At 54.8% G+C, this 43,338-nt stretch carries 34 protein-coding genes and 3 pseudogenes (1 of these 37 cut by a window edge); 11 read left to right on the top strand and 26 right to left on the bottom strand.

Features of this window, described 5'->3' with window-relative positions; genetic code table 11:
* The 3 genes from C1Y43_RS23730 to C1Y43_RS20170 form a co-directional block, all read left to right on the top strand.
* Positions 1-109, top strand: a 109-nt coding sequence (locus tag C1Y43_RS23730) for an IS3 family transposase (RefSeq protein ID WP_146068640.1), incomplete at its 5' end; no start/stop codon positions are given.
* 68 nt (positions 110-177) lie between these two features.
* Positions 178-1,965 carry an AAA family ATPase gene (locus C1Y43_RS20175; protein WP_348770979.1) on the top strand — a complete coding sequence of 596 codons (1,788 nt, stop codon included), beginning with the start codon at positions 178-180 and terminating at the stop codon, positions 1,963-1,965.
* Positions 1,958-3,739, top strand: coding sequence for an ATP-dependent helicase (locus C1Y43_RS20170; protein ID WP_104189463.1), 1,782 nt, complete (start codon positions 1,958-1,960; stop codon positions 3,737-3,739). The genes C1Y43_RS20175 and C1Y43_RS20170 overlap by 8 nt, the downstream gene beginning before the upstream one ends.
* Before the next feature lie 20 nt (positions 3,740-3,759).
* Here C1Y43_RS20170 and C1Y43_RS20165 read toward each other — a convergent pair whose 3' ends face one another.
* Positions 3,760-4,782 (bottom strand): hypothetical protein, encoded by a 1,023-nt coding sequence (locus C1Y43_RS20165; RefSeq protein ID WP_104189461.1) that lies wholly within the window; start codon positions 4,780-4,782, stop codon positions 3,760-3,762.
* A 291-nt stretch (positions 4,783-5,073) separates the two neighbouring features.
* On the opposite strand from C1Y43_RS20165, the gene C1Y43_RS24195 reads away from it, so the two are divergent.
* Positions 5,074-5,607, top strand: coding sequence for a hypothetical protein (locus tag C1Y43_RS24195; RefSeq protein ID WP_233209866.1), 534 nt, complete (start codon positions 5,074-5,076; stop codon positions 5,605-5,607).
* Between the two features lie 253 nt (positions 5,608-5,860).
* On the opposite strand, the gene C1Y43_RS20155 is transcribed toward C1Y43_RS24195, so the two are convergent.
* Positions 5,861-7,054 (bottom strand): hypothetical protein, encoded by a 1,194-nt coding sequence (locus C1Y43_RS20155; protein WP_104189459.1) that lies wholly within the window; start codon positions 7,052-7,054, stop codon positions 5,861-5,863.
* A gap of 418 nt (positions 7,055-7,472) precedes the next feature.
* On the opposite strand from C1Y43_RS20155, the gene C1Y43_RS20150 reads away from it, so the two are divergent.
* Complete coding sequence (locus tag C1Y43_RS20150; RefSeq protein ID WP_104189457.1) at positions 7,473-10,952, top strand: autotransporter domain-containing protein; 3,480 nt, start codon at positions 7,473-7,475, stop codon at positions 10,950-10,952.
* Between the two features lie 364 nt (positions 10,953-11,316).
* Here the strand turns inward: C1Y43_RS20150 and C1Y43_RS20145 are convergent, their stop codons facing one another.
* The 6 genes from C1Y43_RS20145 to C1Y43_RS20115 all read right to left on the bottom strand — a co-directional run bounded on the left by C1Y43_RS20145 (position 11,317) and on the right by C1Y43_RS20115 (position 21,291).
* Positions 11,317-12,528, bottom strand: a complete 1,212-nt coding sequence (locus C1Y43_RS20145) for an aromatic amino acid transport family protein (protein WP_104189455.1) — start codon at positions 12,526-12,528, stop codon at positions 11,317-11,319.
* Between the two features lie 45 nt (positions 12,529-12,573).
* Positions 12,574-13,800: an aminotransferase class I/II-fold pyridoxal phosphate-dependent enzyme gene (locus C1Y43_RS20140; RefSeq protein WP_104189453.1), complete on the bottom strand. Its 1,227-nt coding sequence runs from the start codon at positions 13,798-13,800 to the stop codon at positions 12,574-12,576.
* On the bottom strand, positions 13,761-14,912 hold the full coding sequence (locus C1Y43_RS20135) for an MFS transporter (RefSeq protein WP_104189451.1): 1,152 nt from the start codon (positions 14,910-14,912) through the stop codon (positions 13,761-13,763). Before C1Y43_RS20135 ends, C1Y43_RS20140 begins: the two co-directional genes overlap by 40 nt.
* 1,902 nt (positions 14,913-16,814) lie before the next feature.
* Complete coding sequence (locus C1Y43_RS20125; RefSeq protein WP_104189447.1) at positions 16,815-17,843, bottom strand: RepB family plasmid replication initiator protein; 1,029 nt, start codon at positions 17,841-17,843, stop codon at positions 16,815-16,817.
* 1,268 nt (positions 17,844-19,111) lie between these two features.
* Positions 19,112-20,086 carry a ParB/RepB/Spo0J family partition protein gene (locus C1Y43_RS20120; RefSeq protein ID WP_104189445.1) on the bottom strand — a complete coding sequence of 325 codons (975 nt, stop codon included), beginning with the start codon at positions 20,084-20,086 and terminating at the stop codon, positions 19,112-19,114.
* A complete protein-coding gene (locus C1Y43_RS20115) occupies positions 20,083-21,291 on the bottom strand; it encodes an AAA family ATPase (RefSeq protein ID WP_065647942.1) in 1,209 nt (402 codons plus the stop codon). Before C1Y43_RS20115 ends, C1Y43_RS20120 begins: the two co-directional genes overlap by 4 nt.
* A 988-nt stretch (positions 21,292-22,279) precedes the next feature.
* Between C1Y43_RS20115 and C1Y43_RS20110 the strand changes: the two genes are divergently transcribed.
* Positions 22,280-23,098, top strand: coding sequence for an AraC family transcriptional regulator (locus C1Y43_RS20110; RefSeq protein ID WP_104189443.1), 819 nt, complete (start codon positions 22,280-22,282; stop codon positions 23,096-23,098).
* Here C1Y43_RS20110 and C1Y43_RS20105 read toward each other — a convergent pair.
* A complete protein-coding gene (locus C1Y43_RS20105) occupies positions 23,069-23,707 on the bottom strand; it encodes a LysE family translocator (RefSeq protein ID WP_065647944.1) in 639 nt (212 codons plus the stop codon). The genes C1Y43_RS20110 and C1Y43_RS20105 overlap by 30 nt on opposite strands.
* Positions 23,704-25,041 carry a hypothetical protein gene (locus C1Y43_RS20100; RefSeq protein ID WP_233209864.1) on the bottom strand — a complete coding sequence of 446 codons (1,338 nt, stop codon included), beginning with the start codon at positions 25,039-25,041 and terminating at the stop codon, positions 23,704-23,706. Before C1Y43_RS20100 ends, C1Y43_RS20105 begins: the two co-directional genes overlap by 4 nt.
* A gap of 191 nt (positions 25,042-25,232) precedes the next feature.
* On the opposite strand from C1Y43_RS20100, the gene C1Y43_RS20095 reads away from it, so the two are divergent.
* The 3 genes from C1Y43_RS20095 (at position 25,233) to C1Y43_RS20085 (ending at position 26,391) form a co-directional block, all read left to right on the top strand.
* Positions 25,233-25,505 (top strand): antitoxin, encoded by a 273-nt coding sequence (locus C1Y43_RS20095; protein WP_104189439.1) that lies wholly within the window; start codon positions 25,233-25,235, stop codon positions 25,503-25,505.
* Positions 25,506-25,735: 230 nt separating this feature from the next.
* Complete coding sequence (locus tag C1Y43_RS20090) at positions 25,736-26,095, top strand: type II toxin-antitoxin system RelE/ParE family toxin (protein ID WP_065647947.1); 360 nt, start codon at positions 25,736-25,738, stop codon at positions 26,093-26,095.
* Positions 26,092-26,391, top strand: coding sequence for an XRE family transcriptional regulator (locus C1Y43_RS20085; protein WP_065647948.1), 300 nt, complete (start codon positions 26,092-26,094; stop codon positions 26,389-26,391). The genes C1Y43_RS20090 and C1Y43_RS20085 overlap by 4 nt, the downstream gene beginning before the upstream one ends.
* Positions 26,392-26,581: 190 nt before the next feature.
* Here the strand turns inward: C1Y43_RS20085 and umuC are convergent.
* Positions 26,582-27,855, bottom strand: a pseudogene (gene umuC, locus C1Y43_RS20080) (translesion error-prone DNA polymerase V subunit UmuC).
* An 8-nt stretch (positions 27,856-27,863) separates the two neighbouring features.
* Positions 27,864-28,310 (bottom strand): translesion error-prone DNA polymerase V autoproteolytic subunit, encoded by a 447-nt coding sequence (umuD, locus tag C1Y43_RS20075; protein ID WP_104189437.1) that lies wholly within the window; start codon positions 28,308-28,310, stop codon positions 27,864-27,866.
* A 1,110-nt stretch (positions 28,311-29,420) separates the two neighbouring features.
* Here umuD and C1Y43_RS20070 point away from each other — a divergent pair.
* Positions 29,421-29,969, top strand: coding sequence for a single-stranded DNA-binding protein (locus C1Y43_RS20070; RefSeq protein ID WP_104189435.1), 549 nt, complete (start codon positions 29,421-29,423; stop codon positions 29,967-29,969).
* 146 nt (positions 29,970-30,115) lie between these two features.
* Positions 30,116-30,493 (top strand): conjugation system SOS inhibitor PsiB family protein, encoded by a 378-nt coding sequence (locus C1Y43_RS23725; protein ID WP_158252676.1) that lies wholly within the window; start codon positions 30,116-30,118, stop codon positions 30,491-30,493.
* Positions 30,494-30,719: 226 nt separating this feature from the next.
* Here the strand turns inward: C1Y43_RS23725 and C1Y43_RS20065 are convergent, their stop codons facing one another.
* The 14 genes and pseudogenes from C1Y43_RS20065 to C1Y43_RS20000 all read right to left on the bottom strand — a co-directional run.
* Positions 30,720-30,965, bottom strand: a complete 246-nt coding sequence (locus tag C1Y43_RS20065; protein ID WP_007704353.1) for a DUF2274 domain-containing protein — start codon at positions 30,963-30,965, stop codon at positions 30,720-30,722.
* Positions 30,962-32,245, bottom strand: a complete 1,284-nt coding sequence (locus tag C1Y43_RS20060) for a TrbI/VirB10 family protein (RefSeq protein ID WP_038858348.1) — start codon at positions 32,243-32,245, stop codon at positions 30,962-30,964. The genes C1Y43_RS20065 and C1Y43_RS20060 overlap by 4 nt, the downstream gene beginning before the upstream one ends.
* Positions 32,246-32,247: 2 nt before the next feature.
* Positions 32,248-33,240: a P-type conjugative transfer protein TrbG gene (gene trbG / locus C1Y43_RS20055; RefSeq protein ID WP_038858346.1), complete on the bottom strand. Its 993-nt coding sequence runs from the start codon at positions 33,238-33,240 to the stop codon at positions 32,248-32,250.
* Positions 33,237-33,941 carry a conjugal transfer protein TrbF gene (gene trbF / locus C1Y43_RS20050; protein ID WP_104189433.1) on the bottom strand — a complete coding sequence of 235 codons (705 nt, stop codon included), beginning with the start codon at positions 33,939-33,941 and terminating at the stop codon, positions 33,237-33,239. The genes trbG and trbF overlap by 4 nt, the downstream gene beginning before the upstream one ends.
* Positions 33,942-33,959: 18 nt before the next feature.
* Entirely contained in the window at positions 33,960-35,327 is a 1,368-nt protein-coding gene (gene trbL / locus C1Y43_RS20045) for a P-type conjugative transfer protein TrbL (RefSeq protein ID WP_104189431.1), read from the bottom strand.
* Positions 35,324-35,650 (bottom strand): hypothetical protein, encoded by a 327-nt coding sequence (locus C1Y43_RS20040; RefSeq protein ID WP_038858343.1) that lies wholly within the window; start codon positions 35,648-35,650, stop codon positions 35,324-35,326. The genes trbL and C1Y43_RS20040 overlap by 4 nt, the downstream gene beginning before the upstream one ends.
* Positions 35,651-35,662: 12 nt before the next feature.
* Positions 35,663-36,406: a P-type conjugative transfer protein TrbJ gene (trbJ, locus tag C1Y43_RS20035; protein WP_104189429.1), complete on the bottom strand. Its 744-nt coding sequence runs from the start codon at positions 36,404-36,406 to the stop codon at positions 35,663-35,665.
* Positions 36,403-38,853 carry a conjugal transfer protein TrbE gene (gene trbE / locus C1Y43_RS20030; RefSeq protein WP_038862369.1) on the bottom strand — a complete coding sequence of 817 codons (2,451 nt, stop codon included), beginning with the start codon at positions 38,851-38,853 and terminating at the stop codon, positions 36,403-36,405. The genes trbJ and trbE overlap by 4 nt, the downstream gene beginning before the upstream one ends.
* Before the next feature lie 12 nt (positions 38,854-38,865).
* Positions 38,866-39,135 carry a VirB3 family type IV secretion system protein gene (locus C1Y43_RS20025; protein ID WP_006378802.1) on the bottom strand — a complete coding sequence of 90 codons (270 nt, stop codon included), beginning with the start codon at positions 39,133-39,135 and terminating at the stop codon, positions 38,866-38,868.
* Positions 39,132-39,518 (bottom strand): TrbC/VirB2 family protein, encoded by a 387-nt coding sequence (locus C1Y43_RS20020; protein WP_007704369.1) that lies wholly within the window; start codon positions 39,516-39,518, stop codon positions 39,132-39,134. The genes C1Y43_RS20025 and C1Y43_RS20020 overlap by 4 nt, the downstream gene beginning before the upstream one ends.
* Positions 39,515-40,584: pseudogene (trbB, locus tag C1Y43_RS20015) on the bottom strand (P-type conjugative transfer ATPase TrbB). Before trbB ends, C1Y43_RS20020 begins: the two are co-directional and overlap by 4 nt.
* Positions 40,581-41,057: pseudogene (locus C1Y43_RS20010) on the bottom strand (CopG family transcriptional regulator). Before C1Y43_RS20010 ends, trbB begins: the two co-directional pseudogenes overlap by 4 nt.
* Positions 41,054-43,051, bottom strand: coding sequence for a conjugal transfer protein TraG (locus C1Y43_RS20005; protein ID WP_038858338.1), 1,998 nt, complete (start codon positions 43,049-43,051; stop codon positions 41,054-41,056). Before C1Y43_RS20005 ends, C1Y43_RS20010 begins: the two are co-directional and overlap by 4 nt.
* 232 nt (positions 43,052-43,283) lie before the next feature.
* Positions 43,284-43,338, bottom strand: partial view of an EexN family lipoprotein gene (locus C1Y43_RS20000; protein ID WP_038862368.1) — the 3' portion only. It continues 209 nt past the right edge of the window; 55 of the gene's 264 nt are visible here — the last part of the coding sequence; its start codon lies beyond the right edge, outside the window; it ends in the stop codon at positions 43,284-43,286.

Below are 43,338 nucleotides of genomic sequence, written 5' to 3'. Positions count from 1 at the left end.
TGATTACATCGAAATGTTTTATAACAGTAAGCGTCGGCATGGCTCGAGCGATCAGATGCCACCAACTGAATACGAAAACAAATATTATCAACGGCTCGAAAGTGTCTAGATTATCCGTGGCGATTCAATAACAAGGTACGCGAGCGTCAGCTCAATCTTACTTACTAAAAAAGGTTAATGATGTATCTGTCTAATTTAAGGATAAGGAACTTCCGGAATTTTGAGACGGTAGAGATTCCTTTGAGTGGTAACATTGTTTTGTTGGGCGAAAACCGCGTTGGCAAAAGCAATCTGCTGCTTGCGATTCGCCTGGTAATTGACCCAACGCTGCCTGATTCAGCCAGGCAGCTCAAGCTGTCAGACTTCTGGGATGGCTGCGACCTTGCAGCAAACCCTGAGATTGAAGTGCATCTTGAGTTCGCCGATTTTGACGGTGACCTTTCACTGTCTGCGCTGTTGACCGATTTTCGTATAGCAGAGGATCCGGCTGTAGCCAGGTTAAGCTACGTTTTCCGTAAAAAGGAAGACGTTGATGGCTCACCTCGTTCGGGTGAAGACTGTGAGTTTATTGTTTTTGGCGGAGGTCAGGAATCGCGCACGGTTCCCGGACGTGTCAGGCGTCGGATCTCCATTGATATGCTGGACGCGTTGCGCGATGCCGAGGCTCAGCTTGCTTCCTGGCGAAACTCCCCGCTGCGCCCTTTGCTAGAAGATGCATTCGCATCGCTGAGCCGGGCCGATTTAGATCGCGTTGCAACTGAACTTCAGGCAGCAACGGAAACCATGGAGAAGTTTCCTTCAGTTAAGAATCTGGAAGATTCTCTGCGTGGTGGCATTCTAGACTTGGCAGGCACGGCCCATGATTTAGATGCTCGCCTTCGTTTTGCCCCAGCTGACCCGCTCAGATTAATGCGTTCAATCTCGATGTTTATTGATGACGGAAAGAGAGGCATTACGGAAGCGAGTCTGGGTTCTGCGAATGTGGCTCTGATATCACTTAAGCTTGCTGAGTTTGCATGGCGACGTCAAAAAAATGAACGTAATTTCTCTCTGCTCTGTATTGAAGAGCCCGAAGCACACCTGCACCCCCAGCTTCAGCGTGCTGTTTTTGACAAGCTCTTCAATAATGCCGATGAAGCGCAATCTCTTATTGTAACGAGCCATTCCCCCACGCTGGCAACCATCGCTCCCCTCGGTTCAATAGTTCGCCTTTGCAGGGACACGGATGGGCGCTCGCAGGCTTTCTCCTTGGCCAAACTGCCCGTAACCAGTGACGAACTCGACGACATTGAACGATATCTGACGGCAACGAGGTCGGAATTGCTTTTTGCGAACGGAGTTATATTTGTTGAAGGTGATGCTGAAGAGGTTCTACTTCCGGGTTTCGCACAGGCGATGGGGCACAATCTCGACCAGCTTGGGATCACGGTATGTAACGTAGCGGGCATTAACTTTGAACCCTACGTAAAGCTGGCTGCCAGTCTCGGACTGCCTTTTTCCGTTATCACTGACTGGGACCCACTCGATGGTACGAAGCAACCACTGGGTAAAATGCGTGCAATATCTATCTGGCAAGCATATGGCAGCGTTTCTGACGAAGTGAATGAGTTGACACCCGGGAATATTATCTGGCTCAACAACCGTTCGTATGAAGACTGCAAACCTGCTTTCGAAAGTATTGGTGTATTTCTGAATGACCAGACGTTTGAAGTCGCCGTGGGCAATACCACTGGCCTTAAAGCCGCCCTGCTGGATATTCTCGATGAACAGGGATTTGGTGCGTTACGTTCATCCAGGATTGCATCATGGCGTGCTGGTCAGAACCCGGATCCTGCACAACTTCTCGCGATGATATCTGATATTGGCAAGGGCCGGTTGGCAGCGAAATTGAAGAAAAAAGCGCCCGGACTGGCACCACCGGAGTATATTGCAGCTGCGATTCAGTATGTGGTGTCCAATGTCTGACCGGCACGCGCTGTCAGCGGCGCTTAAAGAGCTTCTGCCGAACAAAGAGCAATATGACGCTGCCACCGCGCAAGGTCATTGTGTTGTCATTGCCGGACCGGGTAGTGGAAAAACTAAAACGCTGACAACCGCCATGGCGCGTGCCCTCATGGATGATGTTTCTGACCCTCGCGGTGTGGCCTGTATTACCTACAATAATGAGTGTGCATCTGAACTTGAAGAACGCCTGGCCTGCTTTGGCATTGACGGCAGAGATCGAAACTTTATTGGTACCGTGCACAGCTTTGCTTTGACCCAGGTGTTAATCCCCTACTCGCGTTGTATTCCAGGCTTGCTACCCAGTGATTTTCGGGTGGCGACGCGGGATGAGTGCCGAGCTGCGGTTGAGGCTGCTTATCTTGCAAAATTCGGCGCTAACGAGGAGCCTCATGCCCGGTGGAAATTTGCAGAAGAGAAGCGGCGCCGTGACGTGAACAGGCTGTTGCCCTCCTGGCGGAATACCAACCCGGAGCTGGCAGACTTCATCGAAACGTATGAAGCCCAGCTTCGGGGTTCTGGCCTGATTGATTTTGATGATATGCCACTCATCGCCTTCCGTATGATCAGGGAGCATGCCTGGATCCGTAATGCAATCCGGGCGCGCTATCCCGTCTTATTCGTGGACGAATATCAGGATCTGGGTCATGCCCTTCATGAGCTTGTGCTGCTGTTGTGCTTTGACGGTGGAATACGGCTGTTTGCGGTCGGTGATGCCGATCAGTCTATTTATGGATTCAATGGTGCAAACCCGCACCTGCTGGACAGTCTGGTTGCCCGGGCAGAGGTGAAAACCTTCCGCCTTCGTTTCAACTATCGTTCCGGCGCAAAAATTATCAGGGCGTCAATGGGTGCGCTGGGAGAAGAGCGTAATTACCGCGGCCCAGACGGAAGCGTTGAAGGGGAAATTGGTTTTCACGGAATCAGAGGTGAATATGAAGCCCATGCAAGTTACATCGCTCAGGGTTTAATTCCTTCCCTGACTGCCCGGGGATTTCAGCCAGAGCGCATCGGAGTGCTTTACCGGGCAGCCTGGCTCGGCGATAAAGTTGCGGATGCGCTTAAGGCCGAAAATATCCCCCTGATCCGCACTGACGGGAATGCGTTAATAAAACGCGCTTCCCGACTTGCCCGCTTCGTTGAAGCCTGTAGCCAGTGGGTTACAGGGGGATGGAAAGAGGCGTCCCCTGCATTCAATCAGCTCCTGAGCCAGGCCCTCTCTGTGGTTTATGCTCGTCGCGCAAGCCGCCATGAAGTGCAAACTCTGACCGTACAGCTCATCAAGTTTTTACGAAGCGGCATTGACGAAGCTGAAACTGCCCATGAGTGGCTTCGGAGGTTCGACAAAGAACTTATTTCCGGCTGGCGGGCCATCGCGCAGAACCCGCAGTCGGAATGGGACGTAGTGACTGAACTACTGAAACGAACCGATCCTGCTTCAGGGCTGGATATGGCTCTTACCGTATTTGCCGGTAAAGTGGAAGGCACCGGACGTGTCACCCTGAGCACCCTTCACAGTGCGAAAGGCCGAGAGTTTGATGTGGCCATTATGTTTGGGGTCAATGACTATGATTTCCCCGGTAAACGCGATTTCGCCTCAGATAACGCCCTGCGTGAGGCACGGCGGCTGTTTTATGTAGGCGTTACCCGTCCCCGCACTGAGTTGCACATGATTTATAAAGCGGGGAGACATTCTCCCTGGGTGACTGAACTCTATCATCGCAGCCAGCAGGCATAGCGTCAGCTATGCCATCTCATTCAGTTGACAGAAGACACAGCTTTCGAACCACCGGGAGAATGTAGAGGATCGATCAGCACCTCAGTAGCCGGCACGCGAAGCGTCTGCGTGCGCGGGTCTTTATCACTATGAAACTGAAGCGTAACTGAGGAACCAAACGAGGACAGGGCCACAGTGACGTTGTCATGACGGGATGCATAAGGTGGCAGCTCAGCGTCACTGCCTTTGATCCCGTGGCGCGCCAGCACGGTACTCCATTCCTTTTTGACATACACGGTCACACTGTCATGACGAAACCCCAGCACGCGCATGGTCTGGCTGGCCGTATCGGTAAACAGCCCGAGCATAAACGTCACAGCCGTCAGGAAAAGAAACGTAATAGCCAGGTTCCCGGCGCGCATGTCCCGTTCCGCTCTCACGATCGATTCCGGTCCGGACAGCACGAACTTCATCTGTCCCCGGCGCTGCCGGTTAACGTCCAGAACGATGAACCACAGACCCAGCAGGAGCGCGGCACACGCAAGCCGTATATACCAGAGTATCCTGTCGTGCTGAACCGCGAACGCAATGACAACCAGCGTAATCACCGTAAAGGAATGAAAAAGGCCGGCCGCCGGGGTAAACACGACGTGATAGATAAAAGGTCGCGGGCGTTTGTATGTCCGGTAAAACTCGGAGCGCCTTCCGCGAAGCGCAGCAAACTTTCGCCGCAATACTCCGGCTTTATTTCGAACCAACCTGCTCTTCTCTGCAAGCCCGTTAAACCCACGCCTGATAAGGGAAACGTTCGCAAAGCGATAAACAAGATGATAGAAGGAGAGCCCCACGCACATCAGAAAGAAGTAGACGAAGAGCGTGCCCAGCGAGAATACGGTGACGATGTAAAAGATGCGCAGGCTGTCCGCCAGAGACAGGCTGTCTGGAAACCCGCCGTTCAGCGCACAGTACACCATAAAAATGGCGCTGCCCAAACAGAACGAAAGCTTCGTCAGAACGGCAATCGCCTTCTCCGCCACCTCAAATTTTTTCTTCAACTCGTCCATGATCTTCTCCTCTGCCTGTCCGTATGAGGAAGCTAGTGTGCAAAAACATGTAGTAAACATACTCCCGGAATAGAAGACCCTGATATGGCGGCTTCTGGTGCAGGGTTATTTACGATGAACAACGTTAACCGGCTTAAAGTGATTCAGGACGGTGTCGCGACTGACAACAGATCTCGTTGCTGAGTGTCTCGGTATTTCCGACCGGCACTGTCGCCGACTGCTGCCGCGCACACGGCCCGCTGGGTATGGCCGATCGTCGGCACGGAAAACTCAGCTACTACCAGCTGCCCGATGGACTGGCTGCACGTGCGATTCAGATCATCTGCGAACTCTATTGTTCTGAGTTCACGTTCACGTATTTTGAAGCAACGCGCGGCTATCTTTAACAGCACGGTAAGCCATATGTGTTTTACAGCGATACAGCTAGCGTCTTCGCAAAAACAACAAAAATATGGCTGGCGGCGGCAGTCGACACAGTTCGGACACGCGATGCACGAGCTGAACATCACAGGCATTTGCGCCAACATCAGCTCTGCCAAGGATCGCGTGGAGCGTGCGCATATGACGTTGCAGGATCGGCTGGTCAAGGAGCTCAGGCTTCGTGATACCAGTACGCAGGATGCGGCTAACGCGTTTGCCGCTGAATTTATGGCTGACTACAACCGCTGTTTCGCAAAGGCATCGAGGCACGACTTGGGTGTCCACCGCCGCTCGATGCTTACTACGACCTCAACTAGATATTACTTGACACGAGCCGCGCTAGGTCTTGAAAGCGCTAACGCTCTGGTACGATCAAAAGCTGTTATTACTGGAAGACAGCAATGATAGCCGCCGCGCGGTTGGTAAATTTCTGTATACCAAGCAGTACTCGGACGGCCGAGTTGAGCTTATAAGCAACGGCATGATTCTTACCTACTTTAGCCAATAGAAACGCCATCTCTCTGCGCACGTGAAGCTTCGGCTTGAATGACTGTCCAATGAAATCACACAACGCTTTATTCGTTGAGATATGGATTGGACATTATAAAACATCAACATAGCCATGGCCGAAATGAGCTAAAGACCATGGCCGCAAGAACTAAGATCTCTCCACTTTCTTCTCAGGTAAATGCTCAAGCGTCAGAAGTTCATTACCCGCCACTCTGCGACAGTGGGTAACCGCTTCCTGCAGTTCTCCGCGTGTACTGTCGTCATAGTCTTTGTCTAAGACCTGATATTTGAGGCTTTTCTTCCATGGCTCTATTACACTCAACGGACAAATAAGTCGGATATTACCTAAAGAATAAAGTTTAACTGCCTGAAGCAGATAAAATCTGCCATCTTCTGAACGTGCACCTTTCCAGCCTTTTTCCCTAAAATATTCTGACGGATATGAATTGACAGGCACGGCAACAATGTAAGGACTTAAGTCAATTATTCCCGATGTTCTCAGGAACATCGTCAAGATCATGGCGGGTACCATTTGTACAAACAAGCATATTACGAATAGAATAGCTCCCATAATGCCGCCGGTTATCGCAAGTTTGTAGAGCAGACCAGAGCGTCCTTTTAGTCTTAAAAACACAACACCCGGTATTAGAGAAAAAATGATAAGAACCATTGAGATGGCAATGATGGTCAGTGCCTGTCTGATTTCACTTGTACCCTCTGGAAATTCCAGTGTGCGAAGAAATAGCTCAACCGGGAATATCCAGACACTGGCCGCTAGGGCAAAAAGTGCAGGCTGCAGAACATGTGCAAAAAGAACAATTCCGGTTTTCTTCCTAAAGCCCATTTGACTCGTTCGGGTACGGGTGAGACGGGCGTGATGATACACTGAAATCAAAATACTACAGAGCCAGACCAATCCTAATTGTATTGGAACCTTTGGCGTTAATATCCGGGTGGAAAAATTCGATATAAAAAACCACCCAAAAAAAATTAGCGCAGACAATATTGATGTCAGAAAAACATTACGAATATTTTTCTCTGTTAGGTTTTTCGATTGTTCGCTGCTATCAATATCACTATATATAAACAGTCCTGTTAACAGTGAAGGTGTAAACAAAATCACACAAAATAGAAAAACGCTGACGCAGGCAAACACCATCAGATAGCTCAAAAGTGACGAAAAACTGACGCTATCAAAAAAAAGTTCAGGTCGACCGATACGGGCCAGATGCGCCCAAATAAACAATGTCGCTATAACTGTTGAAATTAGCGTTGGCGTTAATAGTGATAGAAACCATGGGCGTATTTTCCTGAGCCATTTCTGACTTGTTTCACTTTTCATCTTATCCCTACCCTTTGAAAACTACATTAGTTGTAAACAATGTCATTTATTTTCCAGCCTTATAATTTAAGATTAAAATATTTTACACCATGTTGCAAATATTGTGCCTTGTATTAAAAGGATACTCTATCCTAATTAGGGCAATAGCAGGATATCGTTTGCTTCAGGAATAATAAGCCTATAACTATTATTTGAGAAAAATAGTTTCACCCATAATAATTTCATGCTGTACCTTAGTATTAAATCGTTTTATTCAAGGCTGCTGACGCTGTCTTATGAAGACTTGTATCTCTCCATGGTCCTTTAAACAGGCGTTATAGCCTCCTTTCCCTGCATTATTCCCCACGTTGTATTTGAGGCCCTCCTGCTAACGTAGCTGCACAAGAACCGTTCTGTTCACATGCTCTATGGATAGCCCATGACTTTCTGCATTCGTTCCCCGGGTATGATTGCCCGGCTGCTCTCAGCTGTTTTACTGATTTCAGCGGCGCCAGCCGCCTTTGCACTGTCGAATGGCTGTGCAGCCGTCAATGCTTTATCAGGATCTACGTCGCTCTCCTTCAGCGCCAACAGATATCCGGCGTCAGATTTTCTTTCAGGTGATGCTCTGACACTGAGCTTTACGGACAGTGGTGCTGCCAGTGGTGGAAGCCCGATGAACGCGGATAGCGTCAGTCTGGCGCAGTACAACCTCAGTAATGCTCAGACCTATAATGCGGCGACCAACTCCACCAGCAGCGCATCGCATTCTGTCACTATTACGGTCCCTGCCGGCAGTCTGCAAACCAACGGCCTTGCCGTCCGTGCTACTACGTCACATGGCCAAATCAGTGATCTGGTTTTTAACTGTACCAGTGCCTCAGCGTCTTCTGCCGATGCGACGCTTGCAAGCCTCACACTCTCTTCAGGAACGCTGTCACCGTCATTCAGCGCCTCTACCAGTACCTACAGTGCATCCGTGTCTGGCAGCGTTTCATCTGTGACAGTGACACCTGTTGTGAACGAGAGCCACGCTACGGTAACGGTTAACGGTTCGGTAGTGACCTCCGGCGCCCCGTCACAGAGCATCAGCCTGACCGCAGGAAGCACAACCAGTGTTTCTGTTGTTGTCACGGCCCAGGACGGCTCGACGGGGGGCTATACTCTTAGCATATCAAGGGCCGAGGTCGCACCCACTGCATCAGACAGCACAGCCTCAGTGGCCGCGAACAGTAATAACAATGCGATTCCGCTTGCCCTGACCGGGGGAAATGCGTCAGCCGTTACGCTTGTAAGTTCGCCTGCTCATGGCAGTGTAACAATCAGCGGAACCACGGCGAGCTATACGCCCGCGGCAGGTTTTTCTGGTACCGACAGCTTTATCTGGCGTGCATCAAATTCCGGCGGTTCATCTGCTGACGCAACGGTAAGACTCACGGTGACCCCGCCGGCACTGATATTTACACCCGCATCAGGTTCACTACAGCCTGCAATTACAGGGAGCAGCTGGACGCAGACGCTGACGGCCACAGGCGGGACATCGCCTTACACCTGGACCAGCACTTCCCTGCCGCCAGGCATTGCGCTTGACGCCGCGTCGGGTACGCTGTCCGGCAGGCCAGCGGCAGCAGGAAGATACAGCTTCCAGGTCACCACAACGGATACTTATGGCGCCACCGGCAATGCCAGCTATGTCCTGACCGTCAGCGATGCCTCCCCGCTGGCGCGTGACAGTACAGCGACAGTGGCAGCAAACAGCCGCGACAATCCGGTTCCGCTTAACATTTCTGGCGGAACGGCCATCTCACTCACGATAATATCCTCGCCCTCACACGGCAGCCTGGTCGTGACAGGGACGGGCGCCTCGTACACCCCGTCCCCAGGTTATGCCGGCAATGACAGCTTCACGTACACGGCTTCAAACAGCAGCGGAACGTCGGCTGCCGCCCGGGTTACCTTCACCATAACACCCGTACTACTGACTCTCTCACCGCCTCAAGGTCAGCTTCCAGGGGCAACAGCCGGCAATGCCTGGCGCCAGAAACTTACGGTGTCAGGCGGAACCGCGCCTTATACTTTCAGCGCAACGGCACTGCCACCGGGCCTTACGCTGAATACAGTAAGCGGGGAGCTTGCGGGCACACCCGCTGCTACAGGCGATTACGCGTTTCAAATTACGGCCACTGACAGTCAGGGCAGCATGGGCACCACCAGCTATACCCTGTCGGTCAAACCTGCAGTGGCGGATACCCTGGCGCTGGGCCCAGCCGCGGGAACGTTGCCTCAGGCAACGGCCGGAAAATCTTACGCGCAGTCCTTTAACGTCACGGGAGGGACCCCACCTTATCGCTGGCAGTACGACGGAAAATTGCCTGAAGGCCTTATTTTTGCTGAAGGACAGCTCTCGGGTACGGCTGTGCAGACCGGCAGCAGTGCTTTTGTTATTAAGGTGACGGACGCGGCGGGGTTAACGCAGCAGGCCAGTTACACGCTTGCAGTCGCCCCGGCTGCTCCCGCCGCGGTCGACCACAGCGTCTCGCTGGCCGCAGGGCAGTCGGTGACTATCGATTTGACAGCAGGCGCCACGGGTGGCCCGTTCACCGGCGCTCAGCTTCTGGATCAACCGGACAGTCATCTGGGCTCGGCGAAAATAGTGCGTTCCGGCGAGAATTATCAGTTGCAGTTCACCGCTGCGGCGCAGGCCAGCGGTTCTGCTGCGCTTCGCTATGTGTTAAACAGCCCTGCTGGCACGACTGCAGCTGCCCGGATACTGCTGTCTGTTACCGGTCGCCCGGATCCCTCACGCAATGCAGATGTGATCGGCATGGTCAGCGCACAGTTTCGGGCCGCCCAGAACTTTGCACGCGCGCAGCTGAGCAACTTCAGCGATCGCCTGGAGCAGCTGCATGCCGGCAACGCATTGCCCACTGACATGCGCGGCATTCGTTTCGCCATGCCATCGGCACGTCCCGAGCATGATGCCGATCGGAACATGTGGGCATCCGCCTGGCAGCAGCAGAAAGCCTTCCAGAATGAACGTCCGGAATCGCCTGCCCTGCCCTCGCTTCCCTTCTCCGGCAATGGAGAAATCCAGCGGCTCTCATACTGGACAGGTGGCTATGTGGATTTTGGCGGAGATCGGGCTGACGGTATCCGCTTCAGCCATACCACCGTTGGCATCACCACTGGCGCAGATTATTGGTTCACTCCCGCTTTCACAGCCGGCATGGGCATAGGCTTTGGACGCGACGTCAGCGACATTGGTGACAGCGGTACGCGGGCAAACGGACGGGCATTCAGCACCGCTCTGTATGGCAGCTATCATCCTGGTGCATATTTTGTGGATGGACTGCTGGGCCACGGCCTGATGGATTTTGACAGCCGGCGTGCCGTAAGCGATACCGGTGCAGTCGCCCGCGGCAGCCGTTCAGGACGGCAGGTATTTACCTCGCTGACGACAGGCTACGAGTTTCGCTCGGCCGAGGGTCTTATCTCGCCTTACGGCCGTCTGCAGTATTACCGGACCTGGTTTGACGGTTTCAGCGAGACCGGCGCGGGTGTCTATAACCTTGCTTTCGCTCCGCAGACGGTGTCACAGGCCACGAGCGGTGCAGGTCTGCGCGCAGAGCGTATGCTCCCCGTACGCTGGGGCGCATTACGCCTGCAGGGCCGACTTGAATATGCCCAGCGTCTGACTGATACCGGAAAAGCGCGGATGGGGTACGCGGATACCGGTAATGATACCTGGCAGATAGCGCTGACGGAACCGAGCCGTCAGAGTGTCATGCTGGGAACCGGTATTGATTTTCTGCTGCCCTATGGCATTACCCCGGGCATCGCCTATCAGGGCACGCTGGGCCTGGACGCACAGCTCACGCGCGATCAGATGGTCATGATACGCGTAAATGTCGGGTTCTGACGTAAACATTCAGGCCCGGCGAACCTTCCGGGGGACTGTTAGATCGGCCGGTCACCCCGGCCGGTATGAGATGCCCCCTTTGCTCAGGGACTAGCCCCTTTAAAATAGCAAGTGTGACTTACATCACTTAAATCTGAATATCCCTTACCGGATTAGAGGCGTGCTTAGAGGTATACAACGAACAAATTTTCAAATAACTTTTTGCCACTCATTCTAGTCTGGAAAAACAGAGATGCATGGATATTGCATTACTGATTGCTTATGCAGGAAGCATCATGAGACAGGGAAAGCCCGAACACATAAAGGCCTGCCCTGTACGACGTAATCATGTTTTCTTCTCCTTTTATCCATGTTGCATAAGCTGTCAGTGGATGAAAACTTCTGAGACCATTAAAATCCACATTATCGTACCAATAACCAAAAATAATTTTAATGCATTATTGCTCAAAGGAAAGTTATAGGTCGCTTCAAGACATTTTTTTCGGGCCACAAGAAGTAAAACCGGTGGCAGTAATACTGCCCATATAACAAGTGCTATGCCAGCATAGGAAATGGCAAGCAGAAAGCCATCCGGCTTGATTATGCAAAACAGAGCTGGCGGTAAATACGTCAAAAGAACAGGTAATATTCCTTTTTCTTTCGTCATCCGACTTTTCAACAGATCTCGAAAGTAGTCACACAAGCCTAATGAAGCTGAAAGCAAGGAAGATAATATCGCAAACATCGCGAAGAAAACCAGAATGATTTCCATTGATGCTGCCGCTTTCGCTCCTTCAATCATTCTGATAAAAGGGCCTATATTACCGCCAGCAACTTTAATCTCGGAGAAAGTAGCCTTATCAACCACTCCCATAGATATGGTTAACCAATAATAATAGATGAGTGCCGAGATAAAGACTCCTGCGCATAAGCTTCCTACAACTTTTTTATAATTGGCTTTCCCATAAATTTTTATTAGCGATGGAATACTCCCATGAAAACCAAACGCTATAATACAAACAGGAATTACCAAGGCAAGGGAAGATATGCCATTCAATACTGGGTTATCACTTAGATATTGAAGCTTGACGCTTTCAATTAAACCACCAGTAGCAAGAAAAAAGGTTATAAACTTAGCTGCAACGAAAAAAGAAATAACGTAGCTTGCTAAAGTCCCGCCCATGTAAATCAGAGATGAAACCAAAAAAGTAACCAGCAAAACAGACCACGTTGTACCATTAATGCCGAAAATCTCGTTAAGCACACCGGAAAAGGCAGATGAAGCACCAGATATATAGGCATACGTTATCAAATAGAGAACAAACAGAAAGCTTGCATTAATAACAAGGCTTGCCCTGTGACCCAAGAGATCTTTTGTAAAAGTATGGAAGCTAGTCCCGGATGGGAATCTAAGATTTACATCGACCAGCATTAGTCCGGTAAGCAGCATGAAAAATGCTGAGATCGCTAGCGTGATCACTCCTTTTGTGAACCATACATTTTCAAGAGCCAGAGGAAGCGCAAACATGCCCCCACCCACTATCGTTGCAACCACTAAGGCTGTTCCATGGCTGAGCCCGGTGATATTTTTCATCATATTCCATTATCAATGATGCCCGGCAAAGGCCGGGCAAAAGCCTGACTACATTACTTCGTTGTATGCTAGTTTAAAGCATTTGTGGAAACGATCGATATGTTCTTTTTCATGTAATGCAGAAATAGCACACCTCAGTATGGCATTCCCTTCTTCAACCGTAGGAAACATCGCCACAGTAGTAGCGAATCCATGCTCGTGCATCTTTTTACACATCGTGATAGCTGTATCTTCATTACCAATGAGAATACCTCGTATCGGCATTCTTGTACCTCTGTTGATAACTTCAGTATCAGCAAATTTTTCGTCAAAATATGCAATAACTTCCTGTAATAACACCTGTCTCTTTGCAACGGTACCATCAAGGTGTAAATCAGCAGCGGCCAGGCATGCCGCCATTCCCGGTAAACTAGGAGGGCCGCCAAATGCGTAGGTGGTCCCGTAGGTTTTAATGAACTTAATGGTTTCTTCGAAGTTGCATGCAATAAATCCCCCATGTGAACCAAAAGCTTTAGACAGCGATCCTGCAATGATAATTCTGTCGTCCAGCTTGTTATTGAGGCATTCCATTACATAACCGGAGCCATTTTCGCCGAAAATAGAAGTTCCATGCGCATCATCGATATAAGCATAACCGTTATATTGACTGATCAGCTGCGTGAGTAATTTAACCGGCGCAACGCCACCCATGGAGCCAACACTGTCGGAGATAGATATCGGCGTAAGGCCATTATCAAAAGCAAACTTGAATGCATCTTCAATTTTCTTATGATCCTGGAAGTCTATACGTACCACATCGCCAAACTGCTGCAACAATCCCCGATTAATTTGTAATGTCGCATGTGCTGTTTTTTCAAGGATGAAGTACGGCTTATTGCTAAAAGTGTATTTTGGCAATGCTCCTGATGCCAGTAATGGTAAAACCGCGATATGACAAGGTGTTACTGCATTGAAGGTAAGCGTATAGGCGCCTTTCATTATGGCGCTTAGTTTACTTTCAATGTTGCTAAATATGTCTGGTTTAATTCGCGTTCTTGCCACCGACAACTGAACGCCAAACCGCTCCATCGCTTCGTATACAGCCACTTTAAGTTTTTTGTGCGTTTCGATACCCAGATAAGAGCAAGACACAAACTCGATCATTTCCCTGCCATCGTCGAGTCTGATTTTCTTCCCTTCTCTCTCAGTGACAATTAACTCATTGATGTTTTCCGAAAAAACACGCGTCTGATATTTTACGGATTTCTCAATTTTGTTTCTTTGCCAGTTCTGCACTTCGCTCTCCTTAAATAGCTAACTACCAGTAATGATAAAACCGCCAGGGATAATCCACTTATCCCCATCACCTTTTCAAACCCAATCCCGAAAGAAGTGGATTTTGTCACACAATAACTAATAAGACCTGCACACACAGTTTGAGTAAAACCCGTCAATGAGGAAGCTATTCCTGTCTTTTTTCCTTTGATCTGTAGTGCAGTAAAATGCGCTATCGGATAACATGCACCTAACGTAAAATTGAACAATATAGCCGATATAATATATAAAACAGGTTCAGCCTCCCCGATAATCAAAGGGAATAATGACAGAACATTGACGCCAAAAAGCAAAAATGGGTTTGTGAATGCGTTAACCTTTGAAGCCTGATTTCCTGCTATGAAAAAAAGAACAGAAATCGAGAAGACCAGTGAGTATTGAAAAGGAGTAAATTTTAAATTTTCAATAAAAATCACAGGCGTCAGCGTAATGAAACAAAAAAGCGAACTGAGGATCAAAGAAACTAAAGCCGTTCCCGAAAAAAATTCCTTTGTCAAAAAGCTGCCTTTATCTTCTTCAGCTATCTCTTTTGCGGCAGGTAAGTTTTTCGGGGCAATAATTACTGTAATCACACCAAAAATGAACATCGTTAAAAATATATAGTTCCAGCTTACATAACCCAGCATTGCCCCGCCTGCCAGTGGTGCCAGCAGAGGAACTACAGCGCTTGCAGAAGAAATGTCGGAGAGCGCTTTTTTTAATCTATCAGCGGGAAAACTATCTTTCGCAATCGCTCTGGATAATACCGGTCCGGCACCAGCACCTACGGCTTGTACAAACCTTCCTGCCATAAGCAAATAGATATCTTTAGCCATAAAGCACAGCAGGCTGCCAGCAGAAAAAATTATAAAACCTGCCGTTATCGTTTTTATTTTCCCTAACCTTTCGCCTAAAAAGCCAACACATAGCTGGCTGATAGCATAAACGATTAAAAAGCCGCTAATCGAAAGTTGAATAAGTGAATAATCAACCTGAAAAACTTTTTGCAGATCAGGTAGAGCCGGAACAATCATGTCAGTCGCCAGGGCTGACACAGATGCAGCAAGTACAAGATATAAATAAATTCGGTTCATAATCGAAATTAGCTAAGGCCTTAAGAGCATTCAAACTATCAAAACCGCTTATAGATATCAATTTTACTTATGGGATCGCCATTCTGAACAGGTCTAATACCAAAAACTATTTTTATAATGCAAAATATACTCAATATCAGATAGATATATTTGAATGGTATAAATATTGCGCAATTACTTCTAATACCCTGCTTATAAAAAAAGCAATTTTAGGTTGAGAAAATATGCACTTGTACAATATAAATTACAGATATAGATTCAGAAAAAAGAATAAATTTAGCATAAAAATCTAAAAATTAAGCTTTTTCTATATATATTATAAAAAAGTGGTCAATTATAAATCAATTGATTCGCCAAAATCACACAAAGTAGACAATAGTCAGCTTTACACTTCTTTTATAACATCCCCATAACATTTTGAGTTTACTTCGTTGACTGACAATGAATTATATATTAGTTGGGTTTATCTAATGCGTCATCAAAATGATCCACTGACATCAATAAATTCGATTACGGTCTTCTCCCCTTCTTTATCAAAGAACAGTAGTGGCAGCATTTTCTACCACGCCATAAGCGCTTTTGGGCATATCGGACTGTTAATAGTGTTATGTGAGTACAACCAACAACTTTTCATTTTGTATTAACGCTGCAGACAGCGATAGACCATTGTTAAGCATTGAAATTTAAACTTATTTTGAAAAGTAACTACAACCTAACTCCGGTTTTTTGTTGACGACCTCATGCAGTATATGCCCATGAAAATTATGGCGGTTCACCACTTGATCCAACCAGACTTAGGCTTTCAGCACGCCGTTCTATTCTGATTAAATATTATCCCGTCTGTTGCTGTTCTAATCATGGTTTAACTTGAGAGTTACTGGGGCATATTTGGTATGCGATATTTTGTTGAGCTGTAGGGCCGGCAAAAACTGAGCATGCGCTGAATGCGTAGGCCCGGCCAGAGTGATGCCTACGCTATGGAACATAAGTTATGGCGTTGATAGCTGTATACGTATGGCTGCGAATAAGCATTATGTTTATCTATCCTCTCATTACCGTCAGCTTCCTGAGCACTGCTAACAAGGTGAACTGTCGAGCTGAACGGTTGTTCTGGCTTTTGATACTGTTTCAGTCAATAAGCCTGGCGGGAGCGCAGCAGCAACGTTCATGACGTTAGCCGGAAAAAAAACTTGGCTTCAGGGATGATCCTGCATGAATAGTTCCTCATGACGAGGTCTCTTTTAAAGTGCCGACTCATTAAGCAAGATACCAACTCCTGTTTTTATCGCTTCACACCATAAATTCCTTCCTGCTGAAAACCATAAAAAGACTCGCAAAAGACCTTACGTCCGTGTGCTGCTATGGGGTGTTTAACGTGTGCTTTTACTCTCTATAGCTTATATAAGCTATAGAGAGTAGCTATTCTGGCAGGATCATAAGCTATAGTGAGTAAACATAAGCTATAGTGAGTGATGTAAGTTCTGCTATTTTATAGCGGTGAAGCCGGAAAGGCATATAAACCATTAAAAATCAGCAGGATAAGCTCAGGCAAGAAAGACTCTGACTTGTTAGTCATAAGCTGTAGTGAGTAATCAGCTACTCGCCATTACTGCATAAGCTGTAGTGAGTGGAATAAGCGGTAATTTGCGTTCTTTATAAACTGTAGTGAGTAAGAATCTTCAGAGGGAGAGGTTATATAAACTATAGTGAGTAACACCTACTCCTCAACACATAGATATAAGCTATAAGGAGTAAAACGCGCCCTTTGTACCACAGAGCTAAGCTGTAGTGAGTGTTTTTTCTAAAATTGATAAAATTCAGCGAGTTACTATAAGACTGTACTTACAGCCTCATGAATTCTTTGCTCTCCTGATAAGAGAACCACTCATCACAGCTTATGTGTTACTGAGACTTAAAAATCTTCTCCAGATCCTGAAGTGAAATACCGAGCTTATCAAGAAGTTCAATCTTTTCCTGCAGTTGCGGATCGAGTGGCTCTTTTGTTTTCGCTGTTGCCTTCGGTGCTTCCAGCTGCTCCGTCTTGGGCGCTCTGAGCTTTGGATAGCGATTATGGACCTGGAAGTAGACGCTGCGTCCCTTCTGAACTTCGCTATAGTCCAGATAACCAATCTCTTTAAGCTGCTCCATTGCACGGCGCACTGTCTGGTTCTGCGAAAACACAGGAGAGCGCAGATTCAGCCTTTCGCGAAGGCGCGCCAGGGAGATCGGGGCCGGGTTCTTGGGAAGGCTTTCAATGTAGGTATAAAGTGCCTGAGCGGACTCACGGCGTTTAAGCGCGTTGATCGCCTTAAGCTGCAGTAACACCTTGTGATCAAACTCGTAGAGCTCGAAAAGCTTCGGGTCAGCCTGCAGGATAACAATGTCCTTTTTGGTATCGTAAAAAGCAGACTGGACCAGATGCGTGATGTATTCTTTTGCGTCGTCGCCGCTTTTTGAAGAGAAAGAGATGGTAGTGCTGGCAATACGCTTCAGAGACGGGCTGATACGCTCTCTGAGCTGCTTTGAGGAGCGGCTTGAGGGGATGCCGCAGAGCTTGGCAAACTCTACAAATGAGAGCTGTACCTTGTCGCCAATGACTTTGTCTTTGTGCTTTGCAAAGGAATGGATGATCCCGACCCAGGTCTTGAAATCGTTATCCATATCCAGGCGCGGGCCGACTATCTCAACCTTTTCATAACCTTCCGCTTTCGCAAGTGACAGACGCGTCAACTCCTCGGTCGCATCGGTTGTTGAAGAGGTGTTTTTCTTGCTGTTTTTTAACGACTTAAGCGTAGGGACAAATACGCCCAGGCGCATCAGTGCCACCGGCTGCACGGTATTATTGGCATTCGGCGTCAGGGTTACGATTTCCCCGGATTTCGTGTCTTTTTCTTCAAAAAGCTTTGTTAAGTCAAGATTGTCGCTGGCCACAAGCGTTCCTGCACACGTTTCAGAGGATCGTTGAGCATGATCAACCGATCCGGATTGTGAATTGTTAGATAACAACTCGCCAATGATCGAAGTAACCCTCTGACAGGCAATCAGATTAGTTATCCACAATCAAAACGGGAAATGAGCGATAAACTCACTATAGCTTATGTGTTTTCCTAATTACAGCTTATATTTTACTTTCTATAGCTTATTGTGATCTCTGTATAGCTTATATTTTACTTGCTATAGCTTATGCGGACCCCTCTTCAGGCCAGAGCTGGTGCGGCCTGCGGCGATCGGGGATCTCTTTGGGATCTATAAAGGATCTCATTAGGATCAATTTATTGGGATCTATCGCGTGGATAAGTGGATAACTCTAAGGGCTTTTTGCTTAACAGGTATACCCGCGCAATCATCAACGGGTCATTTACAGCCGATCTCTGCTGCAGATAAACCGTCGCTGTAGACCACTCTTAACCAGCCTGCATTTATGTACTGGTGAAAGCCTTGAGGTGCTATGGGGTATCACCCTCACTCTATGAAAAGAAAAGTTATGCGGGACCTCTCTGATATTGTCTGAAAGGGGTTTCGTGCTCACTACTAATTCGTCAGACATTCTCTTAAACGATTACTCAGCAGTAATGTCACAGGAAGAGGAGCCAACATTATGCTCGCTTATAAAAACCCTGGTCGTATAGGACTGCAAAAAGATATGCCAAAAATGCTCCCACTTATCTTTTAATCAACTGTTATTAAATAATATTTTTATTTTATCAGGCTTGATTGTGTGTTTTTTTCACAGACCTATAAGATATAGAAAGCAACGTTATCAGCACGGCCATCACAACGATCGGACAAGATCTTTCCATTAAGTTGTACATTGAGACGCGACAGATATCCCTTCTCCTATCATTCAAGCTGTGGACAACGAACAGCGGTTCCAGTTAACAGACCATATGGCGTCTTGAGTGGTGTAACGCCATTAAAGTGGTCATTGTGAGTTTCCCTATCACTCCTGCACGTTTGATCGATGATCCTCTCTAAGCTGAACGTTGAGGATTCAGGGCCAGGCAGATTGTGCTGTTGAGTCAACTGTGAATGCTATGCTGTGCAGAAACAGGATATTCAGGGATGGGAATTTCAGTTTGAAATCTTCCCAGATTGGCGAGATATAACAGCAGGTTAGAGAGGTTTTTTGGTGGGTATCCAATAAAAAGGGGAGATACTCACTGGAGTAACTCCCCTTCTCTTTCACGCTGGATTGAAAATTATTTTGCGAGCATCTTTTCAATTACGGCTTTCACCGCATCATCCAGCTCTGCCTGCCAGGCCGCAGGAAGACGCGAAAACTCATACGTCACAAGGCGCTTTTCGGCGTCCGTTTTTTTCCGCGCAAACTGCTTTTTATCGCTGAATTCCGCTATTTTTTCGGTCACGACTTTTTTTGCATCACGCGCTGACTTAGGTTCAGCACTGGCTGCACGAAAGTAACCAATAATCTTTGCCTTAACAGCCGGATCATCGTGCTCAGTGAGCGCATCATGCGCAATACGTTCACGCACGCCCTCAGCCAGTTCCTGGACACTGATTTGCCTGCTCGCCGCTTTCTCTGCAATATCCAGTAAGGTCTTATAGTCGTTAATAGAGAGCTCGCCGACGGAGGGAAAGACCGCAATCATTTCATCGGGTACCGACGCCGCCTGAAAAGCACGCGTGACTTTTGCCGGCGACAGCCCTTCCGCAGCAGCAATGTCAGACTGATTCATATGCTCCGGGTACATCAGCTTAAGGCGATTACCCAGTTCACGCAGTGTGTGCTCTTTTGCCGTCTGAATGTCGATGGCCAGCTGCCGGGCGTCTGAAAGCGACAGCTCATCTTTCGTCACTAACACTTCAAATGGCATACCGCTGTAAAGGCACGCGGCCCTGCGGCGTGAACCGTCCAGGACTTCAATACGCCCGTCTACCTCACGGCCAATAGCCGGAAAGAACTGCTGCAGTTTAATGGTGCGTGAAATATCGCTGACGGATTCTTCAGTTAAAAAGGCCTGATCGCGGCCGTTAATCGTGGCATCCACGTAAGTCTGCGTTTCGATGTCATCATGCAGAATCTTGGTAAGCGTAAACCGCGCGGTGGCACCGGATTTAAGGGTAAAAGTACGGGCACTTTCCGTTTCGCTCAGCATTTTGCTGAAGCTGGAGTTACCCAGGGTGCGTCCCATTTTCTTCAGTTCTTTCATTATTGCATCCCTCTGACGAACTCAATCCGTTTAAACACGGCCTGAGTAAAGCGTTCCGCTTCACGTTTGGCATTTTTAAGCGCTTCTGAACTGCCCGGATATGACTGTGGATCGGCACTGACGATGGTGTCGAACGTTTCCCCGCAGCGCTCAAACCCATCCAGTCGGGGCAGCGTGGCGTCCAGGATGTAAGACGTAAACACGTCCCGGGCCAGCCCATGCGTCATCTCATGATCACGTTTGGACGTCATCTTGGACATGAAGCCGATATTCCCTTTTATACGCGGTGTAATCCCCTCCTCTTCCAGCTGCTCCAGCATATCGGGTAAGCGGGTGAGATATTTCAGGGTTGAGTGGAAGTCCACCTGCGCAGGCGGTGTTGGCGTGAGAAGCAGATCGCTTGCCGCAATGGCATTAAGCATGAATGCGTCAAGATGAGGCCCGGTGTCGACAAAGATGAAATCATAGTCGCTTCCCACCCTGTCGATAATGTTTCGGCGCAGGACTTCAGAAGGCAGTACGCCGGGCAGGTGTTCCTGAACCAGGCGATCCCACTGACTGGCCACAAACCCATCATCAATGGAAGCCGGAATAATATCCACACCCGGAATGATGGTTGGCTTAATGATTTGTTCTCTGAGCTGTTGCGCATCAAGATCATTTAGCATGGCCTGAGCGGCAGTTTCGACAATCGATCCGATGCTGTTTGCCTGATTCAGGAACATGGTGCTGGATGCCTGCGGATCCAGATCGATAACCAGATTGCGCAAATCATACTGCAGTAAGTCAGGGTGAACGCGTAATCCATGAGCAAGCGTCACGGTACTGACCGTTTTAGACACCCCACCCTTGAGATTGACGACGAAGATCACAAACGGGCCTTCGCCCTTATGGATATCGCGGTATTTTGGCACCTTCCGGTGAGCGTAGATATCAACAACGTCCTGAACAGTTAGCGCGTAATGTTTCGCATTGCCGGCATCCTTTTTACCAAACACATGCCCTTTGGATTCCATTTCTTCAATGGCCTGCTCAACAGCACGGCGGCTGAGCTTAGGCAGGTTGGCCACGGCATTACGTGTGAACGTCTGATAGAACTGATCGAGACCGAATTCCTGGCGCTTATCGATAATGTCATCACTCATGCTGCGCAACATAGCATTCGCTCTGCGCGCAGTTTCATCCACTCCACCGTAGTTACTTTTCATCATCCGCTCCACTGACAATTAATTTCGCCAGTGTACATTCATGAATGCTTTGTGCAACATTTTTCTGTATTCAATAAAAAGTTGTACAGGCCGGGTGGTATGACCTTGTTGCCTCTTATTCTGCTTTTACAGGGGATCAGGTAACAGGCAGCGGGTGAAATGCCGTAAGCTCCCTGCCCTTTCCCTGTTTTTCATCTCACAAATCTGGGTCTGAAAGCAGAATGAAATTCCCATGCGAATATCAATGTTAACTTATTGATTTAAAATATTTTTATGGATTTATTTCAAGGTGAAATTCCCATGTGGTTTACTGCTTACTCATGGTTTGAACAGGATTTTAACCTGATTGTCAGGTGGATGGACACACGCAGTTATAAGGCCACGATGAGCAAGCATTACGGGGAGTAAAACGTTGCCGGGCGCTGATTCACCGCCAGCAGATACTGCATTCAGCCCCAGACTTGTCGAATCCGTAAAAGAAGTGGAAAGCTGATCAGGTCCTTCTCATCACGCTGGCCTGTTTAATCGCAGCGACGATAACCTGCAGGTGTGTTCGACACATGAACATAGCAACGGATACAATCCAGACACGGAATCTCGCAAAGGCGACCGCCCCGGCATTATGGCCGCTGACTGTATTGCAGCACCTGTCATCGGATCGGCTGTCAGCTTGTCATGCAGCCAGGGAGAGAATGCCAGTCGCCAGGCTGCAGATGAACGCATGGGCACACCATCTTTTAAATTCACCTGTTCGCATGCCAAATTCATCGCTGAAAGCTGGGCTTTGCCCTGTCATCTTTTATAAAGATTAAAGGAAAGAAATATCGAACGTAAAATACCGACTCAGCATTCCCCGAAAGGATGCCGGTCAGTTTCATGGTCGTTCAGGCATCGTGAAAGCTTTGCCGCGGAGAGTTGAAAAAAGCGGCGGGGAATGGTTTAGTAAACGTTAATAATCATTCACTATTACTGCATAAGGCCCGTTATTTTGTCGCTACAGTCTGCAGAGTGGTTTAGCCGTAACGGCGTGGAATGCTCCCGCGTCAGTGCCTGTAATGCTGGCTTCCCAAAACATCTTCATGATGAGTACGTCATTAGCGCCAACCTGACAGGTGTGGAGGAAATCTGGCTGGCAGGTAAAACCGCGTACGTTAAGAGTGGGCAGGTGACTTTATATAATCCGGGGACCATTCAGGCGTCGCGTTTTGACAGTCAGTCCGTTGATTTTATCAGCGTGCATATGCCTCAGAGCGTCATGAAACTGCTGGCTGATGAGGATAATATACGCAGCGACAGCCATGCGCCCGTTCTGCGCGAAGGCATTATTGAAAACAGACGACTGTTTAATGCGCTTTACCGGTTTGCGGCTTCCGCGCGCGAAGGTGAAGGGGCAAATGAAGAGCAGGAGCTGATGTTGCTGTGCGGCGAACTGCTGGAGACCCCGGCATTTCTGCAGAGCAATGACGAACAGAGGCTCAACGTTGTGATTGAATACCTGAGAGAAAATCTCAGCGTAAAACCCCAGCTGGATAGGCTTGCGCAGATGGCGGGGCTGAGTAAATATCATCTTGTGCGCTTCTTTACCCGGCATACGGGTATGCCGCCTCTGCAGTACCATATGCAGCTTCGCCTGCATCACGCTCGCGACTTACTTCGCAGAAACGTTCATCCGCTTGATGCGGCAATAATGCTGGGTTTTTACGATCAGAGTCATTTCATTAATGCCTTTCGAAAAGTAATGGGGACGACGCCCCATCACTATGCTTCGCAGGTCTGCTCAGGCCACCATAAATTCCCGGTATCCTGACACAATCACATAGAGCGCAAAATAGCTGAAGATAAGGGCCGAGGCGATGTAGGAATATTTAAGCAGCCGCTGACCCAGCATCCTGCCGCCGAAGCTCCCGACAAGGCAAAGCACGCATGTCCAGAACATACCCGCTATAAAGAACCCGCTCAGAAACCACGATGTACCAGTCAGGCTATGATGACCCATCCGCGAAATTAGCGCACCGCCCACGGTGGCAAACCACAAGATGGCTGTGGGCGAGGACATGGCTAGTACAACTCCCCGCCCGAACTCCCGCAGGAGCGGGCGAGCTTGGTGAGATTCGCTGACATTAAGTTCTGCTGCCTTTCGGTATGCGGCCACCAGCATTTTACCGGCAAACCATAACAGAAGGGCGCCACCGCCTATCCACAGCACCCAGCGGACCACTTCATACTGAAGCAGCACTGCCATGCCTGCCAGCGCCAGTAATGCATAGGCCAGGTCACCGACGCAGGTGCCCATACCCAGCCAGAACCCATGGAAATACCCGCGCTGCATGGCAAGAGTAATCATGGCGATATTGGCAATGCCGATATCGAGACACAGCGATAAACTCAGTAAAAAGCCGTTTGAGAATTCGATCATAATAGAAAACCTTTTATCTTCTGGTCGTATTCAATCATGTCGACCGTTTTGCCAAGCCGGTTGAGCAGCATTGCAGCTTCTTCACGCTGATGATGCGGTGAATAACGTTGCAGGAACTCCCCGGCTTTTCCGGTATCACCCTGAAGAACGGAGCAAGTCATCGCACTGGCCAGCGCGGTTAAAGCAGGTTTAACCGCGGCGAGATCCACTTCATAGTGGGTTCCATTCCAGTACAGGCACTGATGTTCCGTCAGCCATTTAAGCTGAATATACGCCGCCCCGGCATCGGGATAGTCGCAGGGACCACGACGCAGATACCGAAGCATCTCCAGAAGAAACACCCTCAGCTGATGCGTTTCATCCAGCTGCAGTGCCTGTCGGGTATCCTCTGTGAGGCACATCAGCAGGCCAAACACGTCAGCCAGCGCCTCCTGGATGACCATGGATCCCCACCGGTCCTGCTTGCTCAGGCTGCCGAACCTCATTTTTTCAATGACAATGGAATGCCCCAAATCGTGACCTCTGAACCACGCAATCAGGTGACGGGCACAGATGCTGCTTTCCGGAATAACGTTTTGTTGCCAGCCGAGCAGAGAGGCCTGGGTTCGGGCGAAGCGTTCGAACAGGTTAAGATACGTATTTGCAAACACGATGGTGCGTTTTTGAGGCGCGTACTTGACGCCTTCATCTTCTGGGAAGAAATAAGCAAAGTGTTTGGGATAGCTGTTGGCTTCACCGGCAATCGCAAACAGATCAACGATTTTGTAACGGCAGCCGGGCAGAGCAATCAGCCGCGCATCAATATGGCGCTGCAGCCAGGCCAGGTTATCTGAAAAAAGGTCGTCCACCACATCGGAAACCTCCTGCAGGCAGCGATTAGGTAATCCAAACCATGCGGAATAATGCTGTGCCCTGGATTTACCCACCCATGTCGACATATAACCAATACCCTGCACCAGTTCCTGTTCATCAAGACCGGCTATCTGCGGGAGCAGTTCGCCGGCGGTACGGGGATCGGAAAGCACATCAGCGCGCAGTTGCAATGCTTTTCGGGTGTCCGGGTCAGTAAATTCCCGGGCGAGCTTAAAACAGATAATGCTGAGCTTTTCTTCAACGGACTGAAGCAGAGTGGTACCGGTTCGCGTGGCAACCGGATGAAAATGATTTGCTGCATCGGCAAGCCGGGTAGCCTGATGGATAAGGTCCAGCACAGCCGGAGAAAGTGAGTCTGGCAGCGGAATATCCATCATATGAATGTGATATGAATCAGCAGCAGGCCAGAATGGTGTCGTAAACATGAAATTCCCTTCCATAATGATTAACGAGACATTCACTTAACCAGTCCGCATGTTTTCGGTATTGGAAAGAATTGCGCTGTGTCTACAGATCACGTTAACGGACAGGCATACAGCTGTTGACAGCGTCTTGTTGCTGTCTGAAACCGGCTTTAGCAAACCTCACAGTAAAGTCAGATGCCGCTTGCCTGTCGGCAAACGCTTTTTCTAAGCGGAGGAGGGGAGGAAATATGGCAGACCTGATATTACATCAACAGAACGGTATCTTAGTTATCACGGTTCCGGATGATGTGGCTGTCCGGGCCGGCTGGACGCCTGGCATCCGGCTTAACGTCACCGTTGAGGGTGAGACAGTGTCACTGACACCGGCTTCACGCCTGCCCCGCGGCCGTAAAACGCTGGCGCATCTGCTGTCCGGTATCGATCAGAGTGAGATCAGCTACCTCAACGAAGAAAGTCATGACGGACTTAATGACGCGCCGCAGGGTAAAGAATCAATCTGAGGGTTCTGTGTTCATGGCAGGCACCGTGTTTAGCAGGCCGGGGCCTGACGCTTACCCTGAGCGTATTCAGTCTGGCTGATGTCCGGCATATTGCATTTATACAGCCTGCCACCTGCGCGGATATGAAAACCTGGCGATAAAGGATTTTGGTATAGCAGACAGAGCGCAGTATTGAAAAAATAGACTGTGATATATATGCTGTATAGACTGTAATATATAAAGGTGGGCGTGTGTGGATCGTTGAAACCACGGATTTATTCGCGGAATGGCTCAGAGAGCAGGACAGGGCGATGCAGCTGGATGTGCTTGCCGCACTGAACCTTCTGAAGCAGGAAGGTCCGCATCTTGGCCGGCCGCATGTGGATACGCTTTACGGCTCAAAAATCCCGAACATGAAAGAACTGAGGGTACAGAGCAACGGGCGGCCCGTAAGAGGGTTCTTTGTGTTTGACCCCATGCGTAAAGCGATTGTCCTGTGTGCGGGTAATAAAGAAGGCGCAGATGAAAAGCGCTTCTACAAGACCATGATTAAAACAGCGGAAAATGAGTACCACCGACATCTGGACCAACTGAAACGGAGCGGGAAATGAAAACGCTTGATGACCTGATGGCTGATCTGACACCTGATGAACTCACGCAGGTTCATGAAAAAGTCGCGGCAATGCGACTTGATTCTCAGCTGTATAAATTGCGTGAGGCGCTGTCAAAAACCCAAAAGCAGCAGGCTGAAGCCATGGGTATTGCACAGCCTTCTGTTGCGGCTATTGAAGGGCGCGGTGAAGATCTGAAAATTGCCACGCTCAAGCGTTATGTTGAAGCGCTTGGCGGTCAGCTGACAATTGGCGTCAATATGCCGGGCGGTGAGCACGTCGATTTTACCCTCTGACTGATGCTGATTTCCCGGTGCGTCAGCGGCATTGCGCCTGACGCATTTTTTCGGCGAGTAACGGCGAGCGATGCCCCTGTGCGTCACGCAAAACAGGGACGTTATGGCTGGCATCAGGGCCTGTCTGAGAAAGCGTTTCCGATACAGGTTCCTGAGAAAAAAACAGGCGAACTCCCGTTTGCCTGCCCGGCTATAATACGCGTGCAACAGGAATATCAGACCAGCGTGTGGTCCAGGCTGGACTGAGCATCTCCCGCTTCATGTTCCATTCGGTATTCACGCCCTGTCCTGCAAACCACACGTTTCCAAGCCCGGACTGATTAATGCCGTCCAGCACTTTCATGAGCTGCACACTGTTCTTTCGTGGCTGCCTGTCATCAAAGAGATTGAGCTGACTCACTCCGTCCGGGGTAAAGTCATCGAGCATGATGCCCGCTTTCATGTACCGGCGACTTCGAGCCAGATGCGATCGAGCGATCGCATGGCCACGTCAATAATGTCCCGCGTATCCTGGGTGGGCAGGCTGAGCTTTTCTCCGGCGCTGTTTCCGTAAAACACCTCGTTGACCGCATGCGGCGAGGTGCGAATAAACACGCTGACACGCCGGCAGAACTGCCGCTCGCCCCGGAGCTTTTCGGCCGCTCTTGTCGCGTACAGGCACAGCGCCTGCTGCATGGCGACCTTTGAGGTGATGCGCTCACCAAAAGAGCGGGAGCAGCAAATTTGTTGTTTGGCAGGGGGCAGTTCCTCAAGCGGAATACAGGATTCGCCGTTCAGTTCGCGTACGGTTCTCTCCAGAACCACGTTAAAGTTTTTCCGGATGAGGGCAGGGTGGGCGCGTGCCAGCTGTAACGCATTATGGATACCCATCAGATTCAGGCGTTTGCCGATGCGACGTCCCACCCCCCAGATTTCTTCCACAGGCTGATTTTCCAGAAGAGTAGCGGTGCGCTTTGGGTTATCTGGCGTAAGCGCGAGCACGCCCCGAAACTGTGGCCACTCCTTGCTGGCCCACTGTGCTGACTTCGCCAGCGTTTTGGTCGGCCCCATCCCAACGCCAATAACCAGCCCGGTGGTATTCATCACATGTGTCCTGAGGCGGCGGCCAAAATGTTCATAATCTTCGCAGCCGTTAATGCCCGTCAGGTCGAGGAACATTTCATCAATGCTGTACTGCTCAACACGGGGTGTCAGTTCCTCCAGGGCTGTCATCACGCGCTGGCTGAGATTATGGTAAAGCCCGTAGTTCGAACTGAAGATAAATACCTTTTCGGGATAGAGCTGGTTCTTTATCTGAAACCATGGCGTGCCCATTTTTATGCCAAGTTTTTTTGCGCTGGCGCTGCGCGCAATGACGCAGCCGTCGTTGTTGCTCAGTACCACAACCGGCTTACCGCGCAGATCAGGGCGGAACAGCGCCTCGCAGCTGGCATAAAATGAGTTGACGTCGGCGAGTCCGAACATGGGCATAATCACCTCCGCGCGCGCGTGCTGTTGAAAAACCACGTCACCACGCCGAGCAGCTGCAGCTCCTCCGGATAAATCACGGGGTAGGCGGGGTTCATCGGGAGCAGGGCGGGGCGGGGATGCAGCTGCAGGCGCTTGACCGTAAATTCTCCGTTAACTTCGGCGATAACAATATCGCCGTGGGAAGGCTTCTCGGCGCGATCGACAACCATGACGTCGCCATCGCACAACCCGAGATCGCGCATGCTGCTGCCGCTTGCGCGGACAAAGAAAGTAGAGGCGCGCCGGCGGATGCAGAGTTCATTCAGGTCCAGCTCTTTCTCAACGTAATCTGCCGCCGGAGAGGGAAACCCTGCGGCGCAGGGCTCTGCATAGAGGGGCACCCTGACGCGGGGAGTAAAAATCGGGGGCCAGAGCAGTGTCAGGCCCCCGGCAAAACTGCCCGGATTCATGATCCGGTCCCCGGGAAAATGGCTGACCTGCCGGTAATTGCTGTCATTGCTGTAAATAAAGTGCGCATAAAAATCCTCCTCTGAATTATACTGGTTATGCGTACAGTATTATTGAGGTGAAATTATCTGGCAAGTAGCAACGAAACGGCGGCTGTTAGTTAATTTGACATATCACTGAAAAATAAAATATTTCAGTAATCCTTCCGGACAGGGGCGTGCAATAGTGGTGCAACCTGCTTAGTGCGTTTTTTAATCAATCGTCGTGAGCTACGGGCAGAAAAGGGTGGCCGCAGACTATCCACAGCTTTATACCCCGGGTGTTCAGCCAAAGTGTGGATAAAGCCGTGCAGAGCTGACGCACTTCACTGGTTAGCTTCACCGTACCGTTAAATGCGTGTGAGGCTGAACCGCAGATGGACTCAGAGCTGAAGTCGATGCACAGGGCAGCTGGCGCTCCTCTGAAAAAACAGGTGAAGGCTTTTTAACCGGAGACCAGCGTGTATGATTGCTGTCCGTTTCAGGGAGCTTTCGCATAAGGACTATGTTTTGAAAACCATCTCATCCTACCCCCCTCTGTTTTTACCACTCGTGACCGGCCTCAGCGCCAGTATCGCAAACCCCTGACGGCCGTAATCCGGCCATACCACAGCGCAAAGACAATGGCAGGGCCACAGCCTGACCTGCAGCCAGCCCGCGGGCTGGCGCGCACCGCGCCGGCTAAAATCCGCCGCCGCTCTGAGGCGCAACGTCGTTTCGCTGCCGCAAAGCCGCCGTTGCCGCTGCATCGTGCTGTGCTTTTCCGCCAGGCTTCACCGGTTTAAGTCCATTCGCCGGGGCTGAGACAAGCACAGGCACCGTGGTCGTCCAGGGTGAAATGCACGCCGTGAAAATTTTTTTCCGACCACTGCGTTAGACCAGAAATAAATTTCCCCGTCGCCCCGGACGCCTGCCGTCACCCGCGCTGGTTTACGCCCTCGCGGCGAAGGATCTCAAACGGGTGAAGTGAATACCGGAGGAAAAACCAGCCGATTTCCACAAAACGTCAACACCGCGGCTCTCGAAACTCAACGGGTGAGGTGGTTTTAAACCAACTGCATGAGGAGAACGAACATGGCTTCACGGGGCGTCAACAAGGTCATCCTGGTCGGAAATCTGGGGCAGGACCCCGAGGTGCGCTACATGTCAAACGGCGGCGCGGTCGCAAACATTACGCTGGCCACGTCGGAAAGCTGGCGCGACAAGCAGACCGGTGAGAACAGGGAGGTAACCGAATGGCACCGCGTGGTGCTGTTCGGAAAGCTTGCCGAGGTGGCGGGGGAATACCTGCGCAAAGGTTCGCAGGTCTACATCGAGGGCCAGCTGCGCACGCGCAAGTGGCAGGGCACGGACGGACAGGACAAATACACCACCGAGGTCGTGGTCAATGTCGGCGGCACCATGCAGATGCTGGGCGGGCGAGGAGGCAATACAGGCGCACAGACCGGACAGCCGTTCAGCGGCCAGCAGAGCGGTCAGCCTCAGCAGCCGCCAGCAGCGTCGGGTAACGGTGGCAAAGGTGGCAAGGGCGGGCGCGGTACGGCTCAGTCGCAGCCGGAACCCCTGGCACCGCCGCAGGGCAACTATCCGCCGGCAGATTTTGATGACGATATCCCATTCTGAATGACGTGGCTTCGCTTACGCGGGGCGGCGACAGAGGTGAAAACAGCGGGAAACAAAGCAGAAAGGCGGCCGAAAAGGCCGGGGTTGCCCTGGCGGAGCGGACACTCCGCGCAGGGCATGACACATCAGATATGAAGGACCCAAATATGTCAGCGACTCAGTCTAAAGTAAAAATTCGCAACAGCAAGTCTTCCACGTATTACGGCCGCCGGCGCGCGGGTTACCGCTGCTGCTCCGGCAGCGAGCTGACGCGCGATGAAAGCGTGACGCTGCAACGTCTGCAGACATTCGCGCCAGGAGACTTTGAGGCCTACAGCGCGCGGGGCGAGGAGTTTCGTCGGAGGCTGTGTGGCGCCGTGCTGCACGCGCTGCCCGTTAGCAATGCCTGGCGGGCCGACTGCGAATGTCGGGGCGAGTGGGGCGGGGTGTTCCCGGTACACCTGCGCCTGACGCACCAAAAAAGTGCCGGTGTCAAGTCTTCGGCTCAAATCAAGAAGGGCTTGAAACCGTATATGGGACAGTAGGTTAGCTCCTTTCGGGGCCGCTTTGAAGAAGAGCGGCGTCGTCGGCTAGGAGCGACATAGGAGCTTTGGGAGAGAAAGCCGCATCGCACTGTGTAGTGCTCGATTGCCGAGGAACGGCGGGCCTGTCGCATCATCATAGCCCAACAGGCTCGGCGGCATCCAGAATGAAGAACGCGCAGCCTGGGCTGCGCGTTCGATGGATGCCGTTGAATAGTATGCGGTGCAATCATGGCGGCTTCGGTGGTGCGCTGCGGGTCGCCGTGCCCTTCCTGAATCCTCGATCGCCCGCCATGAACGCTTCCAGCATATGCGGGATCAGCGTCGCCGCATCGACTGCCTCGCCATACGCCTGCGCGTGTAGCGCGGCGTAGCGGTCGAGGTCGGCTTTTAAACTGGTCGGGCAAACGAAAGTCAGCTTGGTGCTCTCGGTCTTCGGCAGCGGGCCAAGCCGCAGCTTCTTGGTCGTGCTCATCGTGAAGTCCCCCGGTTGAAGAACAGCGGCTGGTACGGCCGCAGCACCAGATCCCGGTTGACGATGATGCGAACCGGCAGGCCCGGTCGTTGCGTCAAGGTCGGCTGAATGTTGAGGTTGCGCCGGGTCATCTCCTGGCCGACCTGATTGATGCTGTCTTGCGCGCTGTCGCGCCCAGCGATGATGACGCGATCACCATCCTGCCGGTTCTCCGGCGCGGCCAGCTCGGCACCGACGCCCAGCAGCGTGGTGAGTGCCGCACCGGCAAAGATGCGGCCCCAGTGGTAGTCCACATCGTCCTCCAGCCCGGCATAGCCGGCTGGGTCGGTGCCGGCCAGGTTGTCGAGCGTGAGCGAAGACGTGTCCGGCAGGATGATCCGGTTCCAGACGACTTGAACGCGGCTCTGCCCGTAGCTGACCTGGCTGTTGTATTTGCCCAGGATGCGCGAACCCTGCGGAATCAGCAGGAAGCGCCCGGTGGCTGTGTCATAGACCGGCTCCGTCACCGTGGCGATCACGTCGCCGGGCAAGTCCGACTTGATGCCCGTCACCAAGGCACCTGCGACCACCGTTCCGGCCATGACCTGATACGGCGAAGTTGGCAGGGTCAGATTGCCGGAATTACGGGTTTCAGTGGAGCCACCTTTCAGGAAAGCCTCTTTCTGGTCTTGCCGGTTTTGCACCGCTGTCGGGTCAGCAGGCTGGGCCGCCGTGGAGGCCGGCCCGGCCGCCAGCGGGTCAAACGCCGCATTGGCGGCGAAGCCCGGCGCAGCGGCCACCTGTGTCTGCGCCACCGGCGCCGCATTCTGCCCTCCCGAGCGGAAGAACACGGACGAGGCCGCGGCCGCTTCGGCTTCTTTGCGCAGAGCATCGTTCGGGTCGTGGCCGGGGGCCGCGTAGGCGGCCGTCGCCGGCTGCTGCGACTTCACGATGGCAGGGCCAAGATCGCCCGGCAGCGGCGGCCCCAGTTCGGGAACGGCAGGCGGCAACGCCGGCGGCAGCTTGGAGTAGTCCGTCGGCAGCGCATCCAGTCCTTCCGACTTCGAGACACGATCGACGTTGTAAAGCTCGGTCTGCTCGCCCGCACCGCGCCGCTGAGGTTGCAGCGACCACATCAGCGCGCCGAGCACGGCCACCGCCAGGACGCCGGCGAGGATGGCCAGCGTGCGCCGATTCAGGCGCGTGACCGGGCGCGGCTGGGCGCGCAGCGCCACCGCCTCGGGAGCGATCTTGCCCGCCGCCTGCGGCGCGGCAAGGTCGGGAGTGTCATCCTGGCTCATGGTCAGTTCCTCCGCGCAACGCCATCGGTGCGCTCGATCCGCACCAAGTCGCCGCCGTCGCCGCCCAGCCGCAGTTCGGCCGCGCCGAACAGGCGATCCACGACGTAGTACGGCGCGCGGAAACGGTAGTTCACCAATTGCCCGTCGCCCTGCGCGCCGATGACAAACAGCGGCGGCAACTCGCCCTGAGCAATGCCGGCCGGAAACTGGATATAGACCTTCTCTCCATCATCGAAGGCGCGTAGCGGCTTCCACGGCGGGTTGCTGCCCGATACCGCGTAGCGGAAGCGGATCTTGTCCAGCGACAGGCCCGTATCGACAGGCGTTGTCGCCTGCGCAGCCTGCGCCTGGCGCTGCAACGCGAGCATCCGGTCTTTCGGGTAGTCCCAGGATACCGACGCCATCCATGCCTTCTCGGTCGAGGTCAGCTCCAGCAGGTAGGTGCGCCGACTGGTGGTGATGACGAGATTGGTTTTCAGACCGGAACGGATGGGCTTGACCAGCACATTGACGCGCAGATCGGCCCCGCCGCCGCTGGACGTGTCGCCCACGATCCAGCGCACGGTATCGCCGGCGGCGACCGTCACCAGTTCCTCGCCCGGTTGAAGCGAAACCACCGTCACGCGCCCCGGCGACGCATAGACCTGATAAAGCGCGCCATCGGTGAACGGCCACACCTGAATCGCGTTGACGTAGCCCTCACGGGTAGGCGCGATACGCGCTTCTGCATTGGCACGGGAAACGCGCACCTTTTCGTCGGCCGGCTCCGGCGCAGCGGGGGCTTCATCGACTTCCGGCAGCGGCTTCAACTGCGCTGGCAGCGCCAGCGGTTCAGGGACGGCGACGACTTCGACGGGCTTGGGCGGTTCGGGCAACGGCTGGGCCAGCACCGGCTCGTCGAGCGAGATGGACGGCGGCGGCTTGCCCTGCGAGGCGCAGCCCGCGAGGGCCAGCAGCGTCAAAGGAAAAACGTAAAGGCGGAAACGAAGTTTCATGGTTTGGCTCCTTCGGAAGAATCCAGTTCGCGGCTCCATGACAGTCCGTTGACGTAGATACCCAATGGGTTCTTGCGCAGGCGCTGTTCGGTACGCGGGGTTTGCAGGACGGTCGAAAGCACGGCGTTCCAGCGTTCGGTGCCGGCGGGCGCACCGTTGACGTAGCGCTGCTCTGTCCAGCGCACGTTGAAAGACGTGTCGCTGGCGCGAACCACGCTGGTGATCTGCACCGTCACCGATTCCTTGCCGATGCGGGCGAATGGGTCATTGGTGCGGGCGTAGTCGTTGAGCACCGCCGCGCCCTTGTCGGTGGTGTAGTCGTAGGTATCGAGCCAGTTCTGCCGCACCACGATGGGATCGATGGACAGCGAGCGAACCAGCGTCACGAAGCGCGCCAGGTGGTGCGCGATCTGCGCGTCGCCGGGCCGGTACGGCGTGGCGGCCTCACCTACGGCGCGCACCTGCCCGGCCTGATCGACCTCGATGACATAGGGCGTCACGATGGACTGCGCCGAGCGCCACACCAGGCCGCCGGCCATCAGCAGCGCGAGCACTAGGCAGCCGAAGGCCATCAGTCGCCAGTTCTTGGCCTGCATGCGAGCCGAGCCGATACGGTCGTCCCATACCTGGGCGGCGGCTTGATACGGGGTGGCAGGCTGCGGCGTATCGGCGTAGCGCACCTGCGGGCGTTTGAATCGCATGGGTGTTCTCCTTGAAGGTTAGGTATCGGAATCCCGCAGGCTCGGGCCTTGCCCGGAGCCGCCGCCGTCGCCGCCGCGCAGCGTGTGGGCAGCAGTGGTCGCGGCATGGGTGGCCTGCTGGCGCCGGTGCATCCGCTTGGCCCAGGCCGGTTGCTCTTGCTTCTGCGAGCCTGCGGCGCCGTCTGCGGTCTGGCCGGGGCCAGCACCGTCGCTGCCGGCTTCTGTGCCGTTCCAGCCAGCGCGGAAGAAATCGGCCATCTTCTGCCCCGCAGCGGAAGCTCCAGAGGCGACGCGGCGGCCTGCGGCTTGTGCGCCGGTCTTGGCGACATTGCCGAGGCCAGCCGCCGCGCCCTTGGCACCGCCGCCGGCCGCAGTGGAACCGGCCTGGAACGCCGATCGGGCACTGCCGGCCGCCGAAGTCGCGGCACGCGCCCCGGCACCGGCCAGCTTTGCGGCCGCCGGGGCCATTCGTGCACCGGCCATGACGGCGCCGCCCACGCCCGTTGCGGCGGCGCCGATGGCAACGCCGGTGCCGACAGCGCCGACCGCAGCACCAGCCATCGCGCCCGCACCAAGCTGCGGCGCACCGGACACCAGGCCGGTGGCGATACCGGGTCCGAAAATGCCCAGCGCAAGCAGCGCGAGCGAGGCCAGCATCACGACCAGCGCGTGGTCGATGGATGGCTCGTCGGGATGCACCTGGAACTCGGCGAACAGGCCGGAACCGATGCCGACGATGACGGCCAGCACCAAGACCTTGATGCCTGACGACACCACGTTGCCCAGCACCTTTTCCGCGAGGAACGAGGTCTTGTTCCAGAGTGCAAACGGGATCAAGACGAAGCCGGCGAGCGTGGTCAGCTTGAACTCGACCAGCGTGATGAAAAGCTGTACCGCCAGCACGAAGAAGCAGAGGATCACCACCAGCCAGGCGATGAACAGCACCACGATGGGGTCGATGTTCACGAACACCTCGGGGAACCCAGCCATGTCCCCGATCTGTTCCAGAATCGGCGCGGCAGCGTCGATGCCGGTCTTCGCCAGCCGGCCAGGCTGAAGGAAGTTCTCCATCGTGATGGCCGAGCCGGTCGCGGTGATCCCCAAGCCGGCGAACGAGCGGAACACGATGCTCGCCAGCCAGTTGAAGTTGCCGATGATGTAGGCGAACGCGCCGACATAGAGCACCTTGCGCAGCAGCTTGGCGATCACGTCATCGCCCTGGCCGGTGGCGTGGCTCATGGCCCAATAAAGACCAGCGATCGTCATGTCGATGACGATGAGTGTGGCGGTGAGAAACGCCACTTCGCCCTGCAACAAACCGAAGCCCGAGTCGATGTAGCGCGAGAACGTATCGAGGAAACGGTCGATGATGGTCACGTCGTTCATGGCGAATCCTCGGACGGAGTGAGCAGAACGGCGCCCTCTGGCAATTCATCTGCGGGCGTATCGAAGCTCGGCGGAATCGGCGGAAGTTCAGCCAGCGAGTTGTATTCGTCCGGCCCGGTATGGCCGGCGAAAAAGCGCCGCCGGAAGGCTTCGGCGGCGGCGCGGCAGGCATCCTCGCCCACGGCCTGCCGGTCGGCCGCGCATTGCCCGCGCAATGCCTTGAGCCGCACCGGATCTGCGGCCAGGGCGTCGGCCAGGTTCTCGGCCGGCTGCTGGCCGCACGCGGTCAGCAGCACGGCCAGCAGGACGGAAGCGCTTCGCATGGCCGCCTCCGGTCAGTTGTTGTAGAAGTTGACGGACTGCGGCGTGTACGGCGTGCCGGTGCCGAGGAAGCGCCGCCGCACTTCGCGGGCGCGCTCCATAGCCGCCGCTTGCCGCGCCAGTTCCAGCGAAGCGGCCCGGTCTTGCGTGATCTGGAGCTGCTGCCCCTGGATCGACTGCTTGGCCTGCAAAGCCAGGAGCTGGTTCGTCGCCTGCATCGCTTGCAGCGCGCCGGTCGCCGATTGGCTCTGGTTCACGAGGTCGGCCAGCGCGCTTTCGTCTTGGGCGAGGTTCTGCGACACCTGCGCCTGCATCCGCATCGCGGTGTGCAGGCCGTTCAAGGTGTTCTGCCAGCGTTCGCGGGCGTCCTGCGCCATGCGGTCGCCGCTGATGGTGGCGGCGTACTGTTCCGGGTACAGGCGGGCGAACGTGGCATCCATGCTCTGCACGTCGTAGGCCAAGCCGCGCGCCTCGGCGATCAGGCGCTCGGTGGTGGCGAGCGTCGAGCGCAGGCGGTTGACGATGTTGAAGTCGAGGTTTGCCAGATTCCTGGCCTGGTTCATCAACATCTGCGCCTCGTTCTGGAGCTGGTTGATCTGGTTGTTGATCTGTTCCAGCGTGCGCACGGCGGTCAGCGTGTTCTGCACGAAGTTGGACGGGTCGAACGCCGTCAGCGCGGATGCGGGCTGCATGGCCAGCAGAAATACCGACAACACAGCAGCGAGTGAGACAGAGAGCAAACGGGGCTTGGTCTTCATAGTGAAACCTCCAGCGGTTGAGAAGCGAGAAAGGAAGCTGCCGCCGGAGCGGACGGCAGCAGGTCGGCGGCCCAGCCGAGGCCGCGATGGCGCAGCCACGCGCCGGCGAAGCCGGGAGCGCCGGCCTGCGTCAGCACGCGGTCAATATCGCGTTGGTCTTGAGGGGTGGATGCGCCCGCGAATGCGAGCGCGACAGGCCCCAGGTCGAGGTCGAATAGGCGGTTGCCGAGGCGCGACTGGTAGTAGTAGTCGCGCTTGGGCTGCGCGGTGGCGACGATCTCGATCTGCCGGCTGTTGAGCCCGAAGCCCTCGTAGATCGTGCGAATCTGCGGCTCGGTCGCCTGCGGATTAGGTAAGAAAATCCGACTGGCGCAACTCTCGATGATCGCGGGCGCGATGGTCGAATCCTTGATGTCGGCCAGCGACTGCGTGGCGAAGATGACGCTGACGTTTTTTTTCCTGAGCGTCTTGAGCCATTGCCGGATGCGGGCCGCGAAAGATGGCTCATCAAGGAATAGCCACGCTTCATCGAGGATCAGCAGCGTCGGCGCACCGTCGAAACGCTCGTCGAAGCGGGCGAACAGGTAGCGCAGCACCGCTTGCACGGCGGCGGGGCTGTGCATCAGTTCTTCCATCTCGAAGCCCTGCACGTCGGCCATGCCCAGCCGGTCGTGGTCAGCGTCCAGCAGCTTGCCGTGTGCGCCGCCCAGCACATAGGGCGCGAGCGCTTGGCGCAGCGCGTTGGACTGCAATAACACCGACAAGCCGGTCATGGTGCGCTGCTCCACCGGCGCACCGGCAAGGCTTCTCAGCGCCGACCAGATGGCAGCCTTCTCGTCCGGGCCGACCGTCACGCCTTCGTGCAGCAGCCGGCCCTCCACCCATTCCGCGGCCCAGGTGCGGTAGCCCTCGTGGGCAATTCGCGCGAGTGGCTGGAAGGCGATGCCGCCATCGGCACCGAGGTCGTAGTGCTCACCGCCAAGGCCGAGGATGGTGGCGCGCATCGAGCGCCCCATGTCGAAGGCGAAGATCCGCGAGCCGAAGTAGCGCCGGAACTGCATGGCCAGGATGGCGAGCAGCACCGACTTGCCCATGCCAGTCGGCCCGGCGACAAGGGTGTGGCCCACGTCGCCGATGTGCGTTACCAGCCGGAACGGCGTCGCACCATCGGTGCGTGTCACGATCAGCGGCGGGCCGTCGAGGTGGTCGTTCTTCTTCGGCCCGGCCCATACCGCTGACATCGGCATCATGTGCGCCAGGTTCAGCGTCGAAACGATGGGCTGACGCACGTTCGCGTATGCGTTGCCGGGGACGGACGACAGCCAGGCATCGACCGCGTTGAGGGTTTCGGGGATCGTCACGAAGCCCCGGCCTTGGATAACGCGCTCCACCATGCGCAGCTTCTCGTCGGCCACGGCCGGGTCGGCGTCGAGCACCGTCACCGTGGCGGTGAGGTAGCCGAAGGCGACTTGATCGCTGCCCAGCTCCTGCAAGGCGGCATCGGCGTCGGCGGCCTTGTTGCTGGCATCGGTATCGACCAGCGGGCTTTCCTGCTGAAAGATCGTTTCGCGCAGCAGCGCGATGACGTTCTTGCGCTTGGCGAACCATTGGCGCCGCAAGCGCCCCAACTCCCGTTCCGCCTCGGCTTTGTCGAGACACAGGAAGCGCGTATTCCAGCGATACGCAAAGCCCAGGCGGTTGAGGTCGTCCAAAATCCCCGGCCAGGTCGAGGTCGGGAAGCCTCGTACCGACACCACGCGCAGGTGCTGATCGCCCAGCATGGGCGCCAGGCCGCCGACCAGCGCGGCATCGGCCAGCAGCGCGTCGATATGGAACGGCACGTCGGGCACGCCGACGCGATAGCGGCGCGTGGAGACTGTGGCATGCAGGTAGGTCAGCGTCTGGCTGTCGTCCAGCCAGGCAATCTCCGGCATCACACCATCGAGCAGGTCGAACACGCGATCGGTCTCTGCCACGAAGGAATCGAGCCGACCGCGCCAGTCCACGCCCTCGGTGGGCCGGTTCTCGTACAGCATCCCAGCCGCACGGGCGCGAGACTCTTGCGGCGGTAGGTGTTGCAACGTGAAGTGATAGACGCTCTCGAAATGGCCATCCGACTCCTCGAACGCCGCGCGTCGCTCCTCATCCACCAGCCAGGACAGTGGTTCGGGAAAGGAGGACTGCGGATAGCTCGATGCCCGCATTCGCTCGGCCTCGATATAGAAGGCCCAGCCAGACCCGGTACGGCGAAGCGCGTTGTTCTGCCGCGCCGACGTGGCAATCAGTTCGCCCTGTGTCGCACTGTCCAGGTCGGGACCGCGAAACTGGAACGTGCGTTGAAACGAACCATCTTTGTTCAGTACAACGCCCGGCGCGACCAGCCCGGCCCAGGGCAGCCAGTCGGCAAGCAAGGCCGGGCGCTGACGATATTCGGCAAGGTTCAGCATGGCGTCCTCCCCTCACACGTCCAGAAGCGGGCGGTGTTTGATATGCCGCGCGAAGACCTGCATGAACTGCGGATCGACGCGAGCACCCCATACGGCCAGCGAGTGGCCGACGATCCAGAGCACCACGCCGGGAATCCACAGTTGCAGGCCCAGTCCGACGGCGGCGGCCAGCGTGCCGTTGGCAATTGCCACGGTGCGCGGCGCGCCGCCCAGCAGGATTGGCTCGGTCAGCGAGCGATGCAGCGGCACCTCGAAGCCCGGAAGGTCGCTGGCCGTACTCATACGACGGCCCCGCCGGAGAACGAGAAGAACGACAGGAAGAACGAGGAAGCGGCGAACGCGATGCTCAACCCGAACACGATCTGGATCAGCTTGCGAAAGCCGCCGCTGGTGTCGCCGAAGGCCAGCGCCAGGCCCGTGGCGATGATGATGATGACCGCGACGATGCGTGCCACCGGCCCCTGGATCGAATCCAGAATCGACTGCAAGGGCCCCTCCCACGGCATCGAGGAACCGGCGGCTTGCGCCGTGCCCGCCAGCAACAGCAGCAGCGCGGCCAGCAGCAGCCCTTGCCCCGCAGGGCGGGCGAGGCTGCGCAGTCGCGCTAGGCCGGACAGGTGAGGAAGCGGATTTACGGAAAAGCGGAAAGAATCAACGTGCGTCATGGCAGTTCTCCAAGTTGGTTGGGGGACGGGGATGTGCAGCGGCGTCGGCTGCGAGAGGAGCCGGCGTCAGCTTGGGAAACGGCGTTTCCAGCGCGTCCGCCAGGCGATAGCCGGTGCCGTCGAAGCCGACGACACGGGCGATGGTTTCGACGTGGCGCTTGCGGCCGCGTCCGGCGATGTGAATGACGACGTTGACCGCCTCGGCGATCAGCGCCCGCGGCGGATTCACAGCGACTTCGAGAATCAACTGTTCGAGGCGCAGCAAGGCGCCCAGCGCGGAGCCGGCGTGGATGGTTGCAATGCCGCCGGGGTGGCCGGTGCCCCACACTTTGATGAGGTCGAGGGCCTCGCCGCCGCGCACCTCGCCGACGATCACGCGGTCAGGCCGCAGGCGCATCGTGGCCCGCACCAGCTCGGTCATGGTGACGACGCCGGCGCGGGTGCGCAGCGGCACATGGTCGCGGGCCGCGCATTGCAGCTCGATGGTGTCTTCGAGCACCAGCACGCGGTCGCCTGTGGCGGCGATCTCGGCCAGCAGCGCGTTCGCCAGCGTGGTCTTGCCGGTGCTGGTGCCGCCGGCGATCAGGATGTTCTGCCGCTCGCGCACGGCGCGGCGCAGGAACTCGGCCTGCCCGGCGGTCAGGATGCCGTCGGCCACGTAGCGATCCAGACCGATGATGCTCACGGCCCGCTTGCGCAGCGCGAAGGCTGGCCCCGGGGCGGCCGGTGGCAGGATGCCCTCGAAACGCTCGCCGGTTTCCGGCAGCTCGGCGGTCAAGAGCGGCTGGCTGCGATGCACCTCCGCACCGACATGCGCGGCTACCAGGCGGATGATGCGTTCGCCATCTGCTTCGGGCAGTTCCACGCCCAGCGGCGAGCGACCCGACGACAACCGATCCACCCACAGGGTGCGATCCGGGTTGAGCATGATTTCCACCACGTCCGGGTCTTCGAGCGCAGCGGCGATCAGCGGCCCCATCGCCGTGCGCAGCATCTGGATGCGGCGATCCTGGGACGCCGCTGCGGATGACCGGGGTTCGGGCGGGATCTGCGGAACGGCACTCATGATGCACGCTCCGCAGTTCGTTCATGGGCGGACGCCATCGCTGCTGCGTCATCCATCCGCATCGGATCGGGGTGCAATTCCTCCACCACGTCGCGCACCAGACTGCGGCCACGCAGCAGGTGACGGCCCAACTGCTCGACGAACTGCTCGAAGCGCGCCTTGCCCTGGGCGCGGGCCGCGTCCTGGTGGGCTTCTGGCACTGGCGTGCTGACGGTCAGGAAATAGCGGATGAACAGCGCCAGCGTTTCGATCTGGATGTTCTGGTCGCGCTCCAGGCGTTCGGTCTGCCGCGACAGTCGATCCAGCCGCTTGGCAATAGCGGCCTCACGCTGGTCGCCAGCATCCGGTGACAGCTAGGACGCCAAGGCCGCTGCGACGATGGAGGACTTGGACACACCTTTCTTGGCGGCCAGTTCGTCCAGGCGCTTGGCGTGCTCGGGCTGGATGAAAAGGTTGAGGCGGTATTGGCTCATAGGTCGATTCCGTCGTTGGGGTCGAGGGAAGCCAGCCGGGCCGTGCGCTGCATGGACGGGTCGAGCTGGCCGGGAAGTGGCAGCACCAGGTCGTCGTCATCGAGCAGAGCCAGGTCGTTCGCATGTGCGTCAGGCTCGGGGTCGTAGGCGACGGTTTCGGAGAGTTCGGGCTGGCGGCGCGGGCCGCCGTCATCGGTGCCGCCCAGGCCATCGGCGGATGCCGAGGCCGGCGCCGCAGGTACGGCCGGGATCGCCAAGCCGCTCCAGTCGTCGGGGTGGGCTGGCGGCGCGTCGGCGTACCTCCCGACTGCGAGCGCGGGCGGTGGCAGGACGCGATTCTTGAAATTGGCGTCGGCGTAGTAGCGCAGCTTCTTCGCGCGGATCGGGGCGACGCTGGACACCATGACCACGGCGTCATCGGGCGGAAGCTGCATCACCTCGCCGGGCGTCAGCAGCGGACGCGCGGTTTCCTGACGCGACACCATCAGGTGCCCCAGCCATGGAGCGAGCCGGTGGCCGGCGTAGTTGCGCTGCGCGCGAAGCTCGGTGGCAGTGCCGAGGGTTTCGGAAATCCTTTTCGCCGTCCTTTCGTCGTTGGTGGCGAAAGTCACCCGGACATGGCAGTTGTCGAGGATGGAATGGTTCTGCCCATACGCCTTGTCGATCTGGTTCAGGCTCTGAGCGATGAGAAAGCTGCGGATGCCGTAGCCGGCCATGAAGGCAAGTGCGGACTCGAAGAAGTCCAGACGACCCAGCGCCGGAAATTCGTCCAGCATCAGCAGCAGCTTGTGGCGGCGCGCGATGCCGTCGCTGCCATCGAGCGATTCGGTCAGCCGCCGCCCGATCTGGTTCAAGATGAGCCGGATCAGCGGCTTGGTGCGGCTGATGTCGGAAGGCGGTACGACCAGATAGAGCGATACCGGATGCTCGGCGGAAATCAGGTCGGCGATGCGCCAGTCGCAGCGCGACGTGACTTCGGCCACGGTCGGGTCGCGGTACAGACCGAGAAACGACATGGCGGTGGAGAGCACGCCCGACCGCTCGTTGTCTGACTTGTTCAGCACTTCGCGCGCAGCGGATGCGACAACCGGGTGAGGCGCATCGCCCAGGTGCTTCGTCGTCATCATCCGGTGCAGCGTCAGCTCGAAGGGACAAGCAGGGTCGCTGAGGAAGTTGGCGACGCCGCGTAGCGTTTTGTCCTCGCCCGCGTAGAGCACATGCAGGATCGCGCCGACCAGCAGCGCATGACTGGTCTTTTCCCAATGGTTCCTGCGCTCAAGCGCACCATCGGGATCGACCAGAATGTCCGCCACGTTTTGCACGTCGCGGACTTCATGCGCGCCGCGCCGGACTTCGAGCAGCGGGTTGTAGGCTGCCGACTGCGCATCCGTGGGGTTGAACAGGAGGCAGTGGCTAAACCGCGAACGCCAGCCTGCGGTGAGCGTCCAGTTCTCGCCTTTGATGTCGTGAACGACGACGGATGCGGGCCAACTCAACAAGGTGGGAACGACCAGGCCCACACCCTTGCCCGAGCGTGTGGGGGCGAAGGTCAGGACGTGTTCCGGGCCTTCATGGCGAAGGTACTGGCCGCGATGCAGCCCGAGGAAAACCCCGTCGGGCTGGATCAGACCGGCTTTGCGTATGTCGTCCGCATCGGCCCAACGTGCCGAACCGTAGGTGGTGACAAGGCGCGCTTGCCGCGAGCGCCACACCGACATGGCGATGGCGACCCCCACGGCCACCAGACCGCTGCCACCCGCGATAGCCCCGCCGATATCGAAGACGTGCGGCGCGTAGGCGTCAAAGAAGAACCACCACTCGAACAGCCGCCAAGGGTGATAGACCGGAGTTCCAAAGAAGTCGAACCACGGCGAGCCAAGGCGTAGTTGATAGCCCAGGGCGGCGGCTGTCCATTGCGTTGCACTCCACACGCCGGCGATCACGATGCCGAATACGGCGGCGATCTGCCCGAACAGTACGCCCTGAGCTTGCATCGACTGGCCTCCGATTTCCCTGCGCTGATTCCTCCCTCTATGCGGCACAGGGAGGTGCCGCATAGAGGGAGGATCGGTGCCGGGTAGGTGCCGGTCAAAGACCGTTATCGGAAGCAAGATGATGCAAAAAGCATCGTTCCAGGCTGGAGCGAAACCAATAGAAACGCCGCAGGCGCGAGCGCGCTGCGGCGTGTTTGGTTAAGAGGGAAAATAATTTGTGAAGGACTAGCGACTAGAACTTAGGTGGCGCCTCCGGCGGGGTATAGGGCGTGTTGCCGTCGCCATAG

Source organism: Pantoea sp. ICBG 828, from assembly GCF_002928355.1.
Taxonomy (GTDB): Bacteria; Pseudomonadota; Gammaproteobacteria; order Enterobacterales; family Enterobacteriaceae; genus Pantoea; species Pantoea dispersa.
The sequence above is the reverse complement of the archived record's forward strand: the minus strand, read 5'-3'. Positions and strand labels throughout refer to the sequence as shown.

Excerpts from the sequence above, each read along its gene's own strand:
- C1Y43_RS20175 (WP_348770979.1), top strand. The coding sequence starts at position 178 with ATGATGTATCTGTCTAATTTAAGGATAAGGAACTTCCGGAATTTTGAG.
- C1Y43_RS20170 (WP_104189463.1), top strand. The coding sequence starts at position 1,958 with ATGTCTGACCGGCACGCGCTGTCAGCGGCGCTTAAAGAGCTTCTGCCG.
- C1Y43_RS20165 (WP_104189461.1), bottom strand. The coding sequence starts at position 4,782 with ATGGACGAGTTGAAGAAAAAATTTGAGGTGGCGGAGAAGGCGATTGCC.
- C1Y43_RS24195 (WP_233209866.1), top strand. The coding sequence starts at position 5,074 with ATGGACTGGCTGCACGTGCGATTCAGATCATCTGCGAACTCTATTGTT.
- C1Y43_RS20155 (WP_104189459.1), bottom strand. The coding sequence starts at position 7,054 with ATGAAAAGTGAAACAAGTCAGAAATGGCTCAGGAAAATACGCCCATGG.
- C1Y43_RS20150 (WP_104189457.1), top strand. The coding sequence starts at position 7,473 with ATGACTTTCTGCATTCGTTCCCCGGGTATGATTGCCCGGCTGCTCTCA.
- C1Y43_RS20145 (WP_104189455.1), bottom strand. The coding sequence starts at position 12,528 with ATGATGAAAAATATCACCGGGCTCAGCCATGGAACAGCCTTAGTGGTT.
- C1Y43_RS20135 (WP_104189451.1), bottom strand. The coding sequence starts at position 14,912 with ATGAACCGAATTTATTTATATCTTGTACTTGCTGCATCTGTGTCAGCC.
- C1Y43_RS20115 (WP_065647942.1), bottom strand. The coding sequence starts at position 21,291 with ATGAAAAGTAACTACGGTGGAGTGGATGAAACTGCGCGCAGAGCGAAT.
- C1Y43_RS20105 (WP_065647944.1), bottom strand. The coding sequence starts at position 23,707 with ATGATCGAATTCTCAAACGGCTTTTTACTGAGTTTATCGCTGTGTCTC.
- C1Y43_RS20095 (WP_104189439.1), top strand. The coding sequence starts at position 25,233 with ATGGCAGACCTGATATTACATCAACAGAACGGTATCTTAGTTATCACG.
- C1Y43_RS20085 (WP_065647948.1), top strand. The coding sequence starts at position 26,092 with ATGAAAACGCTTGATGACCTGATGGCTGATCTGACACCTGATGAACTC.
- umuD (WP_104189437.1), bottom strand. The coding sequence starts at position 28,310 with ATGAATCCGGGCAGTTTTGCCGGGGGCCTGACACTGCTCTGGCCCCCG.
- C1Y43_RS20070 (WP_104189435.1), top strand. The coding sequence starts at position 29,421 with ATGGCTTCACGGGGCGTCAACAAGGTCATCCTGGTCGGAAATCTGGGG.
- C1Y43_RS23725 (WP_158252676.1), top strand. The coding sequence starts at position 30,116 with ATGTCAGCGACTCAGTCTAAAGTAAAAATTCGCAACAGCAAGTCTTCC.
- C1Y43_RS20065 (WP_007704353.1), bottom strand. The coding sequence starts at position 30,965 with ATGAGCACGACCAAGAAGCTGCGGCTTGGCCCGCTGCCGAAGACCGAG.
- C1Y43_RS20060 (WP_038858348.1), bottom strand. The coding sequence starts at position 32,245 with ATGAGCCAGGATGACACTCCCGACCTTGCCGCGCCGCAGGCGGCGGGC.
- trbG (WP_038858346.1), bottom strand. The coding sequence starts at position 33,240 with ATGAAACTTCGTTTCCGCCTTTACGTTTTTCCTTTGACGCTGCTGGCC.
- trbF (WP_104189433.1), bottom strand. The coding sequence starts at position 33,941 with ATGCGATTCAAACGCCCGCAGGTGCGCTACGCCGATACGCCGCAGCCT.
- trbL (WP_104189431.1), bottom strand. The coding sequence starts at position 35,327 with ATGAACGACGTGACCATCATCGACCGTTTCCTCGATACGTTCTCGCGC.
- C1Y43_RS20040 (WP_038858343.1), bottom strand. The coding sequence starts at position 35,650 with ATGCGAAGCGCTTCCGTCCTGCTGGCCGTGCTGCTGACCGCGTGCGGC.
- trbJ (WP_104189429.1), bottom strand. The coding sequence starts at position 36,406 with ATGAAGACCAAGCCCCGTTTGCTCTCTGTCTCACTCGCTGCTGTGTTG.
- trbE (WP_038862369.1), bottom strand. The coding sequence starts at position 38,853 with ATGCTGAACCTTGCCGAATATCGTCAGCGCCCGGCCTTGCTTGCCGAC.
- C1Y43_RS20025 (WP_006378802.1), bottom strand. The coding sequence starts at position 39,135 with ATGAGTACGGCCAGCGACCTTCCGGGCTTCGAGGTGCCGCTGCATCGC.
- C1Y43_RS20020 (WP_007704369.1), bottom strand. The coding sequence starts at position 39,518 with ATGACGCACGTTGATTCTTTCCGCTTTTCCGTAAATCCGCTTCCTCAC.
- C1Y43_RS20005 (WP_038858338.1), bottom strand. The coding sequence starts at position 43,051 with ATGCAAGCTCAGGGCGTACTGTTCGGGCAGATCGCCGCCGTATTCGGC.